The sequence below is a fragment of the Paenimyroides baculatum genome, assembly GCF_008629655.1.
Classification (GTDB): Bacteria; Bacteroidota; Bacteroidia; order Flavobacteriales; family Flavobacteriaceae; genus Flavobacterium; species Flavobacterium baculatum.
The window spans coordinates 1-53,210 of record NZ_VWSG01000014.1 but is presented as its reverse complement, the minus strand read 5'-3'; the positions used below and the strand labels follow the sequence as shown (position 1 = coordinate 53,210).

General features: G+C 35.6%; 50 protein-coding genes and 1 tRNA gene. 34 read left to right on the top strand and 17 right to left on the bottom strand.

From position 1 onward, the window contains the following. Positions 1-2,454, top strand: a 2,454-nt coding sequence (locus tag F0460_RS14455; RefSeq protein WP_190304163.1) for an Ig-like domain-containing protein, incomplete at its 5' end; no start/stop codon positions are given. Positions 2,455-2,718: 264 nt separating this feature from the next. Next, on the top strand, positions 2,719-7,275 hold the full coding sequence (locus F0460_RS14450) for an Ig-like domain-containing protein (RefSeq protein ID WP_150014479.1): 4,557 nt from the start codon (positions 2,719-2,721) through the stop codon (positions 7,273-7,275). Positions 7,276-7,373: 98 nt separating this feature from the next. Here F0460_RS14450 and F0460_RS14445 read toward each other — a convergent pair whose 3' ends face one another. Genes F0460_RS14445 through F0460_RS14435 form a run of 3 tightly spaced genes read right to left on the bottom strand, consistent with a single transcriptional unit; the run spans position 7,374 to position 10,378 of the window. After that, positions 7,374-8,672, bottom strand: a complete 1,299-nt coding sequence (locus F0460_RS14445) for a mechanosensitive ion channel family protein (protein ID WP_150014477.1) — start codon at positions 8,670-8,672, stop codon at positions 7,374-7,376. 48 nt (positions 8,673-8,720) lie between these two features. Further along, the gene (locus F0460_RS14440; RefSeq protein ID WP_190304165.1) at positions 8,721-9,605 is read right to left on the bottom strand and encodes an OmpA/MotB family protein; all 885 of its coding nucleotides are present in this window, start codon (positions 9,603-9,605) and stop codon (positions 8,721-8,723) included. A gap of 11 nt (positions 9,606-9,616) precedes the next feature. Next, on the bottom strand, positions 9,617-10,378 hold the full coding sequence (locus F0460_RS14435; RefSeq protein ID WP_150014473.1) for an exodeoxyribonuclease III: 762 nt from the start codon (positions 10,376-10,378) through the stop codon (positions 9,617-9,619). A 225-nt stretch (positions 10,379-10,603) separates the two neighbouring features. Here F0460_RS14435 and F0460_RS14430 point away from each other — a divergent pair, with 225 nt between their 5' ends. Next, on the top strand, positions 10,604-12,421 hold the full coding sequence (locus F0460_RS14430) for a GNAT family N-acyltransferase (RefSeq protein WP_150014471.1): 1,818 nt from the start codon (positions 10,604-10,606) through the stop codon (positions 12,419-12,421). Positions 12,422-12,478: 57 nt separating this feature from the next. Here F0460_RS14430 and F0460_RS14425 read toward each other — a convergent pair whose 3' ends face one another. Next, a complete protein-coding gene (locus F0460_RS14425; RefSeq protein ID WP_150014469.1) occupies positions 12,479-14,746 on the bottom strand; it encodes a zinc-dependent metalloprotease in 2,268 nt (755 codons plus the stop codon). 133 nt (positions 14,747-14,879) lie between these two features. Between F0460_RS14425 and F0460_RS14420 the strand changes: the two genes are divergently transcribed. Both F0460_RS14420 and F0460_RS14415 read left to right on the top strand, forming a co-directional pair. Next, positions 14,880-15,830, top strand: a complete 951-nt coding sequence (locus F0460_RS14420; protein ID WP_317132155.1) for a bifunctional riboflavin kinase/FAD synthetase — start codon at positions 14,880-14,882, stop codon at positions 15,828-15,830. A 2-nt stretch (positions 15,831-15,832) separates the two neighbouring features. After that, positions 15,833-17,209: an HTTM domain-containing protein gene (locus F0460_RS14415; RefSeq protein WP_150014467.1), complete on the top strand. Its 1,377-nt coding sequence runs from the start codon at positions 15,833-15,835 to the stop codon at positions 17,207-17,209. Here the strand turns inward: F0460_RS14415 and F0460_RS14410 are convergent. The 3 genes from F0460_RS14410 to F0460_RS14400 all read right to left on the bottom strand — a co-directional run bounded on the left by F0460_RS14410 (position 17,109) and on the right by F0460_RS14400 (position 19,377). Beyond that, a complete protein-coding gene (locus F0460_RS14410) occupies positions 17,109-17,927 on the bottom strand; it encodes a UDP-2,3-diacylglucosamine diphosphatase (protein WP_150014465.1) in 819 nt (272 codons plus the stop codon). The two genes, F0460_RS14415 and F0460_RS14410, sit on opposite strands and share 101 nt — an antisense overlap. Before the next feature lie 2 nt (positions 17,928-17,929). Then, complete coding sequence (locus F0460_RS14405; RefSeq protein WP_150014463.1) at positions 17,930-18,382, bottom strand: 6-pyruvoyl trahydropterin synthase family protein; 453 nt, start codon at positions 18,380-18,382, stop codon at positions 17,930-17,932. Positions 18,383-18,615: 233 nt separating this feature from the next. Further along, the gene (locus tag F0460_RS14400) at positions 18,616-19,377 is read right to left on the bottom strand and encodes an enoyl-CoA hydratase/isomerase family protein (RefSeq protein WP_150014461.1); all 762 of its coding nucleotides are present in this window, start codon (positions 19,375-19,377) and stop codon (positions 18,616-18,618) included. Between the two features lie 99 nt (positions 19,378-19,476). Between F0460_RS14400 and F0460_RS14395 the strand changes: the two genes are divergently transcribed. After that, positions 19,477-21,015, top strand: coding sequence for a hypothetical protein (locus F0460_RS14395; RefSeq protein ID WP_150014459.1), 1,539 nt, complete (start codon positions 19,477-19,479; stop codon positions 21,013-21,015). Positions 21,016-21,060: 45 nt separating this feature from the next. Here F0460_RS14395 and F0460_RS14390 read toward each other — a convergent pair whose 3' ends face one another. Further along, complete coding sequence (locus F0460_RS14390) at positions 21,061-21,645, bottom strand: thymidine kinase (protein ID WP_150014457.1); 585 nt, start codon at positions 21,643-21,645, stop codon at positions 21,061-21,063. 99 nt (positions 21,646-21,744) lie between these two features. Here F0460_RS14390 and F0460_RS14385 point away from each other — a divergent pair, with 99 nt between their 5' ends. From F0460_RS14385 to F0460_RS14375, 3 genes are all read left to right on the top strand, one after another. Then, the gene (locus tag F0460_RS14385; RefSeq protein WP_150014455.1) at positions 21,745-22,698 is read left to right on the top strand and encodes a hypothetical protein; all 954 of its coding nucleotides are present in this window, start codon (positions 21,745-21,747) and stop codon (positions 22,696-22,698) included. 126 nt (positions 22,699-22,824) lie between these two features. Further along, positions 22,825-23,520: a 16S rRNA (cytidine(1402)-2'-O)-methyltransferase gene (rsmI, locus tag F0460_RS14380; RefSeq protein ID WP_150014453.1), complete on the top strand. Its 696-nt coding sequence runs from the start codon at positions 22,825-22,827 to the stop codon at positions 23,518-23,520. Continuing rightward, positions 23,513-23,935 carry an OsmC family protein gene (locus tag F0460_RS14375; RefSeq protein ID WP_150014451.1) on the top strand — a complete coding sequence of 141 codons (423 nt, stop codon included), beginning with the start codon at positions 23,513-23,515 and terminating at the stop codon, positions 23,933-23,935. Before rsmI ends, F0460_RS14375 begins: the two co-directional genes overlap by 8 nt. Before the next feature lie 70 nt (positions 23,936-24,005). Here F0460_RS14375 and F0460_RS14370 read toward each other — a convergent pair whose 3' ends face one another. Then, on the bottom strand, positions 24,006-24,413 hold the full coding sequence (locus F0460_RS14370; protein WP_150014449.1) for a hypothetical protein: 408 nt from the start codon (positions 24,411-24,413) through the stop codon (positions 24,006-24,008). Positions 24,414-24,612: 199 nt separating this feature from the next. Between F0460_RS14370 and recJ the strand changes: the two genes are divergently transcribed. From recJ to F0460_RS14310, 12 genes are all read left to right on the top strand, one after another. Further along, positions 24,613-26,307 carry a single-stranded-DNA-specific exonuclease RecJ gene (gene recJ, locus F0460_RS14365; RefSeq protein WP_150014447.1) on the top strand — a complete coding sequence of 565 codons (1,695 nt, stop codon included), beginning with the start codon at positions 24,613-24,615 and terminating at the stop codon, positions 26,305-26,307. Positions 26,308-26,380: 73 nt separating this feature from the next. Beyond that, positions 26,381-27,373, top strand: coding sequence for an aspartate-semialdehyde dehydrogenase (locus tag F0460_RS14360; RefSeq protein WP_150014445.1), 993 nt, complete (start codon positions 26,381-26,383; stop codon positions 27,371-27,373). 62 nt (positions 27,374-27,435) lie between these two features. Continuing rightward, a complete protein-coding gene (locus F0460_RS14355) occupies positions 27,436-27,768 on the top strand; it encodes a hypothetical protein (RefSeq protein WP_150014443.1) in 333 nt (110 codons plus the stop codon). A 241-nt stretch (positions 27,769-28,009) separates the two neighbouring features. Further along, positions 28,010-30,355, top strand: a complete 2,346-nt coding sequence (locus tag F0460_RS14350) for a TonB-dependent receptor (protein WP_150014441.1) — start codon at positions 28,010-28,012, stop codon at positions 30,353-30,355. Between the two features lie 19 nt (positions 30,356-30,374). Beyond that, complete coding sequence (locus F0460_RS14345) at positions 30,375-30,824, top strand: DUF4625 domain-containing protein (RefSeq protein ID WP_150014439.1); 450 nt, start codon at positions 30,375-30,377, stop codon at positions 30,822-30,824. A gap of 149 nt (positions 30,825-30,973) precedes the next feature. After that, positions 30,974-31,414: a hypothetical protein gene (locus F0460_RS14340; protein WP_150014437.1), complete on the top strand. Its 441-nt coding sequence runs from the start codon at positions 30,974-30,976 to the stop codon at positions 31,412-31,414. A 10-nt stretch (positions 31,415-31,424) separates the two neighbouring features. Further along, positions 31,425-32,159, top strand: coding sequence for a hypothetical protein (locus F0460_RS14335; RefSeq protein WP_150014435.1), 735 nt, complete (start codon positions 31,425-31,427; stop codon positions 32,157-32,159). A 138-nt stretch (positions 32,160-32,297) separates the two neighbouring features. After that, on the top strand, positions 32,298-32,954 hold the full coding sequence (locus F0460_RS14330; protein WP_150014433.1) for a hypothetical protein: 657 nt from the start codon (positions 32,298-32,300) through the stop codon (positions 32,952-32,954). Positions 32,955-32,978: 24 nt separating this feature from the next. Continuing rightward, positions 32,979-33,713, top strand: a complete 735-nt coding sequence (locus F0460_RS14325) for a hypothetical protein (RefSeq protein ID WP_150014431.1) — start codon at positions 32,979-32,981, stop codon at positions 33,711-33,713. A gap of 75 nt (positions 33,714-33,788) precedes the next feature. After that, entirely contained in the window at positions 33,789-34,640 is an 852-nt protein-coding gene (locus F0460_RS14320) for a hypothetical protein (protein ID WP_150014429.1), read from the top strand. 134 nt (positions 34,641-34,774) lie between these two features. After that, positions 34,775-36,814: a prolyl oligopeptidase family protein gene (locus F0460_RS14315; RefSeq protein ID WP_397361893.1), complete on the top strand. Its 2,040-nt coding sequence runs from the start codon at positions 34,775-34,777 to the stop codon at positions 36,812-36,814. A 72-nt stretch (positions 36,815-36,886) separates the two neighbouring features. Further along, positions 36,887-37,891 carry a toxin-antitoxin system YwqK family antitoxin gene (locus F0460_RS14310; protein WP_150014425.1) on the top strand — a complete coding sequence of 335 codons (1,005 nt, stop codon included), beginning with the start codon at positions 36,887-36,889 and terminating at the stop codon, positions 37,889-37,891. Positions 37,892-37,938: 47 nt separating this feature from the next. Here F0460_RS14310 and F0460_RS14305 read toward each other — a convergent pair whose 3' ends face one another. Together F0460_RS14305 and F0460_RS14300 are read right to left on the bottom strand one after the other, a co-directional pair. Further along, a complete protein-coding gene (locus tag F0460_RS14305) occupies positions 37,939-38,175 on the bottom strand; it encodes a hypothetical protein (RefSeq protein ID WP_150014423.1) in 237 nt (78 codons plus the stop codon). A 369-nt stretch (positions 38,176-38,544) separates the two neighbouring features. Continuing rightward, positions 38,545-39,090: an SIMPL domain-containing protein gene (locus F0460_RS14300; protein ID WP_150014421.1), complete on the bottom strand. Its 546-nt coding sequence runs from the start codon at positions 39,088-39,090 to the stop codon at positions 38,545-38,547. 142 nt (positions 39,091-39,232) lie between these two features. Here F0460_RS14300 and F0460_RS14295 point away from each other — a divergent pair, with 142 nt between their 5' ends. From F0460_RS14295 to F0460_RS14285, 3 genes are all read left to right on the top strand, one after another. Beyond that, positions 39,233-40,270 (top strand): NAD(P)-dependent alcohol dehydrogenase, encoded by a 1,038-nt coding sequence (locus F0460_RS14295; protein ID WP_150014419.1) that lies wholly within the window; start codon positions 39,233-39,235, stop codon positions 40,268-40,270. A gap of 67 nt (positions 40,271-40,337) precedes the next feature. Further along, the gene (locus F0460_RS14290; protein WP_150014417.1) at positions 40,338-40,811 is read left to right on the top strand and encodes a hypothetical protein; all 474 of its coding nucleotides are present in this window, start codon (positions 40,338-40,340) and stop codon (positions 40,809-40,811) included. Positions 40,812-40,861: 50 nt separating this feature from the next. Further along, positions 40,862-41,065 carry a hypothetical protein gene (locus F0460_RS14285; protein WP_150014415.1) on the top strand — a complete coding sequence of 68 codons (204 nt, stop codon included), beginning with the start codon at positions 40,862-40,864 and terminating at the stop codon, positions 41,063-41,065. Between the two features lie 37 nt (positions 41,066-41,102). Here F0460_RS14285 and F0460_RS14280 read toward each other — a convergent pair whose 3' ends face one another. The 4 genes from F0460_RS14280 to pepE all read right to left on the bottom strand — a co-directional run bounded on the left by F0460_RS14280 (position 41,103) and on the right by pepE (position 44,342). After that, the gene (locus F0460_RS14280; protein ID WP_150014413.1) at positions 41,103-41,636 is read right to left on the bottom strand and encodes a hypothetical protein; all 534 of its coding nucleotides are present in this window, start codon (positions 41,634-41,636) and stop codon (positions 41,103-41,105) included. A gap of 5 nt (positions 41,637-41,641) precedes the next feature. After that, entirely contained in the window at positions 41,642-41,956 is a 315-nt protein-coding gene (locus tag F0460_RS14275) for a GNAT family N-acetyltransferase (RefSeq protein WP_150014411.1), read from the bottom strand. Between the two features lie 54 nt (positions 41,957-42,010). After that, on the bottom strand, positions 42,011-43,360 hold the full coding sequence (locus F0460_RS14270; RefSeq protein ID WP_150014409.1) for an acyl-CoA dehydrogenase family protein: 1,350 nt from the start codon (positions 43,358-43,360) through the stop codon (positions 42,011-42,013). Positions 43,361-43,634: 274 nt separating this feature from the next. Continuing rightward, positions 43,635-44,342, bottom strand: coding sequence for a dipeptidase PepE (gene pepE, locus F0460_RS14265; RefSeq protein ID WP_150014407.1), 708 nt, complete (start codon positions 44,340-44,342; stop codon positions 43,635-43,637). Positions 44,343-44,450: 108 nt separating this feature from the next. On the opposite strand from pepE, the gene F0460_RS14260 reads away from it, so the two are divergent. From F0460_RS14260 to F0460_RS14245, 4 genes are read left to right on the top strand one after another with little or no spacing between them, the layout of a single operon-like run. Continuing rightward, a complete protein-coding gene (locus F0460_RS14260) occupies positions 44,451-45,149 on the top strand; it encodes a hypothetical protein (protein WP_150014405.1) in 699 nt (232 codons plus the stop codon). 50 nt (positions 45,150-45,199) lie between these two features. Then, positions 45,200-45,928 (top strand): hypothetical protein, encoded by a 729-nt coding sequence (locus tag F0460_RS14255; protein ID WP_150014403.1) that lies wholly within the window; start codon positions 45,200-45,202, stop codon positions 45,926-45,928. 34 nt (positions 45,929-45,962) lie between these two features. Further along, the gene (locus tag F0460_RS14250; RefSeq protein ID WP_223810827.1) at positions 45,963-46,355 is read left to right on the top strand and encodes a Sec-independent protein translocase subunit TatA/TatB; all 393 of its coding nucleotides are present in this window, start codon (positions 45,963-45,965) and stop codon (positions 46,353-46,355) included. After that, a complete protein-coding gene (locus F0460_RS14245) occupies positions 46,355-46,945 on the top strand; it encodes a phosphatase PAP2 family protein (RefSeq protein ID WP_150014401.1) in 591 nt (196 codons plus the stop codon). Before F0460_RS14250 ends, F0460_RS14245 begins: the two co-directional genes overlap by 1 nt. 19 nt (positions 46,946-46,964) lie before the next feature. On the opposite strand, the gene F0460_RS14240 is transcribed toward F0460_RS14245, so the two are convergent. Continuing rightward, positions 46,965-47,606 carry an O-methyltransferase gene (locus F0460_RS14240; RefSeq protein WP_150014399.1) on the bottom strand — a complete coding sequence of 214 codons (642 nt, stop codon included), beginning with the start codon at positions 47,604-47,606 and terminating at the stop codon, positions 46,965-46,967. A 174-nt stretch (positions 47,607-47,780) separates the two neighbouring features. On the opposite strand from F0460_RS14240, the gene F0460_RS14235 reads away from it, so the two are divergent. From F0460_RS14235 to F0460_RS14210, 6 genes are all read left to right on the top strand, one after another. Next, complete coding sequence (locus F0460_RS14235) at positions 47,781-47,960, top strand: hypothetical protein (RefSeq protein ID WP_150014397.1); 180 nt, start codon at positions 47,781-47,783, stop codon at positions 47,958-47,960. A gap of 25 nt (positions 47,961-47,985) precedes the next feature. Beyond that, complete coding sequence (gene rlmN / locus F0460_RS14230) at positions 47,986-49,026, top strand: 23S rRNA (adenine(2503)-C(2))-methyltransferase RlmN (protein WP_150014395.1); 1,041 nt, start codon at positions 47,986-47,988, stop codon at positions 49,024-49,026. A 277-nt stretch (positions 49,027-49,303) separates the two neighbouring features. Further along, the gene (locus F0460_RS14225) at positions 49,304-49,837 is read left to right on the top strand and encodes an RNA polymerase sigma factor (protein WP_150014393.1); all 534 of its coding nucleotides are present in this window, start codon (positions 49,304-49,306) and stop codon (positions 49,835-49,837) included. After that, positions 49,838-50,464: a hypothetical protein gene (locus F0460_RS14220; RefSeq protein ID WP_150014391.1), complete on the top strand. Its 627-nt coding sequence runs from the start codon at positions 49,838-49,840 to the stop codon at positions 50,462-50,464. A 6-nt stretch (positions 50,465-50,470) separates the two neighbouring features. Next, complete coding sequence (locus tag F0460_RS14215; protein WP_150014389.1) at positions 50,471-51,502, top strand: hypothetical protein; 1,032 nt, start codon at positions 50,471-50,473, stop codon at positions 51,500-51,502. 98 nt (positions 51,503-51,600) lie between these two features. Further along, complete coding sequence (locus F0460_RS14210) at positions 51,601-52,623, top strand: porin family protein (protein WP_150014387.1); 1,023 nt, start codon at positions 51,601-51,603, stop codon at positions 52,621-52,623. Between the two features lie 35 nt (positions 52,624-52,658). Here the strand turns inward: F0460_RS14210 and F0460_RS14205 are convergent. Then, positions 52,659-52,729 (bottom strand) — tRNA-Trp (locus tag F0460_RS14205). Positions 52,730-53,210 lie beyond the last annotated feature (481 nt).

Genomic DNA, 53,210 nt, shown 5'->3' with positions numbered 1-53,210 from the left:
GCACCAACAGGGGGCACTATTCCATATACATATTTATGGAATACAGGAGCAACGGGTGCAACATTATCAAATTTAGCTGCGGGGACTTATTCAGTAACAATTACAGATACAAACGGCTGTACAGGAACAGAAAGTATAACTATTACACAACCAGCAGTTTTGATAGCAACCAACAGTGCACAGACCGATGTTAGTTGGTATGGCGGCAATGACGGATCTGCAACCGTATCAGTAGCGGGAGGAACAGCACCATACACGTATTTATGGAGTAACGGAGCAACCGGGGCAACAGCATCCAATCTAATTGCGGGAACTTATACAGTAACAGTAACCGATGCAAACGGATGTACATCTGCTATAGACTTTGTAATAACACAACCAATCCCATTAATGGTTCAGTCTGTATCACAAACCAATGTAAGTTGTAACGCGGGTGCTAATGGTACTGCGGGGATAGTTGCTATGGGCGGTAACGCACCTTATACCTATTTGTGGAGTAACGGGGCAACTGCTTCAACGGTATCTAACTTATCAGCGGGTGTTTATACGGTAACAGTAACCGATTCAACCTTAAATATTATTACGGAGAGTTTTACGATTACCGAGCCTTTAGCTTTGGCAACAACCATGGCTAAAACAGATATTACATGTAATTTTGCAAGTAACGGAACGGCAACGGTAAGTGTAATAGGCGGCACATCACCTTATACGTATTTCTGGTCAAACGGAATGACGAGTGCTAACGCAACAAATCTTAATGTAGGTAACTATACTGTAAGCATTACCGATGCTAACGGTTGTAAAACAACCGCAACGGTATCAATTACCCAGCCTACGGCATTAGTTGCAGCTGTAACCAGTACTAACATATCATGTTACGGACAAGTAGATGGTACAGCAAGTGTAATTGTGAGTGGCGGGACAGCACCTTACACGTATTCATGGTCAAACGGACAAACAGGAACATCGCTAACTAGTTTAGCAAAAGGTTCTTATATTTTAACGGTAAGCGATGCAAATAACTGTACGATAACCCAAAGTTTCACTATAACAGAACCTGCTTTTGTACATCCACCGGTGGCAGTAAATCAAAGTTTCTGTATAGGTCAAAACGCAACCTTGGCAAATATGGTAATAACAGGAAGTAACATAAAATGGTATAATGCTGCAAATGGTGGTACTTTGTTACCAGGAACTACGGTATTGACAACTGGAACAACTTATTACGCATCGCAAACAGTAGGCACATGCGAAAGTGCAACCAGAACGGGAGTACAAGTTACATTAAACCAAGGAACACCATTGACTACGACACAGTTAAATGTTTGTAGCAATACCAGAGTTCAAAACATGACAATTGACGGTTTTAACTATACCCAATTAAGATGGTACAGCAGTTCAACCAGCACAGTGCAACTACCTTCAAGCCAATTGTTAACTACCGCTACTTATTATGTAAGCTCTGTAGTTGGAACGTGCGAGTCTACAAGACAGGCAATTCAGGTAACGGTAGCTGCAGCGGTAGCTGCACCTACAGCAACATCACAAGTGATGTGTGGAAACAGTACATTGAATGATGTGGTAGTGGTAAAAGATCCATCTGCAACATTAAAATGGTACACTTCATTACAGTCAATGATACCATTGGCGGGAACAACTCAAGTTTCAACAGGAACCTATTATGTACAACAGGTAATAGGTGCATGTGAATCGGTACGTATAGCGGTTTCTGTCCAAGTTACAAGTGTAAGTGCTCCAATAATGACCTCTATAGCAACATGTGACGGTAATACTATTGCAGATTTGCACCCAAGTACAGGTACTTATGTTTGGTATGTAAATAATACCACAACAACAGCTTTACCTGATACCTTTGTAATAAAATCGGGTACATACTATATCTCACATGAGGTTTCGGGATGTATTTCACCGAGAACAAATGTGTCGGTAAATGTAAATGCACGACCAGCAAGTGCTACAGGTCAGTCGAATCAATTGTTTGGGTTTGCAGCAAGGGTATCTGATTTACAGATGAATCAATCAAACGTAAGCTGGTTTGCAAGTTTTAATGATGCTGTTAAGCAAGTGAACCAATTGGCATCAACACATCCTTTACAAGATCAAACTACGTATTACGGGATATTGACAGGAGCTAACAATTGTGGAAGTGCTGTGCCAACAGCAGTAACAGTAACGATAAACTTAAGCAATGCAGAATTAGATCTTACACAATTGAAATATTATCCAAACCCTGTAGATTCTGAATTGAATATCAGCTATATTGAAGAAATCAAGAAAGTTGAAGTATTTACAATAACAGGACAGAGAGTATTTGGAAACGATTATCAAGGCAATGAAGTAAAAGTTGATTTAAGCAGATTAAGTGCAGGTAATTATCTTGTTAAAATAGAAACAGCGAAGGCTTCACAGTTTGTAAAAATTGTTAAGAAATAAGATTAATCAAACAAATTAAGTATAATAGACAAGGCGGGGAATTTCCCCGCCTTGTTTTTTTGTGTTAAGATTTGTCTTTACTATTAAATTTTTTATATATTTATCCATTATTAAGAAAAAGTTAAATTGTTTTTGTTGGGGGCAACATGTTAAAATACTACGAATCGTTATAGTGTTTTTTGAGAATAATATTCTTTAATTAATCTAAAATTCTCAATTTCTCAATTTTTTTTCTTTGTAATGATTAATTTTAAATTTTAATTTATGAAAAAAATTTACTTATTATTTTTAACTCTTTTGTTGGCTTTTACTGGTTTTTCACAACAAACCATTACAGTAGGGACAGGAACAAGTACTCAAATCTATCCTTTAGGGAATTATTATGGGTTTGAACGGTCGGCTTCCCTATATAGCTCTGACGAAATTCTTTATTCAGGAAATATAACAAAGTTGGCTTGGTATGCAAATACTGCTGGAGCTGGTAGTAGACCGATAAAAATCTATCTAAAAGAAGTTCCTAATACAACTACAGTACTAAATTCATCTACATGGAGTTCATTAACAACAGGAGCAACTTTAGTTTATGATGGTACTATGACTCCAATTGTAGGTTGGAACGATTTTACGACTACTGCAACATTTAATTATACAGGAACATCTAACTTATTAGTTCTTGTTGAGGCAAATTTTGGAGGGTCAGGTTCTACAACAAGTTCAGGAAATAGTATCAGATATAGTACTGCTACTAATAGACACATGTATGTTAGAGCTGATACAACAGCACCTACTGGTATAGGAACATTAACTAATAATAGACCAAATATTCAATTTACATTTCCATCATTACCAAACTGTACAGGGACACCAATAGGAGGGAGTGTTTCTATTGTAAATCAAATAATTTGTAACGGAGGAACTCCAACTGCTATTTCAGTACCATTCTCTAATCCTGGTTTTTCAGGAATTACTTACCAGTGGGAAGAATCAGATGATAATGGGGTAGCAGATCCATGGAGCAATGCTGTAGGTGGAACAGGAGCGAATACTTTAACATATTCACCACCAACTTTTATGGGTACTACAAACAAATATTACCGTTTAAAAGCTACTTGCGCCAATTCAACGCAATCTGCCTATTCAACTGTACATACTGTTTTAATGGCAGCATCACCAACTTCAGCCACTGCCCTGGCATTTACAAATATACAGTCAACAAGCATGACGATTGGTTGGACTAACGCTAATGGTAATAGAAGATTAGTAGTGATAAGCCCGGTAAATACTTTTGTAGCACGAACCAATGGAACTGGGCCAGCACATACTGCTACTGCTGCTTTTACAGGTACAGGTGAACAAATTGTGTATGATGGTACAGGGGCATCTGTTACTGTCACAGGATTAACCTGTAATACAATCTATTATGTGCAGGTTTATGAATATGTTCGATGCGGGTCGGCAGCTCCTTATGGTTATTGGTATGCAACACCATTAGCAGGAAATCAAAAGCCAACTTTCTTTCAAATTGCTGCAGCTTTACCGGCTTCAACAAACTTTGCAGGGTATAATAATAATAATCTTGCGACGGTATTTCCTGGATGGGAGGAATATAAAGGGGATGGACCATTGACAGTAACAGCTTCTGACTCTGGTTGGACAAGCAGTAGTGTGTTATCAGTTCCTACTGCAAATGTTAATTTATTTTCCAATACTAAAAAGGATTGGATTGTCTCACCTACAGTAACTGTAAATGCTTTTTCAAGAGTTAGATTTAAAGCTGCTATTACAAATTACAATAATGGTAATGTTGATCCAGAAGGTATGCAAGGTACAGATGATAAAGTAGAAATTATGATTTCCACAGATCCATGTGGTGTAATTTGGACTCCCTTATATACATTTAATGCAGCTAATACAGTTAGCTTAACAAATGTATTAACTGATTATACAGTTACAATTCCTTCATCATATGTAGGGCAAAGTGTTCGTGTAGGATTTAAAGCAACAGAAGGGGTAGATGATGTTCCTGATTATGATTTTCATATAACTGATGTGTTTGTAGAGAATACACCGCCACCAACAGTAACTACTACGAAAACAGATAATGTTTGTTTTGGAGGTAATACAGCAACAGCAACAGCAATTCCGGCACAGGGAACGCCACCATATACCTATTCATGGTCACCATCAGGAGGTACAGGTTTTAAAGCAACAGGTTTAACAGCTGGAACATATACCGTTACGGTAACAGATGCAAATAACTTAACAGCAACAGCAAGTGTGACCATTGGGCAACCTAATATTGTAGTTGGGGCAATTGCAGCTACAAATGTAAGTTGCAATGGAGGAAATAGTGGGTCTGCCACAGTTACACCAACAGGGGGCACTATTCCATATACATATTTATGGAATACAGGAGCAACGGGTGCAACATTATCAAATTTAGCTGCGGGGACTTATTCAGTAACAATTACAGATACAAACGGCTGTACAGGAACAGAAAGTATAACTATTACACAACCAGCAGTTTTGATAGCAACCAACAGTGCACAGACCGATGTTAGTTGGTATGGCGGCAATGACGGATCTGCAACCGTATCAGTAGCGGGAGGAACAGCACCATACACGTATTTATGGAGTAACGGAGCAACCGGGGCAACAGCATCCAATCTAATTGCGGGAACTTATACAGTAACAGTAACCGATGCAAACGGATGTACATCTGCTATAGACTTTGTAATAACACAACCAATCCCATTAATGGTTCAGTCTGTATCACAAACCAATGTAAGTTGTAACGCGGGTGCTAATGGTACTGCGGGGATAGTTGCTATGGGCGGTAACGCACCTTATACCTATTTGTGGAGTAACGGGGCAACTGCTTCAACGGTATCAAACTTATCAGCGGGTGTTTATACGGTAACAGTAACCGATTCAACCTTAAATATTATTACGGAGAGTTTTACGATTACCGAGCCTTTAGCTTTGGCAACAACCATGGCTAAAACAGATATTACATGTAATTTTGCAAGTAACGGAACGGCAACGGTAAGTGTAATAGGCGGCACATCACCTTATACGTATTTCTGGTCAAACGGAATGACGAGTGCTAACGCAACAAATCTTAATGTAGGTAACTATACTGTAAGCATTACCGATGCTAACGGTTGTAAAACAACCGCAACGGTATCAATTACCCAGCCTACGGCATTAGTTGCAGCTGTAACCAGTACTAACATATCATGTTACGGACAAGTAGATGGTACAGCAAGTGTAATTGTGAGTGGCGGGACAGCACCTTACACGTATTCATGGTCAAACGGACAAACAGGAACATCGCTAACTAGTTTAGCAAAAGGTTCTTATATTTTAACGGTAAGCGATGCAAATAACTGTACGATAACCCAAAGTTTCACTATAACAGAACCTGCTTTTGTACATCCACCGGTGGCAGTAAATCAAAGTTTCTGTATAGGTCAAAACGCAACCTTGGCAAATATGGTAATAACAGGAAGTAACATAAAATGGTATAATGCTGCAAATGGTGGTACTTTGTTACCAGGAACTACGGTATTGACAACTGGAACAACTTATTACGCATCGCAAACAGTAGGCACATGCGAAAGTGCAACCAGAACGGGAGTACAAGTTACATTAAACCAAGGAACACCATTGACTACGACACAGTTAAATGTTTGTAGCAATACCAGAGTTCAAAACATGACAATTGACGGTTTTAACTATACCCAATTAAGATGGTACAGCAGTTCAACCAGCACAGTGCAACTACCTTCAAGCCAATTGTTAACTACCGCTACTTATTATGTAAGCTCTGTAGTTGGAACGTGCGAGTCTACAAGACAGGCAATTCAGGTAACGGTAGCTGCAGCGGTAGCTGCACCTACAGCAACATCACAAGTGATGTGTGGAAACAGTACATTGAATGATGTGGTAGTGGTAAAAGATCCATCTGCAACATTAAAATGGTACACTTCATTACAGTCAATGATACCATTGGCGGGAACAACTCAAGTTTCAACAGGAACCTATTATGTACAACAGGTAATAGGTGCATGTGAATCGGTACGTATAGCGGTTTCTGTCCAAGTTACAAGTGTAAGTGCTCCAATAATGACCTCTATAGCAACATGTGACGGTAATACTATTGCAGATTTGCACCCAAGTACAGGTACTTATGTTTGGTATGTAAATAATACCACAACAACAGCTTTACCTGATACCTTTGTAATAAAATCGGGTACATACTATATCTCACATGAGGTTTCGGGATGTATTTCACCGAGAACAAATGTGTCGGTAAATGTAAATGCACGACCAGCAAGTGCTACAGGTCAGTCGAATCAATTGTTTGGGTTTGCAGCAAGGGTATCTGATTTACAGATGAATCAATCAAACGTAAGCTGGTTTGCAAGTTTTAATGATGCTGTTAAGCAAGTGAACCAATTGGCATCAACACATCCTTTACAAGATCAAACTACGTATTACGGGATATTGACAGGAGCTAACAATTGTGGAAGTGCTGTGCCAACAGCAGTAACAGTAACGATAAACTTAAGCAATGCAGAATTAGATCTTACACAATTGAAATATTATCCGAACCCTGTAGATTCTGAATTGAATATCAGCTATATTGAAGAAATCAAGAAAGTTGAAGTATTTACAATAACAGGACAGAGAGTATTTGGAAACGATTATCAAGGCAATGAAGTAAAAGTTGATTTAAGCAGATTAAGTGCAGGTAATTATCTTGTTAAAATAGAAACAGCGAAGGCTTCACAGTTTGTGAAAATCGTTAAGAAGTAAGATTAATGAAACACATTAATTATAAAAACAAGGCGGGTGAAAACCCGCCTGTTTTTATTTATATTAAATCGTAATTATCTAAATTTTAAAAGCAACCTTTAAGTTAGGTTGCTTTTATTTTCATTGAAGGTTGCTAAAAGTACATCGTGTATATCGGCGGCACTTGGCAGTTCAAAAAGTTCGAGCTTAAAGTACGGAACCACAGCTAAAACATGATCAAAAATATCAGCCATAATTCCTTCATATTTAGGCCATTCTACCGTGTTTGTAAAGGCATAAATTTCAATAGGTAAACCATGTTCGGTAGGTTGCATGTGCCTAACCATTAAATGGAACTGTTTGTGAATGTTACTGTTGTTAAGCAAATAACGCTTTATGTATTCACGAAACAAGCCAATATTCGTCATTCTTCGGCCGTTTACCAGCATTGTAGGGTCATCAACATGGTTAAGGTTATAATTTACTATTTCCTTCTGACGTTCGATGATATATGATTTTAAAAGTTTGATTCGTTTTAAATCTTCAATCTCATCTTCTTTTAAAAAACGGATTGAGCCCATTTTAATATTTAATGATCTTTTTATTCGGCGACCACCCGATTTTTGCATGGTTCTGTAGTTCTTAAAAGAGTCGCTTATCAGTGCGTAGGTTGGAATTGTAGTTACGGTTTTATCGAAATTTTGAACCTTTACGGTGCTTAAATTAATGGTTAAAACACTTCCGTCGGCACCGTACTTTGGCATTTCGATCCAATCGCCCACACGAACCATATCGTTTGATGATACCTGAATACTTGCAACAAATCCCAGAATAGTATCCTTAAAAACCAAAATCACAATTGCCGATGCTGCACCTAAAGCAGTTAGTAAACCATAAGGTTCTTTACCCGTTAATTCAGAAAATATCAAAATGGCACAAACAATATACAGTACTATTGAAATTACCTGAAAGTAACTGTCTAAAGGTTTGTCTGTAAATCGTTTGCGGCTGTGTAGTACATCTTTAAAAGTATAAAAAATCGATTTTAGCAGTAAGGTAAAAGCAATAATCAGTGCAATATCTACCATTTTTACTGTGATGTGCGTTATTTGCGGAAAGCCTGTAAATATGAGGGGTAACGACTGTTTTGCGATTATCAGCGGAATTAAATACGTAAGGTATTTAAGTACTTTGTTGTGAATTAAAAAATCGTCGAAACGGGTTTTGCTTCTGCGAATGGTTTTTATAAGTACCAGCATTAAAATTCTACGCAGTACAAAGGCTGTAAAATACAGCAGTACAAAAAATACCAATAAAAGTAAAATGGTGTTGATGTAATGCGATGCCTGACTGTTTAAGCCTGTGTTTTTTAATAAATTGTAGCCAAAGGAATAAATGGTGCTTTGTAATTCGTTCATGTAAATGTATTTGAAAAAAATCCCGGATGTTACCTCGGGATTTTGTTTTTATAAGTCGTTTAATAATTTAGATATTTCGTCTAATTTCGGAGTTAAAATAACTTCTATTCGTCGGTTTTTAGCCTTACCTGTTGCGGAACTGTTCGATGCAATCGGAGCGAATTCACTGCGTCCGGCTGCCGTAAGGTTCTTTTTGTCGATGCCGTTGGTTTGTTCGATAATGTTTACGATTGCCGTAGCACGTTTGGTTGACAAATCCCAGTTGTTTGTGATACCGCCACCTAAATTACCCATGATTTTATCGTTATCGGTATGCCCTTCGATCAAAATAGCAATATCAGGATTTTTTGCTAAAACTTCAGCCAATTGCTCAACCGCATTTTTACCTTCGTTACTCACTGTCCAACTACCTGAAGGAAACAACAATTTGTTTTCCATTGAAACGTAAACCTTTCCGTTTTTCTGTTCAACTGTTAAACCTTTTCCTTCAAATTCAAACAACGCTTTAGAAAGCGATTCTTTTAAATTGCGCAGGTTTTTGTCTTGTGCAGCTAACTTTCCTTCTAATTCGGCGACACGAGACGATTTTCCGTCTAATTCTTTCTTTAAACTGTTTAAACGTTCAATTTCTGCCTTGATTGCCTGATCGCTGTTTTTCTCTAAACTGCCGTATTCTTTTTGCAGTTGATCGTAGGCAACTTTTAATTTATCGCGTTCGGCAACAGCATCTTCTAACTGACTTTGTAATGATTGATTTTTTGTTCCCAAATCAAACGATTGCGATTTTAAATCAGATGATTCGCCTGTTAAACGCTCTAGTTCTTCGGCACAATTTTTATATTTTGCGTCTAATTCGTTGTACAATCTTCTGGTAACGCAGCCTGTTAAAAGTGGTATGCAGCATGCTGCCAATACTATTTTTTTCATATTTATAAATGTTTTTATTAATCAATTTCTATTGCAACCGGGCAATGATCAGAATGTTTGGCGTCGGGCAAAATGTAAGCACGTTTTACACGGTCCTTCATGTTTTCTGCAATCAAATTATAATCAATTCTCCAGCCTTTGTTATTGTTTCGGGCGTTTGCACGGTAGCTCCACCACGAATAATGATGCGGCTCCGGATTCAGCATTCGGAACGAATCTAAAAATCCATTTTTCATAAAAGTATCCAACCATTCACGCTCTTCAGGTAAAAAGCCCGAAACTTTTGCATTGCGAATAGGATCGTGAATATCAATTGCCTGATGACAAATGTTGTAATCGCCACAAATAATAAGGTTTGGAACTTCTTTTTTCAGCTCATTGATGTAATTCTGAAAATCTGCCATGTACTGAAATTTATGACCTAAACGATCAATATTCGTGCCCGATGGAAGGTATAAAGACATAACCGAAACATCGTCAAAATCTACCCGAACGTTTCTTCCTTCCTCATCCATATAGTCAATTCCGGTACCAAAAACAATTTGCTTGGGTTCGGTTTTACACAAAATGGCAACGCCGCTGTAGCCTTTTTTTTCTGCCGAAAAATAATATTGGAACGGATATCCTGCAGCCGTAATTTCTAAAACCGGAATTTGATCCTGCGTTGCCTTAATTTCCTGTAAACAAATAACATCTGGGTTTGCAGCCTGCAGCCAATCTAAAAATCCTTTGGTAATTGCAGCGCGAATGCCGTTAACGTTGTATGATAAAATTTTCATTTATAAGTAGGTGTTTTGTCAAAAATACACAATTCGTTTTTCACTAAAAACACATTTAACGACTTGTTTTGTATTTTGTTAAAAATTATCTTGTTAACAATTTATTAAAACTAAAGTAAATTTTACTATATTTAAAACCGTAACCTTAGATTAAAACTGCATTATAATGAAATTGGTTTTAAAGAGGTGTGAAATGAATTGTTATCTTTGCAAAAAAATATTTAAATGGGGTTAGTAACCGCTAAAGAAATTGCGCGCGTAATAAAATTAGATAAGTACGGCTTTATTGGTACTTTTTCTGGTTGGTTATTAATGAAAGTGCTTAAAATATCACAATTAAACAAAATTTACGATAGAAATAAACATTTAGAAGACGTTACTTTTTTAAATGCCATTTTGAACGAATTTCAGATAGAGTTTGAGATTGATCCCGAAGAATTAAAAAGATTACCAAAACAAGGTCCGTATATAACTGTTTCGAATCATCCGCTGGGTGGTATTGACGGAATTTTACTGTTGAAATTAATGCGTGAGCGTGATCCGGATTATCGAATCATTGCGAATTTTCTGTTACATAGAATTGAGCCTTTAAAGCCTTATGTAATGCCGGTTAATCCGTTTGAGAACCATAAAGATTCCAAATCTAGTGTTTTAGGATTGAAAGAAACCTTACGCCATTTAAGCGACGGCAAACCGTTGGGGATTTTCCCGGCAGGCGAAGTATCAAACTTTGAAGAAGACGATAAAATTGTTGATAAACCTTGGGAAGAAGGTGCATTAAAGCTTATTAGAAAAGCGCAGGTTCCGGTGATTCCTATTTATTTTCATGCCAAAAACAGCAAGTTGTTCTATATGTTGTCTAAAATTAGTCCAACGTTGCAAACAGCCAAGCTTCCTTCCGAATTATTAACTCAGAAAGATCGTGTAATCCGCGTACGTATTGGAAAACCAATCACGGTTGCCGAACAAAACGAGCACGGAACATCAATAGAAAATTTCGGAAAATTTTTACGTCAGAAAACCTATTTGTTGGCAAATACCACAAAAGACGACGATAAAAAGCAATACATAAAAATACCGTCGTTTAAACTGCCAACGCCTCCGCCAAAAGAGATCGAACGCCCGGTGCTTCAGGATTTAATGGTGAAAGAAATAGAAAATTTACGTAAAGGCGACGAACGTTTGCTGCAAAGTAAAAATTACGAGGTTTTTTTGACTGATGCCACAAATATTCCGAATATTCTGCGTGAAATAGGAAGATTGCGTGAAGTAACTTTTAGAGCAGTTGGTGAAGGTACAAACCAATCGATTGATTTAGATAAATATGATACGTTCTATAAACACATGTTTTTGTGGGACGATGATGCCAAATGTATTGCCGGTGCCTACCGTATGGGAATTGGGAAAGATATTTATGCAAAGCACGGTATTAACGGGTTTTATTTAACCGAATTGTTCCGTTTTGAATCGGAATTGCATGGTATGATGGAACAATCGATAGAAATGGGTCGTGCCTTTATTATTGGCGAATACCAGCTAAAACCAATGCCGTTGTTTTTATTGTGGAAAGGTATTGTGCATACAACGTTGCGCTATCCGGAACACAAATATTTAATTGGTGGTGTAAGTATAAGCAACCAATTTTCAGATTTCAGTAAATCGCTAATGATCGAATTTATGAAATCGCATTTTTACGATCCGTATGTCGCACAATATGTTCAAGCTAAACAAGAATATAAGGTGCGGTTGAAAGATGCCGATAAGGATTTTGTTTTTAACGAAGCCGAAGCCGATTTGAATAAATTCGACAAGCTTATTGAAGAAGTAGAACCAGGCGGATTGCGTTTGCCGGTTTTAATTAAAAAATATATCAAACAAAACGCAAGGGTAGTGGCTTTTAATGTTGATCCACTATTTAATAATTCGGTTGATGGGTTGATGTACATACGCATTGCAGATTTACCAGAAAGTACCGTTCGTCCGGTAATTGAAGAGTTACAATTGGAGTTGGAACGCAAGATTAATGAAAAGCACGAGGAATAAAAAACACCCCTAAAACTTATAAGTTTTAGGGGTGTTTTACTTTTATGATATATAATCCTACTTTTTAATAAACTTATGTGTAGAAGTGTATTTACCTGTATTTATAACCAAGATGTAAGTTCCGGTTTGTAAACTCTCAACATTTATCTGTTGGTTTACTTGGTTGGAATTTTCTTTAGAAACAGTTTTAATCAATCTTCCGTTTAAATCAAAAATATCAAACTTCACTTTTTCTATATCAGTTGATGAAAATTCAATATTTAAAATGTTTGTTGTAGGGTTAGGATAAATCTTTAAATTATCTAACGTAACTTCTTCTGTACTTAAATTTGGATCCCATAATGTGAATTTTTTAGAAACCGTATAAAAAATATTTCCTACTGCTTCAATTTTAATTCGTGCTTCATATGTACTTGTTAAATTTGTAGGTACAGTAACTATTGCTGATCCATTGTTTGGTACGTTTGCAGCTAATGAATTATACGTTAATCCGTTATCTGTAGAAACCAAAATATTTACGTTTGTCGTGTTTATGTTATTAGCTGTGGTACCTGCAACATTCCAAGTAATTGTTTTAGTCGATCCCATAAACCAAACCGGTTCTTTAGTACTGGAATTGTTGTTTGGTGCTGTAATTACAAACGGACCTGTATTAGCTGCAGTTATAGTTACAGGCTGCGTATAAACCACGCGCGCACCGGTTGCATTATTGTCACGTACTGTTGCTACAAAACTATAGGTTCTAGCTACTGTTGCCAAACGTTCCCAATTGTTACTGACAATCCCATTTGTATTAGTTGTTCCGTCTAAAACAGTTGAAGTACTAGGAAACGAACGAAAATTATTCGTACTTGGAGCCACAGGTCTAAAGGCGGGTCCGGTTGTAGAAGTAGCAACAGGTGGTTGTGTTGCAATCTGCGTATTAACTTGCTCAAATGTATATGTTAACTGATCTGCTGTATTTGGATCCGTTGCTGTGGCACTTAAAATAAATGGTGTGCCATAAGGAATTGTTTTAGCAATTAAAGCGTTAACGACTGGTGGTGAATTGGTAACGGTAGTTTGTTGTGCACATGTTGCAGAAAGCAAAAAACTCTGCATTTCTCTGATACTTACATAATGATAATAAGCTTCAGCATTGCTTTGAACGTTTGGTGCACAAATACCAGCATAAGACATTATAGTAGTGCCACTTCCTGTTTCTACCGCAGTTGAATTGTTTCTTTGACAACTGTTGTTTTGAGTATGATTGGCACCAAATTGGTGTCCCATTTCGTGGGATACATAATCAATATCATAAGGATCTCCCACAGGGGAAGGAGAACCAGTAATTCCTGATGCTTTTGACCATGAACTACAAACCGAACCTAAACTTGCCAAACCACCACCACCTGTACTAAATGTATGACCCATATCATAATTAGCTGTGCCAATAACATTATCAATTACCGTTTGACTTTCATCAATTAGTAGAAAATCATCATTATTAGAAAAGTTATCGGATGTAATAAAAATAATGTCTCTATTATTTGCAACTAAATTTAAATGTACATTTAATTCACGTTCAAAAATCTGGTTTAAACGGGTTAAAGTTACATTCATTGCAGCTAATACAATGTCTTTTTTCTGGTTAACTGTTGTATTTGGTGTTCCAACTGGTGCGTTAGTTACATGAAAAGCAGCGTATTCAATAGTACAAGCCAATGCTAATCTGTATGTTCTACGCTTATCGTCTAAACTTAAGGTTTGAATAGGCACAGATGAAACTTCAACCGCATCAAAACTATCGCCAGGAACCAAACACGTAAAGTTATTTTTAGGTAATTCTAAAAGGTTGCGCTGGTAAACAATAACATTATTTAAATCATTTGTATAGTTGTCCATATAAAAAACAGATCCATCGGTTTTCATTCCCATTGCATGAAATCCAAAAATATCAGAAATACTTATGCTTACACTATTTCCATTGTTTTTAGTATCAACAGCCTTTAAACTTCTTATGTTTTGTACATTTTCTGCCAGTTCAGATTCCATAGCAGCATTGTTGTAAACCCAGTAATTTGTCAATTGTCCGCTTGCATCTGGTAATGTAATTACTAAATCTGACGGTCTTTCAGATAATTCCGGAGCTTTTTTAGCCCATTCTAAAACATTTTTAAGATTTAAGTTGTAAATTTTAAAGTCTGATGGGTTGTGTTTTCTAACGAACTTTTCTTTTTCGGAAAAAACTCGTTCTGTACTTTCTTTAAAAGGATTAAATTGTGCAAACAAATTTCCTGTGAAGAAAATAAGCAGAATAAGAATTAGTTTGTTGTAAAATTTCATAAAAAAATGATTGTTTTGTCAAAAATACTAACTTTATCCAAAACAGAAGTTTAAGTTAACCTCGTTTTTTAAATTATTAACCTACATTAAGATTGTTGCAAAATATCTTTCATTCGTTAATTTATTAATAACTTTGGAAAAAACTGTAAAAGTGAACGTTTTTAATTCCGTACAATCTTTTAAATCAACGCAGAAAACCATTGTAACCCTTGGTACGTTTGATGGTATGCACATTGGTCATCAGGCTATTTTGAACAAGCTGAAACTTCAGAAAAAAATATATGGTTACGAAACCTTGGTGCTTACTTTTTTTCCGCATCCACGAATGGTTTTAAAAACCGATCATCAAATATCGTTGTTAAATACGATTGATGAACGTATTAAACTGATTGATCATTTTGGAATAGATCATTTGGTGGTGCAAGAGTTCACACAAGATTTCTCCAATTTATCTGCCGAAGAATTTGTGAAAACCATTTTGGTAGATCAGTTTAACATCGGAAAAATCATTATTGGATACGATCACCGTTTTGGAAAAAATCGTTCGGCTGATATTCACGATTTAATAGAATTCGGAAAGAAATACCATTTTGATGTAGAGCAGATTTCTGCCGAAGAGTTAAACGATGTTTCCGTTAGTTCAACAAAAATTCGCAACGCCTTAAATGTAGGTAATGTAGCTTTGGCAAAAACCTATTTAGGTTACCCGTACATGGTTTCGGGCAAGGTGGTTTCGGGCAAACAGTTGGGCAGAACCATTGGTTATCCCACAGCGAATATTCAGGTTGCCGAAGATTACAAACTAATTCCTGCCATTGGCGTTTATGTGGTTGGCGTTACGGTTAAAGACGAAGACTATTACGGAATGTTAAGTGTGGGCACCAACCCAACGGTTGGCGGAACCGAAAAAACAGTCGAAGTTTATATTTTTGATTTTAACGATACTATTTACGATGAAGAAATTACCGTTCGTTTTCTTACAAAAATCAGAGATGAAGAAAATTTTGGTTCGATAGATTTGTTGATCGAAGCATTAAAGAACGATGAAGTTTTTTCTCGAAATTTTCTTATAAATATAGATTAGTTATGTGGAAAAAAGCATTTCAGAAAATAGATAATTCTTCGTTGGTGGTTTTTCGGATTTTTTTCGGAATCATTTTTCTTGCCGAAGCCGTTGGTGCATTGGTATTAAAATGGGTCGATCGAAATTTTATCGATACTACGACCAATTTTACTTTTATCGGGTTTGAATGGTTACTGCATCTTCAAAACGAAACCATGTATGTGTTTTTTGGTTTAATGGCTGTGGCTTCTATCGGAGTTATGCTGGGTTATAAATACCGATTTTCGGTTATTGCACTGACGGTTTTGTGGAGTTTGGCATATTTCGGACAAAAAACATCGTACAACAATCATTATTATTTAATGTGGTTAATCGGCTTGATTATGTGCTTTTTGCCTGCAAATGCAAATGCTTCGATCGATGCTAAACAAAATCCGTCGATAAAAAAGAACTACATGCCACAATGGGTTCGGCTGGTTTTTATCATTCAGGTAAGTTGTGTGTATTTTTATGCAACGATCGCCAAGTTTTATCCCGATTGGTTAGACGGAACCGTTACACGAAATATGTTTATGGGAATGACGAATGTGCCTGAAAATGTGCAGATGTTGTTCAAAAAAACCGAATTTCAGTTGTTTATTGCGTACATGGGAATTGCTTTCGACGGATTGATTGTTCCGGCGTTGCTGTGGAAACGCACACGTTGGTTTGCAATTATCGCTTCATTGATTTTCCATATATTCAATTCTATAACCTTGCAAATTGGTGTATTTCCATACTTTGCATTGAGTTTTTGCGTGTTCTTTTTTCCGCCAAATCAAATTCGGAATTTCTTCTTTAGAAAAAGACCAAAAGAAGACTACAACGGCGAAACAACCGCAGATTACGGCACTATTTTCAAATACTTTTTTGTTCCGTATTTAATCCTGCAGATTTTACTGCCAATACGCCATTGGTTTATTAAAGGTGATGTGTTGTGGACCGAAGAAGCACACCGATTAAGCTGGAGAATGATGTTGCGATCGCGCACCGGAGAAGTGACTTTTAAAGTGATCGATAAAAAAACAAACCAACCTTTAGATTTTAATAATACGGAATTATTGAACGAAAAACAGCGTTCGCGTTTAAATTCGCCCGATGTAATTTGGCAAATGGCACATAAAATTAAAGATCATTTTAAGAGTCAGGGGAAAGACGTTGCTGTTTATGCCATGCGAAGCAGTATAAGTATCAATTCTAGACCAAGCAGTCCTTTAATTGATCCGGAAGTTGATTTAGCAGCCGAAGAATGGAGTCATTTTAAACACCATGATTGGGTTTTGGAAGAAAAGAATCGGAAAGTTCAGCCTGCGAAAACGAATTCAATTCAAAACCTGAAGAAGTTAAAACACCAAAAGTAAAATACTGAATCCAATCGCCTAAATTGATGTATAAGGCATTTGCATTGTTTTTCAAAGGAAGCGTCATTGGCAAATGTCGGTGCCCGAAAATAAAATAATCGGCAAAATGTTCGTTCACCTTTTTATTGGCGTATAAAATTAGCCATTCTTTTTCTTCACCTAAATATTTTGCATCGTCATCTCCCGAAATTAGTTTGTTTTTTACCGATAGATATTCCGCCAAACGAACACCAATATCGGGATGCAACCAACGAAACAGCCATTTTGAAAACGGATTGGTAAACACTTTTTTCATGCGTTTGTATCCTTTGTCGCCCGGACCCAAACCATCGCCATGACCAATAAAAACGGTTTTGTCGAATATTTTGAAAACTTTAGGTTCGTGAAAAACAGGAATATCCAATTCTTCTTCAAAATAATCTTCCATCCATAAATCGTGGTTTCCTACAAAAAAATAAATAGGCAGGCCGTTATCACGCATTTGGGCTAGTTTTCCCAGAATACGGACAAATCCTTTGGGAACAACCTTTTTATATTCAAACCAAAAATCAAACAAATCGCCCACGATAAACAATGCGCCTGCATCTTTCTCAATAGCGTTTAACCATTTTAAAAATAAGGCTTCGCGCGGAAGACTTTTTTCACGGGTAGGTGCTCCGAAATGATGATCGGACGTAAAATAAACTTTTTTATCTGCGGGGATTTCTAACGTAATCATGCTTACAAGTTATCAGAAGCAAACCATTCTGCGTACGAACTTTCGGTTTCTTGTAAACGCAAAGAAAATAACTTGATATTTTGCGGTAAGCGATTTTTAATTCGTTCGGCATAATCAATCACTAAATTTTCGCTTGTAGGCTGGTAATCAACCAAAATAACATGGTGTCCGCGTTGTTCCAATTCTTTAGCCAATTCTACGTGTGGTGTATTTTGGTTAAAAACAGTTGCATGATCAAACTGATCTACAACTTCTTCTTTAACAATGGCTTTTAAATCGGTAAAATCAATCACCATTCCGTATTTTACATGATTTTTATCGGTTATCGGCTGCCCAATAACGGTAACCGACAGTTTGTAGCTGTGTCCGTGAACATTTCTACATTTACCGTCGTAACCATAAAGTGCATGACCGGTTTCAAAAGTAAATTGTTTGGTGATTCTGATAAAACTCATGATACGAAAATTTTTAGCAAAATTAGTGATTTAAAATTTAATAGCTGATACTGCTTGGCTAAAAACCACAGATGCACAGATTACCTCAGAATTAAAAGAAAGCTATTCAGAATTTTGTACTGTCAAGCTGAACTTGATTCAGCTTCTCATCAAATATTTATAAAATTACTTTTGAGATCCTGAAACAAGTTTAGGATGACAAACTTTGAGCAAATTCTGAATAGCCTTTTATATTATTTCCCTTTAAAAGCGTTTAATGCATTCACAGTGAAATCAGATAAAACCAATTTACCCGAAATCGCAGCGCGTTCTTTTAAAAGTGTATCCCAATTTTCGGTTCCTTCCCATAAAACTTTTTTCATTTCGTATAAAGCTTCCGGATTATAGCTGCTTAAACGTGTAGCGAATTTTTGCAAAGCTTCGTCCATTTGTGTAGCATCATCAAACAATTGAGTGAATAATTTATTATCAAAAGCCCAATCGGCACTTTTCCAGTTTTCGGCATCAAGTGTCATTTCGGCTAAAGCAGGTTTTCCAATTTTTCGACTCACAGCAGGTTCAATCACAAACGGACCAATTCCAATGGCAAGTTCCGATAGTTTAATCGAAGCATTTTTGGTTGCAAACGTATAATCGCACGCAGCTGCCAATCCAACACCGCCGCCAACTGTTTTTCCTTGAATACGACCAATAATTATTTTGTTCGATTTTCTCATGGCATTAATAACATTGGCAAATCCGCTGAAAAATTGTCCGCCTTGTTCCAAATTACTCACTTGCAACAATTCATCAAACGATGCACCTGCACAAAAAGCCTTTTCGCCCGCACTTTTCAACACAATAACTCGAACTTCATTATTCGTATTTAAAGCGTTAATAGCATTTGTTAGTTCAGCCAGTTGCGAACTTGGGAACGAATTACTTGCCGGGTGAAAAAATTCTACAAAAGCAATAGTATCCTTAAAAGTAGTTGTAACGTATGATGTTGTTTCCATTTAAAAATTTAGTTTGTTAATACAAAGATAAACCATGTTGGCAATTTGTTATTTATTTTTGATAAATATGTACATTTGCAACGTTTTAAAAAGAAAAAAATGTTGAAATATTTCGTAACCCTAGTTTGTATTCCTTTCGCGGTAACTGCCCAGCAGGCAAATACGGTGTATTATGCAGCGCCATATCTACAAATTGAAGATGTTCATAAAAAAGCAACTGCCGACGGAAATGACTTTGGATACAATGTTTTGATTCACCCAGATTCAAAGTTTATTCACGAAGGTTTCTTTATGTGGGTTGATGATCAATGGTACGAAATTTTGAATACGAACGATCTTTTTAAACCGTATGCCGATTTTAAAACACTTTTTACGATATCAAAAGACAATAAAAATCCTTTAAAAATAAAAGATGTAAACGATGTGGTTTATCTGTTTCCGGTGGAAGCTTTAGATACTTACATTGTTTCGGCATCAGATTTTACCACGCTTTCAAAATCGATTCAAAAACGCGATTTAATCACGTATACAAAACCTGTTGAGGTTGTTGCAGAAAAAACTCCTATTGTTTTAGATGTAATCGACGTTGTGGAAGTTCCTAAAAAAGAAGTTCCGGCTGTTCCTGCAAAAGAAGAAATTACTGTTGCTACCGAATTACCTAAACTAAATACCAACGAACCGGTTTTGATTACCAGCGAAGATCCGCAATCTGTTTTGTTAGATGTGATTGAAGTTGTGGATGTGGTAAAAAGAGAAGAAGTTCCGTTTAATCTTACACAAAATACGGTTGTTGAAAATCAGTTTGAAGTTATAGAGGAAAAACCGAAAGTAGCAGAAGAAGTTCCTGTGAAAATATCGGCAACCAACACACCGATTATCGCCAAACCAAGCAACGATTACGAAATTGCCGTTAACGAAGGTTTTGATGGAACAGTAACCGAATGGATTGAAATGATCGATGCCAAAGGCGGTAAAACTGCTTACCAGCAAGCGGTTGATAAAGGTTATAAAGGCACAGAAGAAGAGTGGATGAAAATGCTTTGGGGACGCGAAGTAGATGTTGAAATTGCCAAACGCGATAAAACTACGGCAATTGTAACCGAGTGGATTCAGTCGTTGAAAACATCTAATGGAAGCTCGCCTTACGAAATGGCTTTGAAACATGGTTTTTACGGAACATTCACAGAATGGGTAGAATCTGTAATTGGAACCGATGGCGAAAAAGCATACGAACACGCACAGACAAAAGGTTTTGAAGGAACTTATAAAGAATGGATTGAACAACAATTGAACAATTCTAACAGAGAAGTGTTGCGAAAAGAACGTTTGTCTAAAACGCAGATGTTTGTTGCGCCAAACGTTTTAATGCCTTTAAATGCAGAGGTTGTAGAACCATTAACATTTAATTTGTTCGATTATTACAACCAATTTTATGGTTCGGCAATGATTACAAGTGCAGGCGATAGCAACAATGCGTTTGAAATTCTACCAACCGATTTGGAATATCAGATTACTTGGTTTGAAAAAGATAAAGTAAAAATTATAGAACTAACCAAAGATGGAATTTTAAAATACCAACCTTTAGAAGGTGTTTTGGATACAAATACCAAACTAAACGTACGTTATATTTTAAAGTAAAAGTTATCCTGCAAGGTTTCTTTAACCTTGTAGGTATATAAAAATCTATTGATTTTCTCGCATCGCCTTATAATAAGCCGCTCGGCTTAAAGGCTCGTATTCATTGGTTTCACCCAACATAACCAAATTGTCGTTAGCTGCTTTTCTAAAACTGTAATTGGCTAAATTTCCAGTGCGTGTGCAAACCGCGTGAACTTTGGTAACATATTCGGCAGTCGCCATTAAGGCAGGCATTGGTCCAAAAGGCTGTCCTTTAAAGTCCATATCTAAACCTGCAACAATCACTCGAATTCCGGCATTAGCCAGATCGTTGCAAACCGTAACAATTTCATCATCGAAAAACTGCGCTTCATCAATCCCGATTACATCACAGCCATCGGCTAAAATTCTAATGTTTGCAGCAGCTGGAACAGGTGTAGATCTAATTTCGTTTCCTTGGTGCGACACCACATTTTCGTCGTCGTAACGCGTATCAACCGCTGGCTTAAAAATCTCAACGCGCTGTTTGGCAAACTGTGCACGGCGCAACCTACGTATCAATTCTTCGGTTTTGCCAGAAAACATCGAGCCGCAGATCACTTCGATCCATCCAAATTTTTCTGTATGATTTACCGGATTTTCAAGAAACATTTTAGCAATTATAAGTTGTTTAAAACAGTTTTTTCTGTTACTTTGTATCCTGCAAATTTATCAAAAAATAAGTTGTAAAATTTAAAACCGTTAAAAGTTATGAAGAAAATCATTGAATCAGATTTAATAAGTATCGCCCACCGAATCTTGAAATTAAAAGATAAATCGGAAATTTCTTCTTTGTTGAAAGAAACCGAACTGCTGCATAACAAATTGGTTTTACTGCAGTTTTATGAAGATAACAAGTTTAGATTGGACCCGTCGATAACTCCTGAAAAATTATTGGAAGAAGTAAAACCGACAGAAGTTGTAGCCGAAGAACCTACAAGTGTTTTTTTAACGGAAGAAAAGAAAGACGATGTGGTAACTTTTGAGGAAGAATTAATTACACCAATTGAATTAACCGTTACGAACGCGGCGGATATTGATGCGGCACCACCGGTTGAAGCTTCGGTTGTGGAATTGGATGAGGTTGAAGAGGAAGCCGAATTGGAACTGGAAGTTAAAGAAGAAAACGTTGTAGAATTTACGCCATCGATCGAAGAAACCATAAAATCGGTTGAAGAAGTGGAAGAAGAAATAAAAATCGTTGAACAGTTAGATCCTGTGGAAGATGCAAAAGAAGCGGTTGAGCGTGCTACGTTAGAGATCGATCCGGTTTTTTCTATTCCGCATAACGAACTTTTCAATGCAAATAATTCCAACGAAAAAGAAGAAGATACTTTTAAAGGATCGCAACATTTTGTAACCAATCAGACAGCAGAGAAATCGGTAGAAAATTACCGTCAAATTCCTTTGAATAAATCGATAAACGATGCGTTTGCCAATAAAATTTCGATTGGTTTGAATGACAGAATTGCGTTTGAAAAGAACTTGTTTAACGGCAGCAGCGATGATTTAAACCGAGTAATTGCGCAGTTAAACACCATTGAAAGCTACGAAGAAGCAAAAGATTTTATAGACGATTTGGTTAAACCCGAATTTAACAACTGGAACGGAAAAGAAGATTTCGAAACCCGTTTTATGCAGTTGGTTGAAAAAAGATTTTTGTAGTAATAATTATCACAATAAACTGTCATTCCGACGAAGGAGGAATCTGTTTCATTTTTAATAGAGATTCTTCATTCCACTTCGTTTCATTCAGAATGATAAAATTACGTTTAAAAAGAAACTCAAAAAATGAGTAAATTATACATTGTGCCAACGCCCATTGGCAATTTAGAAGACATGACTTTTAGAGCTATTAAGGTTTTAAAGGAAGTCGATTTAATTTTGGCAGAAGACACACGCACCAGCAGCAAATTGCTAAAATATTTTGAAATTGGTACGCAAATGCACAGCCACCACATGCACAACGAACATCAAACGGTGGAACATACGGTACAGAAATTAAAAAACGGACAAACAATTGCCTTGATTTCAGATGCTGGAACACCCGCAATTTCCGATCCCGGATTTTTATTAACGCGTGCCTGTGTAGAAAACAATATTCCAGTAGAATGTTTGCCGGGAGCAACTGCTTTTGTACCTGCGTTGGTAAACAGCGGCTTGCCAAACGATAAATTTGTTTTCGAAGGATTTTTGCCCGATAAAAAAGGTCGTCAAACGCGTTTTTTAGCATTGGCAGAAGAAACCCGAACAATGATTTTGTATGTATCGCCACATAAACTGGTGAAAACATTGGTAGAATTTGAAACCTTTTTTGGTAAAGAACGCCAGGTTTCCGTATCGCGCGAGTTATCAAAACTACACGAAGAAACTGTACGCGGATCGGTAGAAGAAGTGTTGAAATATTTTGAAACCAAACCGCCAAAAGGCGAAATAGTTGTAATTGTAGCAGGTAAACAAAAAGAAAAAAAGAATAAAAATGAGTAGTCATTTAATTACCACAACCTGGAAAGGAAACATGCAGTTTGAATCGACCAATCCGGGCGGTTCGTTAATCATTGATGCTGCCGAAGAAGTAGGCGGAACAAACAACGGACTGCGTCCAAAGGCATTGATGTTATCTGCTTTAGCCGGCTGTTCGGGATTGGATGTTGCTTCGCTGATTAAAAAAATGCGTTTAGAAGTAACCGATTTCAATATTGTAACCCAAGGCTTTTTAACCGATACCGAACCACAGGTTTACGATAAAGTTACGGTTACCTACCATCTCTACGGAAGTAATTTAAACGAAGAAAAATTAAATCGTGCCGTAGAATTATCGGTTGAAAAATATTGTGGCGTTATGCACATGTTCCGCAGTTTTGCCGATGTAAAAATTGAAACGGTTTTTCATAAGATTTAAAAACAAAAGGAAGCTATTTGGCTTCCTTTTGTTTTATTAGTTACCGAATATTATTGAAAGGTTGCAAAGATTAGAAGCTACCATTCTGACCTTCCCCATTTTGGAGCTGAATCATATTTTCTTCGGGTAAATAAATACTTTTGTAACCTTGTTTTTTTAATTCTTTTATAAAACGTTTAAATATCAAATAGCTTCTTCCAGTATAAATTGATCCCTTGTTTTCTGACATGAAAATTTTTATTGATTCATTATCTACGGTTTTACTTTTACTATCTCTTTTTACCCAATCAAGATATATTTCGACAGTAGCTTTTATCAATGTTTGGGTTGTCTTATTTATTGAGTTATTAAATATTTTTGAAATAATCCATCCGAAAAAAGTAGCGAGCGGAATGAATATAGCTACAATTAAACTCCAAGCATCCCAAAAATTAGAGTTGTCAGGATTAAATAAAACGACAAATATTTTTTCAACCATGATTTTTAATAAAAAAATATAAACAAAATCAAATTTACAAAACGATCCTAGATAATTAAAGAACTATTGGATTCTATATAAATTAAAAGTCTGTATACTTTTTACAACGACAAAATCTCATCTTGCAAAAACCATAATATTAAAATAATTTTGTATTTTAAACGCACTTCATTTTTGGGGTGCTTTTACATTTTCATTTATGCGTTGGTCATTAAAACAAAATCCCGATTCTCAAATAATTCAGCATTTAAAAACCACTTTAAATGTAAGTCCGCTTGTGGTAAATTTGCTGGCACAGCGCGGTATTACTACGTTTAATCAGGCTAAAAAGTTTTTTCGACCAGAATTGGCAGATCTGTACAATCCGTATTTAATGAAAGATATGGATAAAGCCGTTGCGCGTATAGAAAAAGGCATTGAAGTCAACGAACGTATTTTGGTTTTTGGCGATTATGATGTAGACGGAACCACGGCAGTTGCGTTAATGGCGTCTTATCTGAAAAGTTTTTATCCCGATGTTGATACGTATATTCCCGACCGTTATGCAGAAGGTTACGGAATATCAAACCAAGGAATCGATTATGCCGAAGACAACGGAATTACACTGATTATTGCGTTAGATTGCGGTATAAAATCAATCGATAAAATAGAATACGCAAACCAAAAGGGAATCGATTTTGTAATCTGCGACCACCATTTACCTGGCGATGAGGTTCCAAATGCCGTTGCTGTTTTAGATCCCAAACAAAAAGACTGCAACTATCCGTTTAAAGAATTGTGCGGTTGCGGCGTGGGTTTTAAACTGATACAGGCTTTGGCGGTGAATCGCGGGGAAACCATCGAAGATTTAATTCCGTATTTAGATTTGGTAGCAACAGCCATTGCAGCCGATATTGTGCCCATTGTAGATGAAAACCGCATTCTGGCATATTACGGTTTGCAGATGATCAACAGCAATCCGCGACCGGGAATTTTGGCAATGAAAAAGCAGTTTGCCATTAAAGAATTCACGATTACCGATGTGGTTTTTAAAATTGCACCGCGAATAAATGCTGCCGGACGTATTAAACACGGAAATTATGCCGTTAGATTACTGACCGAATTTGATTTGGATGAAGCGATTGAATGTGCAAAAGAAATCGACGAGTTTAATATGAACCGACGAATTTTAGATCAGCAGATTACCGAAGAAGCATTAAATCAAATCACTCAAAACAACGAAGAAAATACGTTTTCATCGGTTGTTTATCACGAAAGCTGGCACAAAGGTGTCATTGGAATTGTGGCTTCCCGGTTGATTGAAACGTATTATCGTCCAACACTTGTTTTTACGAAAAGCGGTGATTATCTGGCAGCTTCGGCACGATCTGTTAAAGGGTTCGATGTGTATCAGGCATTAGAAAAATGTTCGGAACACATTATTCAGTTTGGCGGTCACATGTATGCAGCAGGTTTAACAATTAAAGATTCTGAATACGAAAATTTTAAATCGAAGTTTGAGGAAGTCGTGAAATCGACCATTTGTGAAGAACAGCAAACCGAAGAAATTGAAATTGATGCTGTAGTGAATTTTGATGATTTCGATGAAAAAACGCTTCGTATCTTAAAACAGTTCGAACCGCATGGTCCCGGAAATATGACGCCTGTTTTTTTTACACCCAATGTTTTTGATACCGGTAATGCGCAAACCATCGGTAAAAATAACGAGCATTTGCGTATGTTCGTTAAGCAGAATAATTCAAAACCGTTCCCGGCAATCGCTTTTAAAAAAGGAGATTTAATCAACATCACAAAAAATCTTAAACTAATGAATATGGTGTATTCGTTATCAGAAAATCAATGGAAAGATAAAGTAACCATACAACTTCAGGTGAAAGATTTTAATACGCAGTAATTTCATCTTAAACTATTCAAATTATTGCATATTTTTGCTACTGCAAATTTTTAATCTTAAAACAAATTTATCTATGAGAGTAGCTGTAGTTGGCGCAACCGGAATGGTTGGCGAGGTAATGCTGAATGTTTTGGCAGAACGTAATTTTCCTGTAACAGAATTAATTCCGGTAGCATCGGAAAAATCGGTTGGTAAGGAAATAGCTTTTAAGGATAAGAAGTATAAGGTGGTAAATTTGCAGACAGCCGTTGATATGAAACCCGATGTGGCGTTGTTTTCGGCAGGTGGAGAAACATCATTGGAATGGGCACCGAAATTTGCCGAAGTTGGTACAACCGTTGTAGATAATTCATCGGCTTGGCGAATGGATCCTACCAAAAAACTGATTGTTCCGGAAATTAATGCAAACGAATTAACCGCAACCGATAAAATCATCGCGAATCCAAACTGTTCAACCATTCAGTTGGTAATGGCATTGGCTCCGTTACATAAAGAATATACCATTAAACGTGTTGTTGTATCAACCTATCAATCTATTACGGGAACGGGCGTAAAAGCGGTTCAACAGTTAGAAAACGAATATAACGGTGTAAAAGGTGAAATGGCGTATCATTACCAGATTCACAGAAACGCAATTCCTCATTGCGATAGTTTCTTGGATAATGGTTACACCAAAGAAGAAATGAAACTGACCAACGAAACCAAAAAAATTATGGGCGACGATAGCATTAAGGTTACGGCTACAGCAGTTCGTATTCCGGTTGTTGGCGGACACAGTGAAGCAGTGAATATTGAGTTTGAAAACGATTTTGATTTAAACAAAGTTCGCGCTATATTGCAGAACACCCCGGGAATCATGGTTCAGGACAATACCGATACCAATACCTACCCAATGCCTTTGTACGCACAAAATAAGAACGAGGTTTTTGTTGGAAGAATTCGTAGAGATGAAAGCCAGGAAAATACAATAAACATGTGGATTGTTGCCGATAATTTACGAAAAGGTGCAGCAACCAACACCATACAAATTGCCGAATATTTATTAGCAAATAAATTAATTGGTTAAAATATGTTAATAGCATTCAAAAAACTCTTGATTCGTCAAGAGTTTTTTATATTTGCAGTTATATGAAATCAAACAAGCAAATAATTTCGTGGTTTTTTAGCATTTGCGTTCTTGTAACGTTAATGTTTCAATCTGCGCACAGTTATTCGCATTTGGTTTCCGATTTTTTACGTACAGATTCGCATCATGCCAATCATGATCAAATGGCAAACCATCATTCAGATGACTGTCAGATCTGTCACTTTACTTTTAGTCCGTTTACAGCTGTTACATCAGATGTAATCGTATTTTATTCTTCCATAACATACCCAAAATTAAACGTAACGCACCATACAAACTATGTAAACGCTTCGTTTGATTTTATCTCGCTTCGCGGTCCGCCGGTTTTTGTTTAAACTGTCAGATTTATCGATGAATTGATTGCTATTACGTCATTTTATCAAGCTGAATTTGATTAACTTCGTTCCGTTCGCAAGCTCGGGTCGGCTTCTCATAATTATTTTAAAATGAATAATGAGATTCCAGATCAAGTCTGGAATGACATAAAGTTCGTTTAGACAGACTTGTCCTTTTAATGACAGATTCGTTCGTATAAATCAAATCAAAATCATTTACAAAAATTAAAAAGCTCACAAAATGCGTTTATTATTAACGATTGTTTTGTGTATGTTAGGCTATGGCGTTTTTGCGCAACATCAGTTAACCGGTGTGGTGAAAAACAGCATGGGCGAAAACATCGCAGACAGTCATGTTGATTTAAGCAGTAATTGTGTGGATACAGATGCATCGGGGACTTTTATTTTTACGGATCTGCAAAGCGGATCGTATACATTAAAGGTTTCGGCAGATGGTTACGGCGTTTATCAGGAAAAAATTTATTTGAATCAGTCAAAACAAATTACCGTTGTTTTAAGTGAAGAAGAAACCTTGGAAACCCTTGTAATACATACCGCACAGCAAAAAGCTTACAATCAGCAGAAAGTTACACAGAAATATCTTCAGGATAATTACAGCAACAGTCTAGCAAAAACCTTATCAAACGTTGTTGGGTTAGATGCCGTTACCGTTGGATCGCAAACCGCAAAACCTATGATGCGCGGCTTGGGATTTACACGCCTGGCTGTTACTGAAAACGGAATTAAGCAGGAAGGACAACAATGGGGTGCCGATCACGGTTTGGAAATTGATGCCTTAACAACCGAAAGTGTTGAAGTTATTAAAGGTGTTGGCACTATTACGCACGGGGCGGACGCGATTGCGGGTGTGATAGAAGTTAACAACGAAACAATTCCGACCGATGGTTTTAAGGCGCAATACATTACAACTGCCCAAAGCGTAAACAAATCGTGGGCAAACGCGCTGAATATGTCGTATAAAAAAGGCGATCACTTTTATAAATTCAAAACATCTTACACCACATTTGCCGATTTTAAGGTTCCGGTTGATGAAATTAAGTATCTGTCTACAAAAATTCCGTTAACAGATGGAAACATGACCAATACAGCCGGAGACGAACTATCGGTTTACGGGCAATGGGGTTATGTAAAAGATGATTTTCAGAGTATTTTAAGCATCAGCCAGTTTCAAAACAAATCGGGATTTTTTGCCGGTGCACACGGAATTCCTTCTGTGAATGATGCAAAGCCCGACGGTAGTGAACGAAACATCGGCATGCCTTATCAGCAGGTAAATCATACCAAAGTAACCTATCATGCAAAGTGGTTAAATACGCATGATGTGTGGGATTTTAAGTTTGGCTTTCAACGCAATCATCGTCAGGAATACAGCTTGTTCCATTCGCATTATTCCAATCAGGTTCCGCCCGAAATCAACCCTAATTTAGAGTTAGATTTTAAATTGAATACCCTGAACGCCGAATTATCGTATAAAAAAGACTGGCTGTTAGATCATACCACTATTTTAGGTGTGCAAAGTCAGTATCAAACCAACGATATTGCGGGTTACAGTTATTTAATGCCAGAATATGATCGTTGGAATTTAGGCGTTTTCGGAAAACATACTTGGAATTTTGCAGCCGATTGGAATTTGGAATTTGGCGCAAGATACGATGTTGCTAATGTAAAGGTTGCCGGATTTTTTGATGAGGTTTTGTTCGATTATTTATCGCAACGCGGCACACCAGAAGATCAAGCTCGACAGAATGCTCAACGAGCTGAATCGTTATCTAAAGATTTTTCAAGAGGAAATGTAGCTTTTGGCGTATCGCACCAAATCACGGCCGATTGGGAAAGTACACTTACAGTGGCATCAAACTTCCGATTTCCAACGGCAATGGAATTAAGTTCGAACGGAATTCACCATGGAGCTTTTCGTCACGAACAAGGAAATCAGAATTTAGATGTTGAAAAAGGCTGGGCTTTTGATTTAAGTCAGCATTTCCACAAAAATAACTTTAAAATAAACGCAAGTGCTTATTTATATTATTTCACTAATTACATTTTCTTAAAACCAACGGGCGCGTTTTCTATTTTGCCTCATGGCGGACAGGTTTACAAATACGACCAATCGAAAGCGATGCTTACCGGTTTAGAGGTTGATGCGCAGTACCAATGGAACAAATTTGGTTTCCAGTTACAGGCGGCTTATTTGTACAATAAGCAGATTAGTGATTCGGGAGTTGATTATCCTTTGCCGTTTTCAACCCCAATCAACGGACAATTTAATGTTCAATATTATTTAAAAGATGGTAGTTTACTGCAGCAAAATCAGTTTCAGATAGGAACAAAAACAGCTTTGCAGCAAAACAGAATTGCCCAAAACGAGGAAGTAACACCGGGTTACACCATTGCAAAAGCACAATTTAGTTCGGTACTGAATTTTAAGGGTTTTAAACCGCAGATTCGTTTGCAGGTGAACAATGTTTTTAACACGGTTTACTATCATCACAACAGTTTTTACCGCGCTTTGGATATTCCGGAGTTTGGCAGAAACATTCAAATTTTTATAACAATACCATTTTAATTTTAAAAAGAAATCAATCATGAAAAAATTAGCAAGTTTAAGTTTCGCAATAATCAGTTTAATAGCAATTTCATCATGTTCAGACGATGATGCAGTGATAGATACAACAAAACCAACTATTGAAATTATAACACCAACAGATCATCAGGAAGTTGAACCGGGATCGGTTTTTACAGTAAAAGCAAATTTGGCAGATAATGTAGGTTTGGCAAGTTATAAAATCGAAATTCACTCGGCAGAAGACGGTCACGAGCATAAATCAAAACAGCTTTTAGCTGAAGATTTTGAGTATTCTTTTGTTGGCGAAATTGCGAATAAACCAACAGCTTATATTTTAGAGCATGCAATTACTATTCCTGCCGATGCACCGGAAGAGCATTACCATGTTGGAATTACGGTTTTAGATGTAAACGGTAACCAAAACCAGCAGTTTGTTGAGATTTTTATTGGTCACGATCACAGTCATTAATAGATTCATTTTTATTTACAGATCCCAAATCACTTAGGTTTGGGATTTTTTTATTAAAAGATTAACTAAAGTCTAAATGTTAACCACATTTCAAGAATACTAAAATTTGAAATTATTCGTTTATCTTTGAAGATTAAATGAATTTAATTATGAAATTTTTCAAACAAATAAGCCTTTTATTTTTACTAACAACTGCTTTTACTTTTGTAGGCTGTAATGACGAAGATCCAGATTCTGTTGGCCCTACGATTGAAATTACCAATATTCCAGATAATAAAGAATTTAAGTTTGGCGAAGATTTGTTCATGAACTTTAGATTTACAGATCAAACAGGCGTTTATGAATATGCGTATGAAATTTATTCGAAAGATTTTTTACCTAAAGAATTTACTGTAGAACAAAAACTATTTGATCTGCAAGGTTCTTACACTGAAATTAATCAAAAACAGACGGTGATTTTACCAGCAAAAGTTGATAAAGAGATTTACGATGAAGGCGAATATATTATAAAGGTGCAAGCATCAGATATTAATCAAAGAGTTTCAACCTATTACAAGCCAATCCGTATTGTTTATCCGGCAGCGGAATAATTCAAAATATATGAAAAAGATTATAATACCTGTTTTAATGGCATCAGCCGTATTTGTTTCGTGTAAAAACGATGACAATGTTGCTGATATAAAAAAGCTTCCAATATCAATAACCAGCGTAAACGGCAATTTGCTGTTTACATACAGCGCAAGTGGACAGTTGGTTAAGGTAACCGATGAAGATTCTGAAACAGAATATACTGAAACTATTTTTACGTATGATAGCACAGGTAAATTAATAAAGTTTGTAACGGTTTATAACGATCCTGCTGGAACCGAAACCAGTTCGTATACGATTAGTTATCCTACAGCAAATCAGGCAAAAGTGACCGATGAAGACAATGATTACATCATGGTGAACTTTAACGATAAAGGTCAGGTTTTAAACTTTAACAACTTTGGTGATGTCACAACATTTACCTACGATACCAAAGGAAATATTGTAAAAGTTGTCGATGAAAGTTCTACAACTACTGCGAGTTATAATAACGATAAAGGTATTTTAAGTGGCACGACTTCGCCTAAATGGGTATTGCTTTTAAGCGATTTTGATTTACATTACTTCGCAGAAAATAATCCGATTTCTGTAACAAACGTTTCAGAATATGAAGGAACAACCTACACTTCGTCTGAAACCTATTCGTATCCGGTAGAGCATATTATTGCGGGTTATCCAACGCGTATGTCTGTGAATTACACCGAAAACGGATCTACAAATAACGAAGTTTATACCATTAATTATTAAAAGATTAACTTCTTATAAATAAACTCCTTTCTTGTTTATATGGAAAGGAGTTTTATATTTGCACCAAATTTAGAAATTAACTTATGAAAAAAATAATCTTTGCAACCCTGCTTTTTGTTGGTTTTGCATTCACTTCTTGTGAAAAAGATAAAGAAGACGAATCTAACTACCAACGCAATTTATCTTCCCTCAAAAATTTACGGCGATAGTGGTCCGGTTACTTTTAAATACGACGATAAAAACAGAATTACCGAGATGAAGCAAGGCGATTCTGATTATACCATTACAACTACACTTAACTATACCGGTGATTTAGTAACTTCGGCAAAAGTTGAAGAAGTTACTACAGAAAATACGTACACATCTGATTATACTTTTACCTATCAAGGCAATAATGTATTGATTTCTTATGATGATAATCCAGAACCAGTAGATGCTTTTACGATTGATGCTAAAGGTAGGTTAGTAGGTTACGATGGCGGATCAATCACTTACGATACTGCAGGAAATATAAAGAAAGTTACCAGTCCTTACGACGAATATTCTTTTGAATACGACACTAAAAACGGTGTATTTAAAAATGTAAAAACGCCACAATGGCTGTATGTTTTTCTTTTAGACGATTACTTTTTTTATTTGGTTAACAACTCTATAAACATTGATTATAAAGATTTAGAATCATCAGAAACCGATACTCAAACAATCAATTATACTTACAATACATATAATTTTCCTGAAAAAATATTGTTTTCAAACGAAGATTATTACATAAAAGTAGAATACACTAAAAAATAATTTTAACTCTTAAAATATATACTTATGAAAAAATTAGTATTATCGGCATTTGTTTTAGCCGGATTAATGTTCACGTCTTGTGATAAAAACGATGATAACAACACAACAGAAGAAGGAACAGTAGGTGTATCAAAAATGTACCTACCATCGAAAATTGTTGCAGATGACGGTACAACGGTTTTTACATACAATAACAAAGCACAATTAACTAAAATTGCCGAAAGCGATGGGTATGAATATACATTTACTTATTCTGGCGAGCAATTGGTTGAAGCTACTACTACAGAAAATAATATTAAAACGTTCTATACTTTTTCTCAGTCTGGAACAAAATTGACTGTTAGCATGAAAGCTGAGTTTAATGGTCAAACACATAATGACACCGAAATATTAACCTTAGATAGTAAAGGTAATTTGCTTAACGACGGATATTTTAATTATACTTACGATGCCAACGGAAATATAACTAAAATGAAAAGCGATGATAGCGAAGAAGTTATTTTTAAATTTGACGATAAAAACGGTATTTATAAAAATGTGAAATTACCACAATGGGTTTTTGCTTACATTGTATCAGAGCAAGTTAATTTAGTTAACAATGCAGTAAATATCGATTACAAAGATTCAGATTTTCCAGAAGATAATTTTACAGGAACAGTAAAATATGAATATAATACTGATAACTATCCTGTGAAAATGGAAGCAACTTCATCTATAGATGGGACTTTCATACAAACAATCGAATACACTAAAAAGTAATCTTATATAATTCAGATAATTAAAACTTGCCAACCTCGGCAAGTTTTTTTATTTTGCCTTAAAATTTTTAGACATATGAAAAAAATAGTATTTTTTTTTATTACAATTATTTGTATAAACTTACAAAGTTGTGCAGATTATGTAGATGATAATGCTGTTCCTTCGGGAAATAATTCAAGCGCCGGAGGCTCCGGGAATGGTTCGGGAGGGAATAATGGAGGAGGAAATAACGGCGGAGGCTCAATGACTATAAGTGCTAATTTACCAGTGAAGATTTTTTCTTATCTAGCAACCACATCAATAAAGTATGATAATAAAGATCGAATTTCAGAAATTTCCAATTTAAATGAAAATGGAAAATTAGGGTACTATTCAAATGCTTATTTAACATATTCAAACGATACATTAAAAAATATAAGTTATGTAAGTGACTATACAGGAAACCCAGTTACTACTATTTATAATTTTTCATACAGTTTAAATACAATTTCTATAGAAAAGTTGAGTGAAGGTTCAAGTAGAATTGAACAAGTATCCATTGATAACAATGAAAGGGTAACTAAAGTAGAAGAAAAAGATAATGTCCTTTCAAGATCATATTCTTATGATACCAAAGGAAATATTTCTATGTTAAAGTATAGTTATAGCCAACTTGAAGTTTCGTTCAATTATGATAATAAAACTGGAATCTTTGAAAAGGTCAATCTACCTCAATGGTTAAAGCAATATATTTGTTTTACTTTTATAAATGCAACAATGTCTTTTAGTATGATTAATAATCCGGTAAACTCTACAAGAAATCAAGGAAGTATTTTAAAATATTCGTATTTTTATCAATTTAATAGTAACGGTTATCCAGAATACGTAGCACATGAGGAAGAAAATCACTTCAATGGATATACTTATCAAATTGAATATTCTAAATAAATAAAAACTTGCCAACCTCGGCAAGTTTTTTTATTTTGCAGAACATCAACAATACAATCATGAAAAAATTAGTCAGTTCTATTTTTATCGCTTCGGTTATCCTTTCGCAAAGCGTAAATGCCCAAAATAAAACAATGAATTATCCGCAAACAGCAAAAAAAGAAGTTGTAGATACCTACTTTAACAACAAAATAGCAGATCCGTACCGTTGGTTAGAAGATGATAGATCTGCCGAAACTGCCGCTTGGGTTACCTCCCAAAACAACGTAACTTTTGCTTATTTAGATCAGATTCCGTACCGCGATCAATTAAAAAAACAATTGACAGAAAAATGGAACTACGAAAAAATTGGCGCTCCGTTTGTAGAAGGCGATTTTACCTATTATTATAAGAATGATGGTTTGCAGAATCAGTCGGTTTTGTATCGAAAAGACAAATCGGGCAAAGAAGAAGTTTTTTTAGATCCGAACACCTTTTCTAAAGACGGAACCACTTCGTTAGCCGATGTTTCTTTTACCGAAGATGGAAGTTTGGTTGCTTACGCTATTTCAGAAGGTGGAAGCGACTGGCGAAAAATCATCGTTCTAAACTCAAAAGATAAATCGGTTATTGGTAAAACCTTGATTGATGTAAAATTTTCGGGAATCAGCTGGTACAAGAACGAAGGTTTCTACTATTCAAGCTATGACAAACCAACGGGATCAGAACTTTCTGCAAAAACAGATCAGCATAAATTATATTATCACAAATTAGGAACATCGCAAAAAACCGATCAATTAGTGTTTGGTGAAAAATACAAACGCCGTTACGTGAGCGGATACGTTACCAACGATCAAAAATACTTGGTGGTAACTGCTGCAAATGCTACATCGGGTAACGAATTGTACATTCAAGATCTAACAAAAGCAAACAGCCAAATTCAAACCATTGTGACAGGATTTGATAACGATTATTCGATAATTGATTCTAAAGACGGGAAATTGTATATCGAAACAAATCTAAAAGCTCCCAATAAAAAATTAATGGTGGTAGATGCGGTTAAAGTAATTAATTTAAGCGCGTGGGAAGATTTGATTTTAGAAAGTGATAACGTACTTGATTTATCTAAAGCCGGCGGATATTTTTTTGCTCGATACATGAAAGATGCCGTTTCGGTTGTTGAACAGTTTGATTATTCAGGTAAATTTATTCGCAAAATTCAGTTGCCGGGCTTGGGAACAGCAAGTGGTTTCGGTGGAAAAAAAGATGCGAAAGATTTGTACTATTCGTTTACCAACTATATTACGCCGGGAACTATTTATAAAATGAATATCGTTGCGGGTACATCAGAAGTGTATCAGCAGCCAAAAGTAAAGTTTTACCCAAGCGATTACGAATCTAAACAGGTTTTTTACGCATCTAAAGATGGTACGCAAGTGCCTATGATGATTACCTATAAAAAAGGAACGAAGTTAGACGGAACAAACCCAACAATGTTGTATGCCTACGGAGGGTTCAATGTGTCGTTAACACCAAGCTTTAGTGTTGCCAATGCGGTTTGGTTAGAAAATGGCGGAATTTACGCAGTACCGAATTTACGTGGAGGTGGTGAGTACGGTAAAAAATGGCACGATGCAGGAACAAAAATGCAAAAGCAAAATGTGTTCGACGATTTTATTGCAGCAGCCGAATATTTAATTAAAGAAAAATATACATCGAGCGAGAAACTGGCAATTCGCGGTGGATCAAACGGAGGATTGTTGGTTGGTGCAACCATGACACAACGGCCAGATTTAATGAAGGTAGCTTTACCGGCTGTTGGTGTGTTGGATATGTTGCGTTACCACACGTTCACGGCAGGTGCAGGCTGGGCTTACGATTACGGAACGGCAGAAGATTCTAAAGAAATGTTTAATTATTTAAAAGGATATTCGCCGGTTCATAACGTAAAAGCAGGAGTTTCATATCCGGCAACAATGGTTACAACTGGTGATCATGACGATAGAGTAGTACCGGCACATAGCTTTAAATTCGCTGCTGAATTACAGGATAAAAATGTGGGTAACAACCCAATGTTAATTCGTATTGATGTGAATGCAGGTCACGGTGCAGGAAAATCGGTTCAGCAAACCATTAACGAAAATGCCGATATTCAGGCCTTCACCCTTTGGAATATGGGCGTTACGAAGTTGTAGTTTAAAACATTATATTTACTAAACACCTGCAAGATATTTATTCTTGTAGGTGTTTTTTATTAAATTAGCAACATGATGAATTTATTTAGAAACAGTATATTATTTCTAGCTACAGTTTTTATTCTTATTAGTTGTAAAGAAGGTGATTTTAACGATGAATCTAAAAGAAACGAGAATTGGGCGTATTGGATTGATGAAGATTCAGGTAAAGGTTCTTGGATTCCAATAACTGATGAAACTACAGTAGAAAACGGAGTTTATCATTTATTTTATGGCAATGGAAAACTTTTCGAAAAGGGTAAATTAAAAAATAAAGTTCATGTTGATACAGTTTACAGATATAATGAACAAGGTGAAGTTATTAAATATCATATCCATCAAAAAGATACTATATTATATGTTTATCTAAAAGATGGGGATTATTTAGAGAAATACCATAATGGTCAGATTTACGAAGAAGGAAAGTTAACCAACGGAACTTTTAATGATAATTGGATAAGGTATTACGAAAGCGGACAACCAGAATGGATTCAAAACCTTGAGAATGGTACTGGAAAAATTATTTGGTTTTATGAAAGTGGACTTAAATTGTCAGAAGAAAACAAAGTTAATGGCAAAACGAATGGTATTGTTAAACATTGGTATGAAAATGGTAAATTAAAAGAGGAAACTAATTGGAAGAATGGAATACCGCATGGTTTACATACGTTTTATTATGAAAATGGTAATGTTGAACAATATATTTATTGGATTAATAATAAAGCAGAAGGAAAATCTGAGAGCTTTTACTCTAACGGTAATATTAAGCAGTTAAAATTTTTTGTTAAAGATGAGTTGGAAGGACCATATAAACAATGGAAAGAAAATGGCTTGTTAGAATTTGATGGTGCCTACAATAATAAACAGTTATCTGGTATGGTTTTTAAATATCACTCAAATGGGATTGTTGCTGTAAAAGGTTTTGTTAAAAATTCTTATGCGCCTACAGGAATATTGGAGGAGTTTAATGAAAACGGAAAACTAATAAAAAAGGGATATTTTGAAAATGGAAATTTAATTAAAGAAGAGAAATTTTAAGCATAAACATCAATCAAAAAATCCATCGTTTAACGCGATGGATTTTTTTATTTAGAAGGTTTGTCGCCGTTAGCCAGCGAAAATTTCATTGATTTTTTAGGATACTGTTCAAAACTAATATCACTTGGATTATTAATCAATGTTTTAATACTTATTTTATCGCCTAACTTAAAATTAGCTTCTGTAAATTTATAATCTAACAAATAAGGTCCGCAGAAATAATTTCCTTTTTCATCTTTTTCAATGATGCCTTGGTATAAACCTTCTTTCGTTTCTTTTCCCATAACGTTTTATTTAAACCACAAAGATAAAGACTATTTATTCTTTTTTACATCGTAAGTTACAATTAGATTCAAAATATATTGAATTCCAATTTCAGGATTTGCTTGGTTTAAAACTTTGTCAAATATCGAATAGTCAACTCCTTCATAATAAAATGTTTTTGATTTTCTTTCTAATTTCTTTATATGGTTGTTGGAATTATAAGAAGAAATTTCTGAACTTTCAAAAGCACTGTATTCCTGATATTGATTTTTTGGATGAGCCGCATAAAAACTTTCATTTGCTCTTGGCTCACCAATTATTTCTCTTTTATATGCAGTAAAATATTTTTTCTGTTTGCTATCTATGACATTTTGCGCTTCATTTGATAATTACTGTTTAATTTTCTCGATATCATTGTTCATATAATCAACCTTTATAATATCGAAAATTTCAAAATTAGAAGCTTCAGAAATAATATCTTCAATTTTAGAATAATCACTTAATGTAATAATGATGTTTTTCTTTACTTCAAATCCTGTAAACTTCTGCACGCTTGATTTTGAAGATTCATCAATATCAAAATCATATATTTTTGTTTGCGAAATAAAGTCAATAAAAATATTTTCCTTTTTAATTCCTAAAGAAGATAATTTTTTTTCAAAACTATTTATTCGTTTATTGATACCTTCATTAGCTTCTTTTAAAGAAACTTTTTCTTCGTTAACGCCGAAAGTGATTTTGTATAAATCTGCTTTTTCATTCAGTAGAATGTTTGCAGTAAATACAACGGTAGAATCAGTGGATATAAAGTTTGAAATTGATTGTGGCACAAAGCGGTCATAATTTCGTGAATTCCTGTAAATTTGATTTCCGCCATGTTGTGAATACACATTTATAGATAGTATTACAACAAGGATAAGTAATATTTTCTTCATGATCTATTGTTTTAAAATGAGAATTACTAAAAATCTAAGCATTTTAATAAATTGCAATATAGTCTTTTTTTAAACAATTTATAATTAGTAAATTCTGTTACTTAAAATTCATAACTTTATAAAATCAAACATTCAATAAAAAATGGCAACAAAAGCTTACGCAGCCTTTAATGCGGTAGATCCGCTGGGTGCACATACTATAGAACGAAGAACTTTAAACGCGAAAGACATTTTTATTAAAATAGAATATTGTGGCGTTTGCCACAGCGATCTGCATACGGCAAAATCAGATTGGGGACCAACAAATTATCCGTCAGTTCCAGGGCATGAGATCGTTGGTAGGGTAGAAGCTGTTGGTAGCGAAGTATCAAAATTTAAAGTAGGCGATATTGTGGGCGTTGGCTGTATGGTAGAATCGTGCCAGCATTGCCATTCATGCGATGAAGGTTTAGAGCAGTATTGCGAAAACGGATTTACCGGAACCTACAATTCTAAAAACTCCAAACACGGCGGCATTACATACGGCGGTTATTCAGAAAACATTGTGGTTGAAGAAGGATTTGTGTTAAACGTACCAACCAATTTACCTTTAGAAAACGTAGCACCTTTATTGTGTGCCGGTATCACAACCTGGTCGCCACTGCGTCATTGGAACGTGAAAAAAGGCGATAAAGTGGGCGTTGTTGGTTTAGGTGGTTTAGGTCACATGGGCGTTAAGTTCGCCAAAGCAATGGGTGCGCATGTGGTGATGATTACAACGTCGGCAAGTAAAGGCGAAGATGCCATGAAATTAGGTGCCGATGAGGTTTTAATTTCTAAAGATTCCGAGCAAATGAAACAACATGCATATAGTTTCGATTTTCTTTTAAACACCATTCCGGTTACGCATGATGTAAATCCGTATTTATTGTTGTTAAAACTCGATAAAACCATGTGTATGGTTGGTGCAATTGAACCGTTCCCGATTCATGGTGGCGTGTTGATTAACAAACGCAGAAACATTGCCGGATCGTTAATTGGTGGAATTAAAGAAACACAGGAAATGCTAGATTTTTGTGGTGAGCATGGAATTGTATCAGAAGTTGAAGTAATCAACATGCACGAAATTAACGAAGCTTATGTGCGCATGCAACAATCTGATGTGAAGTATCGTTTTGTAATTGATATGAAAACGTTGTAAAAACCGGTTTTTTACTTTTCTTAATTATTGTCTATATTTGCCCTTTATTAATTTTAAAAAGACAAATATGAAAAAAGTATTATTACTATTAGTTGCCGTATCATTTTCTTTTGTTTCTTGTGATAAGAACGATGACAATCAGGTGGTTGCAGAAACTTCCCCTATTCATGGTAAATGGGAAGTTAAAACGTATGACGTGGAAGCTACTGTGAACGGAGAACCATTACCAGATGAAGATATTGATTTGGATAATGTGGTGGGAACTATTTTTGAGTTTAAATCAGGAAACAAATTTTCAGTTTCTTCTTATAATGATGAAGAAGGTAAATGGGAAACAGACGAAGGTACTTATGTTTATCACACTGCTCAAAATAAAGTAGATTATACTATGGTTGATCCTGACGGAACTAGTTATACTCAAACAATGAATGTGAAATTGTTAAACAGTACTAATTTTAATTTCAATTTAACAAGTGAAGAAAAAGAAGGGAATTTTGTATTTAAACTTTCTCTTGATTTTAATTGCGAAAAAGTAAAATAGGCAATAAAATAGCAGTTGTATCGTTTTGTATGTAACTAAATTAATTTAATATGAAAAAATCAGTTATAAACATTTTAGCACTTGCTTCGGTAATTACAACAGCAGGTTTTTTGTTAGACGGCGATGCTAAAGAACCAAATGTATTGATGCGTTTTACAGAATATGTAGCCATGCTTACCATTATTTTTACCATTTTATCCGGATTTTATTTTGGGATAAAATCAGTAACAAAACGATTACAGATTTTAAAATAATAACAAAAAGCTCTTGAGAAATCAAGAGCTTTTTGTTTTACATACTCATCTTAACCATTGGTTCTAAACATTCACCAGTTTGTAACTTATTATTATTTTCGTCTGTTAAAAAATCGACTTTTTTAGTTTTGGATTTATAGGTAATTTTAAACAATCGAGTTTTAAATTTTTCTGACTTTTCAGGTGTAAAAGTAAAAACATCCTTCTCTATTTTATAAGTTCCGTTTATAAACTGTAAGTTCTGCGTTAAAGCTAAAATTTCGCCATTTTCATCGGCTTGATTTTTTTTAACCGAATCATAATTGTAAGTGGTAATAATCATTCGAGCCAAATTGTTATTCCAACCATATTCTAAAAGGGTTTCGGTTACATACGTTAAAGAATCTTTCTGTTCTTCAGCTTTAAAAACAAAACATTTTTTTTCATCATCTTCAAAAGGAAGCTCTTCTATTTTTGGTGGAGGAGGAACTTCTTTAACAGGTGGTGGCGGAACAATTTTCTTCGGTTTCTTTTTTTGAGCCGATCCAACAAAACACATTAAAAGTGCGGTAATCATGATTAGTTTTTTCATAAATGTTAATCTTTAAAACCGTTAAAACTTTCATCAACAATACGTTTCCATTCTAAATGGCGTTTAATGTATGCAAACACAAGCGGACAAAGTGGAATTAATTTGTAATTGTTTTCTTCTAAATAAACTAATGTTTTTTCTATAAGTGCTGTTGCCGCACCACGCCCAGCTAATTCAGGCGGACTTTCGGTATGAATCAACTTAATAACATTGTCTTTTTCTTTAAAGTCTATAAAAGCGGTAAAGCCATCTACTGTCAGTTCAAATCTATTGTTGTTATTGTTTTTTACAACGTTAAGTACTATAAATTCTTCTTTCATATTTTTTCTTTTTTGTAAAGATATGTTTTTGGATTGCTATGAATGTTAATTGATTTAAACAAAAGCCGAAAATCCGGTAATGCTTCGTCCTACAATTAATGAATTTATTTCCTTGGTACCTTCATACGAATAAATTGCTTCGGCATCGGCAAGGAATCGAGCCACATTGTATTCCAATAAAATACCGTTTCCGCCCATAACTTCACGAGCGCGCGAAACAATATCCCGAGTCCTTAAAGTACAGAAAACCTTGGCTAACGAGGCATGTTCATCTTTCAACTTACCTTCGTCTTGCAATTCAGACAAACGAAAAACCATTGTTTGCATGGCGGTTAAATTGGAAAGCATCTCTACCAAATGATTTTGAATTAACTGAAAAGCCGCAATTGGTTTGCCAAACTGTTCGCGCTGTGTGGTGTACGCCAACGCATTTTCGTAAGCTCCGCGAGCACATCCAACCGCCATCCAGGCAACGCCGGCACGTGTAGCTTGTAAAACTTTAGCGGTATCTTTAAACGAATTGGCGTTTGGTAAGCGGTTTTCTTCTTGAACGATACAATTCTTCATCGTAATTAATCCGTTTTGAACAATACGCAATGCCATTTTATCTTTGATTTTTTCAACCGAAAATCCTTCCGTATTTGTTTCAACAATAAAACCTTTTACCTGATTATCTGCAACATCGCGTGCCCAGATCACCACAATATCAGCAAACGTAGCATTGCCAATCCATTTTTTTTGTCCGTTCAACACCCAACCGCTTTCGGTTTTTTTGCAGGTAGTAGTCAATCCACCGGCAGCACCTGAACCAACTTCGGGTTCGGTCAGTCCAAACGCGCCAATTTTTTTGAATTGCTGTAAAGATGGTAACCATTTTTGTTTCTGCTCTTCGGATCCGCAGGTGTAAATACTGCCCATACACAAACCGCCTTGCACACCGAAAAATGTTGCGATGGAAGCATCAACCCGAGCCAGTTCGCAAGCGATAATTCCTTCTAATAAAGACGATTTTCCTGCACAGCCGTATCCATCGAAGCTTAATCCGGCAATATTTAGTTCGGCTAATTTTGGAATAATTTCTTTAGGAAATTCATCATGAAGCCAGTATTCGTTCACAATTGGGGCGATTTCTTTTTCCATGAAAGCTCGAACTTTTAACTGCAAGGCTCGATCATCCGCAGAAAGTTTATCACCAATGTCATAAAAATCGGCATCGATTGGCGGAACTTCATGTTTTTTATTGGCATTGTTCAGCAAATGAACAATTCCTTTCAGTTGATCGTCGTTTAAAGAACCTACAGATTCCATCAGTTTTTTTAGATCGACTTTCTCATTCAGTTTTTGCAGTGCACCAATATCAATTGCCTGAATTAATTCAATGGTTTTCTTAATTTTATCCAGCATGATTTTTCTTTTCAAGATACGAAAAGAAATTGATTTTCAGACCTCACAGGTTTTTAAAACCTGTGAGGTCTTAAAAAAAATGATTATTAAGAAGTTTATACCAAACCAAAATATAATTAAGATTTTCGTCAGTTCGAGCTTGTCGAGAACTTATAATTCAAAGACTTCTCGAGTAAGTTTTCGATAGAAAACTTACTCGAAGTGACGAGCATAAACATATCTTGGTGTAATGCTAGTTACAGTCAATAAAAAAACGATCTGTTTAAGATCGCTTTTATGATAAGTTTGATAAATCGGTTTCGGTTTCCAACTCGATCGGTGGCTGATTCTGACGGAACAATCTCGCAGATAAACTACCTTTCAACATGATTTTTGATCCGCAAACTTCTAACCAACTTCCTTCACGAAGTCCTAAAACGGGTTGCGAATTAAAGCAATGAAATTCGTTAATACGGGTCTCGCGCGTTTCGCCCATATGGGTTGATCCTTCCATAGGATCTAAATAATGCGGGTTGATATTGAACGGAACCATTCCCAATGTTTGAAAACTCGGCGGATACACAATAGGCATATCGTTCGTAGTTTCCATAGTTAAACCGGTAATGTTGCTACCTGCCGAACATCCCAAATAAGGCGTGCCGTTTTGCAATACTTCTTTTAACGGAAGCATTACTTTGTACCAGTACAATTGCTTAACCAATAAAAAGGTATTACCACCGCCTGTGAAAATTCCCTCGGCTTTTTCAATAGCTTCTACAGGATTTTCAAAAGTGTGTAAACCCACTACTTTTTTATCGATTTGTGCAAAGGCTTCGGCAACTTTAGCCGTGTAATCGTCGTGCGAAATTCCGCCCGGTCTGGCATACGGAATAAACAATATAGTGGTTACATTTTTAAAATGATCTTTTAAAACCGGCAGTAAATATTCTAAATATCCTAAACCGTAAACAGTTGAGGTACTTGCTATGATTAAATTCTTCATGAGTTACAAATAAACAACAAACTTATTTATTTAACATTTGTTTGCCAAAACGTTGATTATGTTTTAACGTTTTTGCTGATACTTTTGTTGAAATCCAAATAAACACTTATGAAATATTTTTATTTTTTGGTATTTCTTGTATCAACTGCTTCGTTTGCGCAAGAAAGAAACGAACATAAAATGCGATTGATGATTACCGAAGTTGGTATTTTTCCTTTAAAAGTGATCAATGTTGCAACAAAAGAAGTAGTATCAACCGATGCTGGCGGTTACTTTGTAATAAATGTGCAGCCAAACGATGAACTGGCATTGATTGAAAACGAGTTTTATCAATTGAAATATTTTATAAAGAAAGAAGATCTTCAAAACAATATAATTCGTATATATCCTGAACCATTGACCGAAGTTTTACGGGAAATCAAAGTGGAAAAAATCACGGGGAAATCGTTGGGTTTTGATTCCGCAGTAATTAATAAATACATCTACAAAAGAAATCCTAACCCAAATATGGATTTTAAGGCGATGTTTCTATGGTTGTTGGGCAAAATGAAGAAAGAAAGCGATGGCGAAGTATTTGTTGAACGCCGCCCAACCGAAATGAACCCTTATGTTGCGGGTTTGCCAAGAAGCGTTATGACCGATTATTTGAAAATTCCCGATGAATTGGTCGAAAAATTTTATTATTACTTGAATGATGATTATATTGTTGACGAATACATTAAAAGTGGCGACGAAGCTAAATGGCGTATGTATTTGTTAGACAAATCGTTTCAGTTTTTAGAGCAAGAAGCACAAACCAAGCGTTAAATAAGTGATAATACATTTTGTGCTGATAAAAGAATGAATAGTTTTGCAATATGAAAAAAATAATTACTTGTATAATAATGCTGTTTTTTATAGTGTTGGGAAGTTTAAACGGCTTTGCACAGCAAAAAAAGGTGTTAGGTAAAGTGGTGTCAAAGGCACGAGATTTAGAGGGCATCTATATAAAAAACGTAAATACAAAAACGTCTGCATTAACACAAAAAGGCGGTTATTTTTCTATTGACGCAAACCCGAACGATACGCTTGTTTTTTCGGCAGTACATTTAATAGGTCGCGAAAAAGTTTTATCGTACGCCGATATGAACAAATCGCTGGTTTTTGTTCCAATGGAATACGCCGAAAATATACTGGAAGAATTAGTGATAGATCGCCGTGTAACAACCGAAAGTTTAGGTTTGGGCGGCGCACGCAAATTCACTCCGGCACAACGAAGATTACACACAGCAACAACATCTAACGGAGGAATTATTCCTGTAGATGCCATTGTAAACGCAATAACAGGCAGAACAAAAATGCTTAAAAAAGCGGTTGAATTAGAAGGGGAGCATCTTTTTGTACAACAACTTTTAAACAAATTTCCGTTAGAATTTTATACCGAACGTTTAAAAATACCAGAATCATATTACATGGCATTCGGATACTTTATGGCACAAGATCCAATCATTGTAACATCGTACCAAACAGTAGATATTACGCAGCTTAACATTATGTACACAGAAAAAGCTACAGAATTTTTAGAAATTGTAAAGGTTTTAAAATAATAGTTTTACGTAACTTTGTAATAAAATAATCAAAATGTATTTAAATCTATATATAAGTCCGCTTATTTTAGGCATCGGTGGTGGCGAAATGGTACTGATTATAGGCGTTATTCTAATGCTTTTCGGATCAGATAAAGTTCCCGAAATGGCGCGCGGTTTGGCACGAGTAATCAATCAGGTTAAAAGTGCATCGAACGAATTAAAGTCCGAAATTACTAAAAGTGTCGATGAAACCGGAGTGATTAAAGATATTAAGGAAGCCGTAAATGTAGAGGATATTAAAAAGCGAATTGGTATTGATGATATTAAAAAATCGGTCAATTTAGACATGGATCAGTACAATCCGTTAAACGATGTGCAGCAGGAAATTGACAAAGCCAAAGAAGATATTGAAACAATGACTGGCCCAATTAAACGCCAAAACTAATGTTTGAAAACCTTATTGAAAAAGATCAGCAGCTTTTGATCTACTTAAACAATTTAGGAACCGATTTTTTGGATCCTATTTTTATGTACATTACCCACCAAATTAACTGGTGGCCGTTTTTTTTAATCATTATTTTTTTACTGTTAAAAAAGATTTCACTAAAACAGTTCGGACTTTTAGTATTGATACTAACCGTTTTTTTTGTTTTTACCGATCAAATGACCAATCTTGTAAAATACAGTGTTGACAGATTACGCCCGGTGAACGATCCTTTGATAGAACCTTATTTACGTGTGCTACGAAAAGCCGGCAGTCCCAGTTTCTTTTCTGGCCATGCATCAAATTCTAGCGGTTCTATTTTAATCATCTTTTTAATAATGAAAAGATATTACAAATACGCCTGGCTTATTTTCTTTTTTCCATTGATCTTTGCCTACACACGTATTTATCTGGCATTGCATTATCCGTTAGATATTTTATGCGGATACATTTTCGGACTTTCATCAGGGTTTTTATTCTATTATATCTTTAGATATTTCAACAATAAATACAAACTAACGGACAAACAACAAAAAAACGCTTTACAATAGAAAGCGTTTTTTTGTTGTTTTATAAAACTCTACTAACTGTTAAACCATCGCGTATTGGTAGTAAAACCGTTTCAACTCGTGGATCTTCGTTTACAATTTTGTTGTATTCTAAAAGTATAGGTGTTGATTTATCGTTTTTCTGAACATCTTCTAAAACCTTTCCGCTCCATAAAACATTGTCCGATAGAATAATTCCGCCTTTATTCATAATAGGTACAATCAAATTCCAGTAATTGATATAGTTTTCCTTATCGGCATCAATAAAAACCAAATCAAACTTTTTATTTAAAGTAGGTACTATATCCAAAGCATTACCAACGTGCTGAATAATCTGATCTTTAAATGCAGAAGTATTGAAATATTTATGTTGAATATCTTCCAATTCTTCATTAATATCAATGGTATCAATAGTTCCATCGCTTTTCAAACCTTCTGCCAAACACAAAGTAGCGTAACCGGTGTAGGTTCCTAATTCTAAAATATGTTTTGGATTTATAATTTTAGAAAGTATACTTAACACACGCCCTTGAAAATGACCGCTTAACATGCGTGGTTGCAAAATTTTCTGATACGTTTCCTTATTTAACTGCTGTAAAAGCTCGGGTTCGGCTGCAGAATGCTTTTCTATATAATTCTCTAATTCTTCTGAAATAAAATGCATATACTTTTATTTTCCGGCAAAGATAACGAACAATTTTATAAATAGTTCAACGTTTTGTAATTTGCAATTTATTAATACTAACTCTTAAAATGTTAAATTTCAAACAATTAATCGTTATTTTTTATCGTTGTTATGTAAAAATACTATATTTAGAAACTATTTAATAATAAAAACATGAACACTACTTTAAAAAATGCCATTGTTGGGATTGGATTTTTAAGCTGCGCAATGGTTTTAACGGCAATTGTATCTTTAGGAACAGCAAATATCGATCAGGATGCTGATTTACTTGCCAAAGCAAAAATCACAAAATCCACTACAGCACCTTCAACCGAAATTCAAAATATAAAATAGCTGTTTTTTGTTGTAACTTTGCAGCATGAATACAGTTAAAAAAGACATACGCAGTTTAACCAAAGAGCAGATACGTGACTTTTTTGTGGCGCAGGGTGATAAAGCTTTCCGCGGCAATCAGGTGTATGAATGGTTGTGGAGCAAAGGCGCGCATAGTTTTGATGATATGACAAACGTATCAAAAGAAACCCGTGTTTTGTTGGAACAGCACTTTGTAATAAACCACATTCAGGTAGATACCATGCAGCACAGCAACGACGGTACTATAAAAAATGCGGTGCGTTTACACGATGGTTTAATTGTAGAATCTGTTTTAATTCCTACCGAAAAACGTACAACAGCTTGCGTGTCAAGCCAAGTTGGTTGCAGTTTAGACTGTAATTTTTGTGCAACGGCGCGTTTAAAACGCATGCGTAATTTGGCACCCGATGAAATTTACGATCAGGTAGTGGCTATCGATCAGGAAAGCCGACTGTATCACAACCGTCCGCTATCAAACATTGTATTCATGGGAATGGGCGAACCGTTGATGAACTACCCGAATGTAATGAAAGCGATCGGAAAAATTACTTCAGACGAAGGTTTGGGAATGTCGCCAAAACGTATTACCGTATCCACTTCGGGCGTTTCAAAAATGATCAAAAAAATGGCAGACGATGAGGTTAAATTCAACCTTGCTGTTTCACTGCATTCGGCAATCGAAGAAACCCGAAACAAAATCATGCCTTTTACCAAAAGTTTTCCTTTACCCGAACTGCGTGAAGCGTTAGAATATTGGTACAGAAAAACCAAAAGCAAAATCACTTACGAATATGTGGTTTGGAAAGGCATTAACGACGATAAAAAAGCCATTGATGCCCTGGTGAAATTCTGCAAATATGTGCCTTGTAAAGTAAACATCATAGAATACAACCCAATCGATGATGGCGAATTTCAACAAGCCGATCCAGTTGTTATCGATGCGTATCTTAAAGCGTTAGACAATGCCGGTATTGTAGCAAAAGTACGCCGATCGCGCGGAAAAGACATTGATGCTGCCTGCGGACAATTGGCTAATAAATCATAAAAACAACCTGCAAGGTATCACACTTTGCAGGTTGTTTATTTGAAGCTTTTCCGGCTTTCCGCTATATCTTTCTTGTTGCCCGAGCCGAGTCGAGGGCAACAAGAAAGGATACCGCTGCAATCCGGGCTATTTATAAAAATTACATTTTTCATTTTAAATTTTAGTTAGTTGTAAATCCGCATTTTAAGATCCTTTTCCAAAAATATTTAAAAAAAAACAATCTTCTTACAACCTTTTCCGTTTCTTTTGCGTCTATGTATGTAAAGAGTCAAAACAATTGAATCTAAAAAAAAGTTTTACCGAGTCTGAATTAATAAATCAGGTACAAAACAACAACCGTGCGGCACAAAAACAACTGTTCGATCAGTTTTCGCCAACCATGTTAAGTACCTGCAGGCAGTATATTAAAGATCTTCACAATGCCGAAGATGTAATGCTGTGTGCCTTTATGAAAGTGTTTCAAAACATTAATCAGTACCGGAACGACGGAAGTTTTGAAGGTTGGATCCGTAAGATTATGATTCGCGAAAGCTTGTCGTTTCTTCGATCAAAAAAAGAACTCGATTTTATAGAAGATGCCAATCAGTCGGTATTAAGTGTGGTTTCAGAATCCTACGAAATATCGAACGATTACCAAAAACTGATTGACGATTTGCCGAAAGGCTGCCGATACATTTTTGTGTTGAATGTGATTGAAGGATACAAACATCAGGAAATTGCCGAAATGCTGAATATTTCCGTAGGAACATCGAAATCGCAACTGGCTTACGCTAAAAAATTACTGAAACAACAAATTGAATTAATACGATAGATGATGGAGGATTTTGAAAAAGATATAAAAGATTTTTTCCAACGCCGCGAAATAAAACCATCGGCAGATGCGTGGCAGCGAATGGAAAATCTTTTAAACGAACCGCAGGCAAAACCAAAAAAATCAAATAGAATTTATTGGGCAGTTGCAGCATCGGTTGTTGTGCTATTCGGGCTGTTTACATTGTTGCAAAAGCAAGATAAAGAATTGATCAATCCTGCTTCAAATAATTCGTACGTAATAAAAGATAGTGTATTAAATAAAATTCAGCAGCCGCAAAAAAATAATCAAATTGTAAAGGCAGATGATGTTCCGCAGAAAATAGAAAATAGGAGAAAGCAATCAACAACAATTAAAAAGATTCCTGAAAAAATTTCCGAAAAAGTAAATAGGGAAGTGTACGTTGTTCAGCAAAATAAAGTTAAAGAAGATGCTTTTCCGGTAGAGAAAATGGTTTCTACTGAAATTGCATCGGTTCAAAATCCCAAAAACCAGATTTATGTTAACCCAAACAAGTTGTTGCGAAGCGCCGAAATGGAACGCCAAACTGACAACATGATCTCGAACGGACAAAATTTCTGGAAAAAGGTAAAAGAAATAAACACAGTTGTAGTACATTCTAAATAACACAATATGAAAAAACTAATTTTAACCACCGCATTTTTATTGAGCATTTTAAGTGTTCAGGCACAAGAATTTTTTAGTGACAAACGTCCGGTTCAGTCGGCAAATCAGTTTACAAAGAAGGTAAACGATATTTCGTATGATATCGATTTAATCATTAAGAACAACAAAGAAAAGCTGAAACAGGATTTGAACGAAATCGATCAAAAAGTAGAAAGCAATCAATTAACTAAAGTGGAAGCTGATAAGTTACGCAACGAAAAAGCCGAGTTTTATGCCAAACGAATTGAAGAGGAAACTAAAGTTCAGGAAGATAAAATCAAGGTGCTGATTAATAATAAAATCGAAGACAATATCAACTTTAGTACCGACATGAGTACGTACCAAAAGCAGTTGGTAGAAAATAAAACATTATTTGTAGTCGATTATAATATCGGACAAAGTATTATGGTTGTTAACGGTAAAACAAAGCAAGATATTTACAATACCAAAAGTGCCATTTCTTCATTTGGTTTAAGTTTAGGAGCTAAAACGCGAGTGGGAAAAGAAACTTCACCTTTTTTCTGGAAATCAATAATTGAAGTAACCGGGCAAACATTTAAATTTAACGATAATAAATCGTTTGAAAATGTAAATAACGAAACCGTTTTAGTTGATATTGGTTTTCCTGTAAAAAAATCTACCATGTATATGACCGAATTTAAGCTAGCAAATTATATGGAGTACGATTTTTCAAAGCATAAGGTAGATGAATTCGGAAATAAAATCATAAAATCACGTCGGTCTTTCTTTGTTGGCGCTGGTGGATTTATAGGTTTTAATGGAATTAGTCGAAATATTGTGTATGAACAAAATGGAGATAAATACAGAGAATCTACCCAAGCAAAATTTAATTCTAACAGATTTATTTATGGAGTTGGTGCGTATATTGGATATAAAGACATTAGTATAAAAGCAGAATATAATTTAAATAAAGTATTTAAAAATTCATTTGCAGATCAAAACGTGCTTAATGTAAGTGTTGTTTTTGAATTATTATAAATTTATAATAAAATGTTAAAAACGGCACAGCCTTTGCTTTTCACTGTAACAAATTACTAAATTACGCTACTCACTATAAAAATTAAAAAGAACAAAAAATGAAAAAATTACTATGTTTTGCAGTGTTTGCCTTTGGTATGTCTGTTCAGGCACAGAATATCGATACTGTTATCGAAAAAAATGTTGCTATAAAAACAGCACAAGCAAATGAGGACCTAACCTTAAGCGAAAAAATAAAAGTAGTTAACGATCAGGTTGATAACGGTCGAATCACAAAAGATCAAGCGTATCAAATCATCACAAAATTCTCAAACGAACAACCGGTTTATGTACAAGGTTATCCTGCTGAAGATGTCGTAGCAGTTGTTGAAGAGCTTGAGGAAGTAGATGCGGCCGATGAAAATTACGATTACGATTGGGGCAAAGAAACATCACCTTTCGATTTTGCAATGGGCGTTCAAATGGATACCGTAGTTAAATACGGCACCAAAACAACACCTTATTTAGCATTTGGCGTAGGTAACGTAGCTACCGATGGCGCTTTTGCAAATTCAGAATTCGGTTATATGCGTTCAAACTACTTCGAATGGGGAGTTGCCGCACGTACACCTTTCAGCAAAACCAATAACAAATGGGGTATTCGTTACGGTTTAGGCTTTAAATATAACGGTTTGGCAACAACGCAAAATCGTGAATTTGCTTTAGCAGGAAATCAAACAGTTACAACTGCATCAACAAAACAATTGCGTAAAAATTACGCGTATTTCCGCAACACCTATGTAACTATTCCTATTTCGTTAGATTTTACAACCACTTCAAAAGTGTATAACGAAGCAAACCGTCGTTTTACAACAAAAGAAGGAATTAACTTTGGAGTAGGTGGATACGTTGGTTACAACATCAACTCAAAACAATTCATCAGATACGAAAATGCCGATGGATACAAAGTTTCAGAACAACAAAAAGGAGATTGGAATGTAAACGATTTTCAATACGGCTTAACAGCTTATGCAGGAAAAGACCACTTTAAAGTAGTGTTAAAATACGATTTAAGCCCTGTGTTCAGTAACAACGTAGTAGATCAAAACTATTGGAGTATCGGACTTCAGTTAGGATTATAAAAACAAAAACCAGCTAATCAGCTGGTTTTTTTATGCACGGGTGGAGGGATTCGAACCCCCATCAACGGTTTTGGAGACCGCTATTCTACCCTTGAACTACACCCGTAGAACATTTCGGTTGCAAATATAAATGCAAAAAGCTAATAAAACCTAATAAATCATCCAAAGAAATTGCTGTTAAAACCTAATTTGTTTAAGTTCAGCGCCTTTAAATTATATTATAGAAACCACCCATACATTATATATAGTAATTCGGGCGTTCCCCTTACATTTAGTTTCAAAACAAAATCTGGAAAAATCATCATAGAAGCTAACATAAAATTCGATTAAGTATTTGGTGGCGAACTATTCGCTCCAAGTCCTTGCTCGTCGTGCCTCCTCGCTGCGGGCTATCCGCTGCTATCTCTAACGCGATTTTGTTTTAGGTTGTGTGTTGTAAGTTTTAGGTTTTTAGTCTTAAATAAAAATCCGTGTAAATCAATGAATCTGTGGTTAATGGTTTAAGGTTTCAAGTTATTTTGATACATCAATTGCCCTGAACTTTAGTTAGGGGGTTATTGTAAATTAAAGTTGGCTTTAGACAAATA

What these genes read in the sequence shown, in the direction of transcription:
- F0460_RS14275 (WP_150014411.1), bottom strand. Translation starts at nt 41,956, where the DNA reads ATGAAAGAAGAATTTATAGTACTTAACGTTGTAAAAAACAATAACAAC.
- F0460_RS14405 (WP_150014463.1), bottom strand. Translation starts at nt 18,382, where the DNA reads ATGAGTTTTATCAGAATCACCAAACAATTTACTTTTGAAACCGGTCAT.
- F0460_RS14425 (WP_150014469.1), bottom strand. Translation starts at nt 14,746, where the DNA reads ATGAAATTTTACAACAAACTAATTCTTATTCTGCTTATTTTCTTCACA.
- F0460_RS14360 (WP_150014445.1), top strand. Translation starts at nt 26,381, where the DNA reads ATGAGAGTAGCTGTAGTTGGCGCAACCGGAATGGTTGGCGAGGTAATG.
- F0460_RS14245 (WP_150014401.1), top strand. Translation starts at nt 46,355, where the DNA reads ATGTTTGAAAACCTTATTGAAAAAGATCAGCAGCTTTTGATCTACTTA.
- F0460_RS14320 (WP_150014429.1), top strand. Translation starts at nt 33,789, where the DNA reads ATGAAAAAAATAGTATTTTTTTTTATTACAATTATTTGTATAAACTTA.
- F0460_RS14300 (WP_150014421.1), bottom strand. Translation starts at nt 39,090, where the DNA reads ATGAAGAAAATATTACTTATCCTTGTTGTAATACTATCTATAAATGTG.
- F0460_RS14210 (WP_150014387.1), top strand. Translation starts at nt 51,601, where the DNA reads ATGAAAAAATTACTATGTTTTGCAGTGTTTGCCTTTGGTATGTCTGTT.
- pepE (WP_150014407.1), bottom strand. Translation starts at nt 44,342, where the DNA reads ATGAAGAATTTAATCATAGCAAGTACCTCAACTGTTTACGGTTTAGGA.
- F0460_RS14370 (WP_150014449.1), bottom strand. Translation starts at nt 24,413, where the DNA reads ATGGTTGAAAAAATATTTGTCGTTTTATTTAATCCTGACAACTCTAAT.
- recJ (WP_150014447.1), top strand. Translation starts at nt 24,613, where the DNA reads ATGCGTTGGTCATTAAAACAAAATCCCGATTCTCAAATAATTCAGCAT.
- F0460_RS14335 (WP_150014435.1), top strand. Translation starts at nt 31,425, where the DNA reads ATGAAAAAGATTATAATACCTGTTTTAATGGCATCAGCCGTATTTGTT.
- F0460_RS14410 (WP_150014465.1), bottom strand. Translation starts at nt 17,927, where the DNA reads ATGATTACGTTAGAAATCCCCGCAGATAAAAAAGTTTATTTTACGTCC.
- rsmI (WP_150014453.1), top strand. Translation starts at nt 22,825, where the DNA reads ATGAGTAAATTATACATTGTGCCAACGCCCATTGGCAATTTAGAAGAC.
- F0460_RS14255 (WP_150014403.1), top strand. Translation starts at nt 45,200, where the DNA reads ATGAAAAAAATAATTACTTGTATAATAATGCTGTTTTTTATAGTGTTG.
- F0460_RS14430 (WP_150014471.1), top strand. Translation starts at nt 10,604, where the DNA reads ATGGGGTTAGTAACCGCTAAAGAAATTGCGCGCGTAATAAAATTAGAT.
- F0460_RS14310 (WP_150014425.1), top strand. Translation starts at nt 36,887, where the DNA reads ATGATGAATTTATTTAGAAACAGTATATTATTTCTAGCTACAGTTTTT.
- F0460_RS14450 (WP_150014479.1), top strand. Translation starts at nt 2,719, where the DNA reads ATGAAAAAAATTTACTTATTATTTTTAACTCTTTTGTTGGCTTTTACT.
- F0460_RS14355 (WP_150014443.1), top strand. Translation starts at nt 27,436, where the DNA reads ATGAAATCAAACAAGCAAATAATTTCGTGGTTTTTTAGCATTTGCGTT.
- F0460_RS14375 (WP_150014451.1), top strand. Translation starts at nt 23,513, where the DNA reads ATGAGTAGTCATTTAATTACCACAACCTGGAAAGGAAACATGCAGTTT.
- F0460_RS14390 (WP_150014457.1), bottom strand. Translation starts at nt 21,645, where the DNA reads ATGTTTCTTGAAAATCCGGTAAATCATACAGAAAAATTTGGATGGATC.
- F0460_RS14350 (WP_150014441.1), top strand. Translation starts at nt 28,010, where the DNA reads ATGCGTTTATTATTAACGATTGTTTTGTGTATGTTAGGCTATGGCGTT.
- F0460_RS14280 (WP_150014413.1), bottom strand. Translation starts at nt 41,636, where the DNA reads ATGAAAAAACTAATCATGATTACCGCACTTTTAATGTGTTTTGTTGGA.
- F0460_RS14305 (WP_150014423.1), bottom strand. Translation starts at nt 38,175, where the DNA reads ATGGGAAAAGAAACGAAAGAAGGTTTATACCAAGGCATCATTGAAAAA.
- F0460_RS14315 (WP_397361893.1), top strand. Translation starts at nt 34,775, where the DNA reads ATGAATTATCCGCAAACAGCAAAAAAAGAAGTTGTAGATACCTACTTT.
- F0460_RS14395 (WP_150014459.1), top strand. Translation starts at nt 19,477, where the DNA reads ATGTTGAAATATTTCGTAACCCTAGTTTGTATTCCTTTCGCGGTAACT.
- F0460_RS14235 (WP_150014397.1), top strand. Translation starts at nt 47,781, where the DNA reads ATGAACACTACTTTAAAAAATGCCATTGTTGGGATTGGATTTTTAAGC.
- F0460_RS14340 (WP_150014437.1), top strand. Translation starts at nt 30,974, where the DNA reads ATGAAATTTTTCAAACAAATAAGCCTTTTATTTTTACTAACAACTGCT.
- F0460_RS14290 (WP_150014417.1), top strand. Translation starts at nt 40,338, where the DNA reads ATGAAAAAAGTATTATTACTATTAGTTGCCGTATCATTTTCTTTTGTT.
- F0460_RS14385 (WP_150014455.1), top strand. Translation starts at nt 21,745, where the DNA reads ATGAAGAAAATCATTGAATCAGATTTAATAAGTATCGCCCACCGAATC.
- F0460_RS14435 (WP_150014473.1), bottom strand. Translation starts at nt 10,378, where the DNA reads ATGAAAATTTTATCATACAACGTTAACGGCATTCGCGCTGCAATTACC.
- F0460_RS14295 (WP_150014419.1), top strand. Translation starts at nt 39,233, where the DNA reads ATGGCAACAAAAGCTTACGCAGCCTTTAATGCGGTAGATCCGCTGGGT.
- F0460_RS14400 (WP_150014461.1), bottom strand. Translation starts at nt 19,377, where the DNA reads ATGGAAACAACATCATACGTTACAACTACTTTTAAGGATACTATTGCT.
- F0460_RS14325 (WP_150014431.1), top strand. Translation starts at nt 32,979, where the DNA reads ATGAAAAAATTAGTATTATCGGCATTTGTTTTAGCCGGATTAATGTTC.
- F0460_RS14345 (WP_150014439.1), top strand. Translation starts at nt 30,375, where the DNA reads ATGAAAAAATTAGCAAGTTTAAGTTTCGCAATAATCAGTTTAATAGCA.
- F0460_RS14260 (WP_150014405.1), top strand. Translation starts at nt 44,451, where the DNA reads ATGAAATATTTTTATTTTTTGGTATTTCTTGTATCAACTGCTTCGTTT.
- F0460_RS14215 (WP_150014389.1), top strand. Translation starts at nt 50,471, where the DNA reads ATGAAAAAACTAATTTTAACCACCGCATTTTTATTGAGCATTTTAAGT.
- F0460_RS14285 (WP_150014415.1), top strand. Translation starts at nt 40,862, where the DNA reads ATGAAAAAATCAGTTATAAACATTTTAGCACTTGCTTCGGTAATTACA.
- F0460_RS14250 (WP_223810827.1), top strand. Translation starts at nt 45,963, where the DNA reads ATGTATTTAAATCTATATATAAGTCCGCTTATTTTAGGCATCGGTGGT.
- F0460_RS14240 (WP_150014399.1), bottom strand. Translation starts at nt 47,606, where the DNA reads ATGCATTTTATTTCAGAAGAATTAGAGAATTATATAGAAAAGCATTCT.
- F0460_RS14415 (WP_150014467.1), top strand. Translation starts at nt 15,833, where the DNA reads ATGTGGAAAAAAGCATTTCAGAAAATAGATAATTCTTCGTTGGTGGTT.
- F0460_RS14220 (WP_150014391.1), top strand. Translation starts at nt 49,838, where the DNA reads ATGATGGAGGATTTTGAAAAAGATATAAAAGATTTTTTCCAACGCCGC.
- F0460_RS14270 (WP_150014409.1), bottom strand. Translation starts at nt 43,360, where the DNA reads ATGCTGGATAAAATTAAGAAAACCATTGAATTAATTCAGGCAATTGAT.
- F0460_RS14445 (WP_150014477.1), bottom strand. Translation starts at nt 8,672, where the DNA reads ATGAACGAATTACAAAGCACCATTTATTCCTTTGGCTACAATTTATTA.
- rlmN (WP_150014395.1), top strand. Translation starts at nt 47,986, where the DNA reads ATGAATACAGTTAAAAAAGACATACGCAGTTTAACCAAAGAGCAGATA.